The sequence below is a fragment of the Cyclobacterium qasimii M12-11B genome (genome assembly GCF_000427295.1).
Lineage (GTDB): Bacteria > Bacteroidota > Bacteroidia > Cytophagales > Cyclobacteriaceae > Cyclobacterium > Cyclobacterium qasimii.
The window spans coordinates 1-57671 of record NZ_ATNM01000193.1; the positions used below are offsets into that span (position 1 = coordinate 1).

At 39.3% G+C, this 57671-nt stretch carries 45 protein-coding genes and 3 pseudogenes; 37 read left to right on the forward strand and 11 right to left on the reverse strand.

From position 1 onward, the window contains the following. The 5 genes and pseudogenes from ADICYQ_RS29145 to ADICYQ_RS23595 form a co-directional block, all read left to right on the forward strand. A partial coding sequence (locus ADICYQ_RS29145; protein ID WP_040417986.1) for a hypothetical protein occupies positions 1–276 on the forward strand: 276 nt, incomplete at its 5' end. Positions 277–908: 632 nt separating this feature from the next. Further along, on the forward strand, positions 909–1247 hold the full coding sequence (locus tag ADICYQ_RS23585) for a hypothetical protein (RefSeq protein WP_020891443.1): 339 nt from the start codon (positions 909–911) through the stop codon (positions 1245–1247). 168 nt (positions 1248–1415) lie between these two features. Further along, positions 1416–1943 (forward strand): CotH family protein, encoded by a 528-nt coding sequence (locus ADICYQ_RS27915; protein ID WP_020891444.1) that lies wholly within the window; start codon positions 1416–1418, stop codon positions 1941–1943. Between the two features lie 20 nt (positions 1944–1963). Continuing rightward, a pseudogene (locus ADICYQ_RS27920) lies at positions 1964–2821 on the forward strand (CotH kinase family protein); the annotation flags it as partial. Positions 2822–3111: 290 nt separating this feature from the next. Next, a complete protein-coding gene (locus tag ADICYQ_RS23595) occupies positions 3112–3585 on the forward strand; it encodes an SRPBCC family protein (protein WP_020891447.1) in 474 nt (157 codons plus the stop codon). A gap of 41 nt (positions 3586–3626) precedes the next feature. Here ADICYQ_RS23595 and ADICYQ_RS23600 read toward each other — a convergent pair whose 3' ends face one another. Together ADICYQ_RS23600 and ADICYQ_RS26940 are read right to left on the reverse strand one after the other, a co-directional pair. Next, entirely contained in the window at positions 3627–4877 is a 1251-nt protein-coding gene (locus ADICYQ_RS23600; RefSeq protein WP_040417992.1) for a cation:proton antiporter, read from the reverse strand. Between the two features lie 418 nt (positions 4878–5295). Next, a pseudogene (locus ADICYQ_RS26940) lies at positions 5296–5965 on the reverse strand (MarC family protein). 198 nt (positions 5966–6163) lie between these two features. Here ADICYQ_RS26940 and ADICYQ_RS23615 point away from each other — a divergent pair. The 7 genes from ADICYQ_RS23615 to ADICYQ_RS23645 all read left to right on the forward strand — a co-directional run bounded on the left by ADICYQ_RS23615 (position 6164) and on the right by ADICYQ_RS23645 (position 12943). Continuing rightward, entirely contained in the window at positions 6164–7495 is a 1332-nt protein-coding gene (locus tag ADICYQ_RS23615; protein WP_020891453.1) for a TolC family protein, read from the forward strand. A gap of 11 nt (positions 7496–7506) precedes the next feature. Beyond that, positions 7507–8718, forward strand: a complete 1212-nt coding sequence (locus tag ADICYQ_RS23620) for an efflux RND transporter periplasmic adaptor subunit (protein WP_020891454.1) — start codon at positions 7507–7509, stop codon at positions 8716–8718. Continuing rightward, a complete protein-coding gene (locus ADICYQ_RS23625; RefSeq protein WP_020891455.1) occupies positions 8715–9458 on the forward strand; it encodes an ABC transporter ATP-binding protein in 744 nt (247 codons plus the stop codon). The genes ADICYQ_RS23620 and ADICYQ_RS23625 overlap by 4 nt, the downstream gene beginning before the upstream one ends. Before the next feature lie 2 nt (positions 9459–9460). Then, positions 9461–10681: an ABC transporter permease gene (locus ADICYQ_RS23630; RefSeq protein WP_040417998.1), complete on the forward strand. Its 1221-nt coding sequence runs from the start codon at positions 9461–9463 to the stop codon at positions 10679–10681. 4 nt (positions 10682–10685) lie between these two features. Then, positions 10686–11723, forward strand: a complete 1038-nt coding sequence (locus ADICYQ_RS23635; protein WP_020891457.1) for a sensor histidine kinase — start codon at positions 10686–10688, stop codon at positions 11721–11723. Between the two features lie 4 nt (positions 11724–11727). Continuing rightward, positions 11728–12459, forward strand: coding sequence for a LytR/AlgR family response regulator transcription factor (locus tag ADICYQ_RS23640; RefSeq protein ID WP_200861924.1), 732 nt, complete (start codon positions 11728–11730; stop codon positions 12457–12459). A 109-nt stretch (positions 12460–12568) separates the two neighbouring features. Then, on the forward strand, positions 12569–12943 hold the full coding sequence (locus ADICYQ_RS23645) for a GxxExxY protein (protein WP_020891459.1): 375 nt from the start codon (positions 12569–12571) through the stop codon (positions 12941–12943). 232 nt (positions 12944–13175) lie between these two features. Here the strand turns inward: ADICYQ_RS23645 and ADICYQ_RS23650 are convergent, their stop codons facing one another. Both ADICYQ_RS23650 and ADICYQ_RS23655 read right to left on the reverse strand, forming a co-directional pair. Beyond that, entirely contained in the window at positions 13176–14312 is a 1137-nt protein-coding gene (locus ADICYQ_RS23650) for an amidohydrolase family protein (RefSeq protein WP_020891460.1), read from the reverse strand. Positions 14313–14315: 3 nt separating this feature from the next. Next, positions 14316–14867 carry a DUF2911 domain-containing protein gene (locus ADICYQ_RS23655; RefSeq protein ID WP_020891461.1) on the reverse strand — a complete coding sequence of 184 codons (552 nt, stop codon included), beginning with the start codon at positions 14865–14867 and terminating at the stop codon, positions 14316–14318. Between the two features lie 1020 nt (positions 14868–15887). Here ADICYQ_RS23655 and ADICYQ_RS23665 point away from each other — a divergent pair. The 8 genes from ADICYQ_RS23665 (at position 15888) to ADICYQ_RS23700 (ending at position 26984) form a co-directional block, all read left to right on the forward strand. After that, complete coding sequence (locus ADICYQ_RS23665; RefSeq protein ID WP_040418029.1) at positions 15888–17114, forward strand: GTP-binding protein; 1227 nt, start codon at positions 15888–15890, stop codon at positions 17112–17114. Between the two features lie 101 nt (positions 17115–17215). Then, complete coding sequence (locus tag ADICYQ_RS23670; protein ID WP_020891465.1) at positions 17216–19537, forward strand: TonB-dependent receptor; 2322 nt, start codon at positions 17216–17218, stop codon at positions 19535–19537. A 2-nt stretch (positions 19538–19539) separates the two neighbouring features. Then, positions 19540–20613 (forward strand): HmuY family protein, encoded by a 1074-nt coding sequence (locus ADICYQ_RS23675; protein WP_040418000.1) that lies wholly within the window; start codon positions 19540–19542, stop codon positions 20611–20613. Positions 20614–20670: 57 nt separating this feature from the next. Continuing rightward, positions 20671–22893 carry a cobaltochelatase subunit CobN gene (locus ADICYQ_RS23680; protein WP_051160347.1) on the forward strand — a complete coding sequence of 741 codons (2223 nt, stop codon included), beginning with the start codon at positions 20671–20673 and terminating at the stop codon, positions 22891–22893. Beyond that, positions 22871–25390, forward strand: coding sequence for a cobaltochelatase subunit CobN (locus ADICYQ_RS23685; RefSeq protein ID WP_051160348.1), 2520 nt, complete (start codon positions 22871–22873; stop codon positions 25388–25390). The genes ADICYQ_RS23680 and ADICYQ_RS23685 overlap by 23 nt, the downstream gene beginning before the upstream one ends. A gap of 1 nt (position 25391) precedes the next feature. Beyond that, positions 25392–26084, forward strand: a complete 693-nt coding sequence (locus ADICYQ_RS23690; protein ID WP_020891469.1) for a hypothetical protein — start codon at positions 25392–25394, stop codon at positions 26082–26084. Beyond that, positions 26072–26671: a MotA/TolQ/ExbB proton channel family protein gene (locus ADICYQ_RS23695; RefSeq protein WP_020891470.1), complete on the forward strand. Its 600-nt coding sequence runs from the start codon at positions 26072–26074 to the stop codon at positions 26669–26671. The genes ADICYQ_RS23690 and ADICYQ_RS23695 overlap by 13 nt, the downstream gene beginning before the upstream one ends. Next, positions 26652–26984: a DUF2149 domain-containing protein gene (locus ADICYQ_RS23700; RefSeq protein ID WP_020891471.1), complete on the forward strand. Its 333-nt coding sequence runs from the start codon at positions 26652–26654 to the stop codon at positions 26982–26984. The genes ADICYQ_RS23695 and ADICYQ_RS23700 overlap by 20 nt, the downstream gene beginning before the upstream one ends. 191 nt (positions 26985–27175) lie before the next feature. Here the strand turns inward: ADICYQ_RS23700 and ADICYQ_RS23705 are convergent, their stop codons facing one another. From ADICYQ_RS23705 to ADICYQ_RS23715, 3 genes are all read right to left on the reverse strand, one after another. Beyond that, complete coding sequence (locus tag ADICYQ_RS23705; RefSeq protein WP_020891472.1) at positions 27176–29392, reverse strand: outer membrane protein assembly factor BamB family protein; 2217 nt, start codon at positions 29390–29392, stop codon at positions 27176–27178. Between the two features lie 66 nt (positions 29393–29458). Further along, positions 29459–31261, reverse strand: coding sequence for a PQQ-dependent sugar dehydrogenase (locus ADICYQ_RS23710; protein WP_020891473.1), 1803 nt, complete (start codon positions 31259–31261; stop codon positions 29459–29461). Between the two features lie 392 nt (positions 31262–31653). Further along, the gene (locus tag ADICYQ_RS23715) at positions 31654–32049 is read right to left on the reverse strand and encodes an endonuclease domain-containing protein (protein WP_020891474.1); all 396 of its coding nucleotides are present in this window, start codon (positions 32047–32049) and stop codon (positions 31654–31656) included. Between the two features lie 335 nt (positions 32050–32384). Here ADICYQ_RS23715 and ADICYQ_RS23720 point away from each other — a divergent pair, with 335 nt between their 5' ends. The 5 genes and pseudogenes from ADICYQ_RS23720 to ADICYQ_RS23740 all read left to right on the forward strand — a co-directional run bounded on the left by ADICYQ_RS23720 (position 32385) and on the right by ADICYQ_RS23740 (position 42392). Further along, a complete protein-coding gene (locus tag ADICYQ_RS23720) occupies positions 32385–33449 on the forward strand; it encodes a phosphotransferase (RefSeq protein WP_235114882.1) in 1065 nt (354 codons plus the stop codon). Positions 33450–33481: 32 nt separating this feature from the next. After that, a pseudogene (locus ADICYQ_RS23725) lies at positions 33482–34342 on the forward strand (3'(2'),5'-bisphosphate nucleotidase CysQ family protein); the annotation flags it as partial. A gap of 416 nt (positions 34343–34758) precedes the next feature. Further along, the gene (locus ADICYQ_RS23730) at positions 34759–35484 is read left to right on the forward strand and encodes a hypothetical protein (RefSeq protein ID WP_020891477.1); all 726 of its coding nucleotides are present in this window, start codon (positions 34759–34761) and stop codon (positions 35482–35484) included. Positions 35485–35550: 66 nt separating this feature from the next. Next, complete coding sequence (locus ADICYQ_RS23735) at positions 35551–41874, forward strand: LamG domain-containing protein (protein WP_020891478.1); 6324 nt, start codon at positions 35551–35553, stop codon at positions 41872–41874. Positions 41875–41918: 44 nt separating this feature from the next. Beyond that, positions 41919–42392, forward strand: coding sequence for a hypothetical protein (locus ADICYQ_RS23740; RefSeq protein WP_152520521.1), 474 nt, complete (start codon positions 41919–41921; stop codon positions 42390–42392). A 173-nt stretch (positions 42393–42565) separates the two neighbouring features. Here ADICYQ_RS23740 and ADICYQ_RS23745 read toward each other — a convergent pair whose 3' ends face one another. The 3 genes from ADICYQ_RS23745 to ADICYQ_RS23755 form a co-directional block, all read right to left on the reverse strand. After that, the gene (locus ADICYQ_RS23745; protein WP_020891480.1) at positions 42566–43033 is read right to left on the reverse strand and encodes a hypothetical protein; all 468 of its coding nucleotides are present in this window, start codon (positions 43031–43033) and stop codon (positions 42566–42568) included. A 43-nt stretch (positions 43034–43076) separates the two neighbouring features. Beyond that, the gene (locus ADICYQ_RS23750) at positions 43077–43388 is read right to left on the reverse strand and encodes a helix-turn-helix domain-containing protein (protein ID WP_161625627.1); all 312 of its coding nucleotides are present in this window, start codon (positions 43386–43388) and stop codon (positions 43077–43079) included. Positions 43389–43514: 126 nt separating this feature from the next. Continuing rightward, on the reverse strand, positions 43515–44057 hold the full coding sequence (locus tag ADICYQ_RS23755; RefSeq protein ID WP_146947061.1) for a hypothetical protein: 543 nt from the start codon (positions 44055–44057) through the stop codon (positions 43515–43517). A gap of 866 nt (positions 44058–44923) precedes the next feature. Between ADICYQ_RS23755 and ADICYQ_RS23760 the strand changes: the two genes are divergently transcribed. The 12 genes from ADICYQ_RS23760 (at position 44924) to ADICYQ_RS23810 (ending at position 56821) form a co-directional block, all read left to right on the forward strand. Further along, positions 44924–46231, forward strand: a complete 1308-nt coding sequence (locus tag ADICYQ_RS23760) for a lamin tail domain-containing protein (RefSeq protein ID WP_040418005.1) — start codon at positions 44924–44926, stop codon at positions 46229–46231. Between the two features lie 12 nt (positions 46232–46243). Then, positions 46244–46915 carry a DUF4956 domain-containing protein gene (locus ADICYQ_RS23765; protein ID WP_020891484.1) on the forward strand — a complete coding sequence of 224 codons (672 nt, stop codon included), beginning with the start codon at positions 46244–46246 and terminating at the stop codon, positions 46913–46915. Then, positions 46915–47901: an HlyD family secretion protein gene (locus ADICYQ_RS23770; RefSeq protein WP_040418008.1), complete on the forward strand. Its 987-nt coding sequence runs from the start codon at positions 46915–46917 to the stop codon at positions 47899–47901. Before ADICYQ_RS23765 ends, ADICYQ_RS23770 begins: the two co-directional genes overlap by 1 nt. A gap of 3 nt (positions 47902–47904) precedes the next feature. Then, entirely contained in the window at positions 47905–48297 is a 393-nt protein-coding gene (locus ADICYQ_RS23775) for a hypothetical protein (protein ID WP_152520522.1), read from the forward strand. A 124-nt stretch (positions 48298–48421) separates the two neighbouring features. Next, positions 48422–49126 (forward strand): TolC family protein, encoded by a 705-nt coding sequence (locus ADICYQ_RS23780; RefSeq protein WP_152520523.1) that lies wholly within the window; start codon positions 48422–48424, stop codon positions 49124–49126. A 118-nt stretch (positions 49127–49244) separates the two neighbouring features. After that, positions 49245–50483 (forward strand): alpha/beta hydrolase family protein, encoded by a 1239-nt coding sequence (locus ADICYQ_RS23785; RefSeq protein WP_161625628.1) that lies wholly within the window; start codon positions 49245–49247, stop codon positions 50481–50483. A gap of 167 nt (positions 50484–50650) precedes the next feature. Then, positions 50651–51268 carry a hypothetical protein gene (locus ADICYQ_RS23790; RefSeq protein WP_146947065.1) on the forward strand — a complete coding sequence of 206 codons (618 nt, stop codon included), beginning with the start codon at positions 50651–50653 and terminating at the stop codon, positions 51266–51268. Between the two features lie 464 nt (positions 51269–51732). After that, positions 51733–52005, forward strand: a complete 273-nt coding sequence (locus ADICYQ_RS23795; RefSeq protein WP_040418012.1) for a hypothetical protein — start codon at positions 51733–51735, stop codon at positions 52003–52005. 115 nt (positions 52006–52120) lie between these two features. Then, positions 52121–53446 carry a fibronectin type III domain-containing protein gene (locus ADICYQ_RS23800; protein ID WP_040418014.1) on the forward strand — a complete coding sequence of 442 codons (1326 nt, stop codon included), beginning with the start codon at positions 52121–52123 and terminating at the stop codon, positions 53444–53446. Positions 53447–54694: 1248 nt separating this feature from the next. Next, positions 54695–55165 carry a hypothetical protein gene (locus ADICYQ_RS29150; protein WP_020891493.1) on the forward strand — a complete coding sequence of 157 codons (471 nt, stop codon included), beginning with the start codon at positions 54695–54697 and terminating at the stop codon, positions 55163–55165. Between the two features lie 172 nt (positions 55166–55337). Next, positions 55338–56108 carry a sensor histidine kinase gene (locus ADICYQ_RS29155; protein WP_020891494.1) on the forward strand — a complete coding sequence of 257 codons (771 nt, stop codon included), beginning with the start codon at positions 55338–55340 and terminating at the stop codon, positions 56106–56108. A gap of 53 nt (positions 56109–56161) precedes the next feature. Then, positions 56162–56821 carry a LytR/AlgR family response regulator transcription factor gene (locus ADICYQ_RS23810; RefSeq protein WP_020891495.1) on the forward strand — a complete coding sequence of 220 codons (660 nt, stop codon included), beginning with the start codon at positions 56162–56164 and terminating at the stop codon, positions 56819–56821. 43 nt (positions 56822–56864) lie between these two features. Here the strand turns inward: ADICYQ_RS23810 and pseF are convergent, their stop codons facing one another. Continuing rightward, positions 56865–57563, reverse strand: a complete 699-nt coding sequence (gene pseF / locus ADICYQ_RS23815) for a pseudaminic acid cytidylyltransferase (protein WP_040418016.1) — start codon at positions 57561–57563, stop codon at positions 56865–56867. Between the last annotated feature and the right edge of the window lie 108 nt (positions 57564–57671).

Sequence of the window (57671 nt, forward strand, 5' to 3'; positions counted from 1 at the left end):
AAATCCCAATACATAATCAGGATTAACAACAATTACCACGGGCAAAAGAACCTGAAAACAACAACCATTGGTCAAACCTACGAGGCATATCCAAACCTTAGTTTGGAACCCCAATCTCAAAACATCCCTAATCTCCATATGTTCACAACATTTCCCTATGGAAGAGGGAAATCCCAATGCATAATCAGGATCAAATATACAATTACCGCAGGTACTGAAGGGCCTGAACACAATAATAACCATTGGTCAAACCTACGAGGCATATCCAAATCTTAGTTTGGAACCCCCAATCTCAAAACATCCTAATCTTCATATGATCGCAACACTTCCCTATGAAAGTAGGGAAATCCCCAATGCATAATCAGGATCAAATATACAATTACCGAAGGCCTAAAGGATCTGAGCAACACCAACCATTGGTTAAACCTACGGCTTATATCCAAACCTAAGTTTCCGAACCCTAATCTCAAAACATCCTAATCTCCATATGTTCACAACATTTCCCTATGGAAGAAGGGAAATCCCAGTGCATAATCAGGATCAAAATACAATTGCCACAGGCCTAAAGGGCCTGAACAATAATAACCATGGGTTTACCCATGGCAGGCATCAAACCTTAATCTCCCAACCCCGGATGGGGTTGAACGATACCTTCAATTATGCAGTAAAATTGAAGAGATTTTAAATAGAATACACCTTCACAGAACACCCGCTATATTTTTTTAGCCTTTCTTAAATTATTTTTATCTGCCCCATTATGAAGGTATCATAAACATAATCAGTCTTTTATTGGGTATTTCACAACCCCTTTTTCTTGAAGATTGTAGTCGATTAAAAAATATTTTACTCCCCCATAGAGGGATCGTTGCAATACCTGCGTCTAAAGGGAAAACGAAAACAACAATTTTATGAAAAAGATATTGATAATGATTGCCATGGTTGCTGTAACTTCTTTGACTTATGCCCAAGGACAAAGAGGTCAGAGACCTGAACCTCCTACTACAGCAGAAATAATTAAAACAGCTACCAAGGAATTGGGATTGTCTGAGGAGCAAGCGACTGAATGGACAACCATCCATGAAAAATATGCTGATGAGATGAAAGATCGGTCTACAGCTAAAGACGCAAGAGAAAAGATGGATGCTGAATTGCAGGCAACTTTGACCGAAAATCAATTGGAAACATACATTGAAAGCAAGAAAAACGTGAAAGTAGCAGGCCAGCAAGGAAACCAAGAAATTGATTAATACTATTTAAGGAGAGTTGAAAGAGAGAGTTTGGATTCAAGCTTTCTTTTCAATTCCTTAAAATTTTTTAGAATTAATTCCCAAACATTACCATTATGAAAAAAACAACAAAAATTCACTTCTAAGGTATTCCAAATACCTGTACGTATTATTTTTATTTTCACAATAGTGTCCTGCGTCGATGAGGTAGAAGATATAATAGAAGAAGAAGACGATGAAGAGCAGGTAATCTTTGATGATACTGATTTTGAGGCCACTGATTGGACAGAGGCTACTCATAGCAACGATGCTGATCCTGATTTCGATGTCGTTTTTGAAGACCTGGCAGTAAAAAGATTTGATATTGTGATCACGGAAGACCGTTGGCAGACAATGCTTGACGATATGACTGACTTGTATGGCAGCTTCGGTGCTAGCGGTGGCGGAGGCGGCGGTGGTCCAGGTGGTGGATTTGGAGGCGGAGGCGGAGGAGGAGTGAGTAACTTTTCCGATGAGGATCCTGTATTTGTACCTGCGGAGGTATTTTACGAAGACAAAGAATGGTACAGAGTAGGTGTTCGCTTTAAAGGAAACTCAAGTTTACAAAGTAGCTGGCAATCAGGTATTTTAAAGTTGTCATTTAAACTTGATTTTGATGAATTTGAGGACGATTACCCACAAATAAAAACCAAAGGTTTTATGGTTTTAAGAAGTTAAGCCTCAAAAACAATTACAATGACAAGTCCATGTTGAGAGAAAAAGTAGCCACTGAAATTTTCAGAGATGCTGGCTTGGCTGCTTCACATACCGCTTTTTATACCGTGTATGTAGATCATGGAGATGGACCAGTCTATTTTGGATTGTACACATTGGTTGAAGAAGTAGACGATACCGTATTGGATACCCAATTTTCTGATGATGATGGGAACCTGTACAAACCAGATGGTGATGCTGCCAGCTTTGCTGCAGGAACTTATGATGAGGATGAATATGTGAAGAAAAACAACGAGGATGAAGCTGATTTCTCTGATGTAGAAAGCCTCCTTGCCATATTGCATGATGGATCAAGAACAAGTGATCCAGCGACCTGGAGATCAAACCTTGAAGAAATCTTAGATACGGATGTATTTTTGAAATACCTGGCTGTAAATACCATCATTCAAAACTGGGACACTTATGGTAGAATGACACACAACTACTTCTTGTACAACAATCCAGATACAGATAAATTGACCTGGATTCCCTGGGACAATAATGAAGCCTTACAAACTGGAAATCAGCAAGGTAGTCTGCCTTTAAATTTCTCAGGATTAAGTTCATCCAGCTGGCCTTTGATAGGGTATTTATACGCAGATGAGGTATACAAAGCAAAATATGACGCTTATGTTGCGGAAGTGATCTCAGGTCCTTTTAGCACAAGTATCGTCCAGGCAAAATACAGTGCTTATTCAGCCCTGGTAGAGCCTTATGCGACAACAGAATTAAATGGCTACACCTTTTTAAATAATGGCGGAGACTTTCAAAGTGCAGTCAATACCTTGATGTCACATGCCACATCGAGAGCCAATGCTGTTAGCAGTTACCTCAACAACTAAATACCATTTATAATATAGTTTGACTAGGTTTTTAAAAACCTACCAGAAAAAATTAAGTTTGGGTTGTTTGTTTGCACCAGTGCTGGGAGATTGTTTTTCTTATGGAAAAACTTCTTCAAGCGCTGGTGTTTTTTTGTGGTTTTTAACCTAAAAACATAATTTGGTTTCCTACCTGGTGTTTTCCAGCTTGTAAAGAGGGCATAATAATTAACTTTGCTACTTCTAAATTAAGAGCATGTAAAATTAGATCTCCCCTTTTTAATTCACCAAATAAACAACAATAGAAATTAATGGAAGTCATCGTTTTACAAACAATAATAAAGGCTCCGATTGAAAGGTGCTTTGATTTGTCAAGGAGTATTGACCTGCATAAGGTATCCACAGCACATACCAAGGAAGAGGCGATTGATGGTGTTATAACAGGCTTAATCAATCTGGACGAGTATGTAACCTGGAAAGCAGTGCATTTTGGAATAAGCCAAAAGCTTACGACCAAAATCACTGAATTCCATAGCCCATCCTATTTTATGGATGAGATGGTCCACGGTTCTTTCAAAAGTTTTAAACATTACCACTATTTTGAGGCAACCGAAAATGGTACTGTTATGACCGATCGTTTTGAATTTATAGCGCCAATGGGAATTATTGGTAGATGGGCCAATGCTATTTTTCTAAAGAAATACATGAAAGAATTTTTGATCAAAAGAAATGAAACGATTAGAGAATTTGCTGAATCCGATAAATGGAAGTTGGTTTTAGGATAACCTGTTATCAAAAATCAGCCCAGCCCATACTCTAAACCCAATCATCCCCCTTTCGAATCCTTCAACACTTTCTTGACCAATGGGCCTAAACTTAATCCCTGTACGATAATGGAGAAGACGACGATCACGTAGGTGATGGTAAGGAAAAGCTCACGATTCATCTGTGGGGCTAGGGACAATGCCAAAGCAATGGAAATGCCTCCTCTGATTCCTCCCCAGGTCATGATCATGTTTGTTTTGGGGATAAAGTCCAGTTTATTTTTAAAGATGGCTATAGGCCCGGAAAGGGCGATGTATCTGGCCAATAACGCAATTGGGATGGCCATTATGCCAAATATAAGGTATTGTACATTCATTGAAATAACCAGCAATTCAAGTCCAATCAGGACAAAGAGGACGGCATTGAGTAGGACATCGATTAACTCCCAGAATTTTTCCACATAGGTATGTGTGTTGGTGGACCAGGCTATTGTTGGGGCTTTGTTGCCCAGAAAAATTCCAGCCACCACGACGGCAAGCGGTCCGGAGACGTGTAGGTAATGGGCCAAAGCGGAAATCCCCATGACAAGTGCCAGGGTAATGATCACCTCGGTTTCATAGTTGTCAATGACCTTCATCAAACGGAACGCTCCCCAACCACCTAGTAAACCTAGTACTAAGCCTCCAGCTACTTCCGTAATGAATAACAAGGTTACATCAGCAAAACTCATGGCATCTATTCCTTGTTCAGCAATTTTGAAAAGGACAATGAAAACCACCACACCTACGCCATCATTAAAAAGAGACTCACCCACAATTTTGGTTTCCAGCCTTTTAGGAGCGTTGGCATCTTTCAAAATGCCTAATACGGCAATGGGATCGGTAGGGGATATAAGTGCTCCGAAAAGCAAACAATAGACATAATCGATCGGGTAATTAAAAGCAAGGAATAAATAATACATCATGCTTCCTATCAGGAAAGTGGAAACTACAATGCCCATGGTGGCAAACATTGCAATTGGTCCTTTTTGCTTCTTAAGTGCATCAAGTTTGGTATGTAAAGCCCCTGCAAAGAGCAGGAAACTTAGCATTATATCTAGCAATGCCGTTTCAAAATCTACCGACTGGATCAGCAGCTTGGCTTCATCCATGATATAATGGTTATAACTACCCAAAATGGTGATTCCAATCGTGAAGACATTGGCAATGATCATCAATCCAATGGTAAAGGGAAGTTTCAGAAACTTAGTATTGATAAAGGAAAAGACGGCCGATAGGATTATAAGGATGGTTATAATATTGAAGATGCTCATGGTATGCTATAGGGAGTAGGCGTAAAGTGTAGTAAAAGAAATTGAGGAATTCATCAAATCTGAATCCACTTAACCAGGCTAAATGAAAGGACAATTGCAATATTCACCAATTTAAACTAAACGCCAAATCAGACTTCTCTAATAGCGCTTCCTTGTGGTCAATCGAATGGTTTATAATTTATTACTTTTAAATTGAAAATTTGTAGTTTGTTGCAACAATGCAATAGGTAAAACCATGAAAAAAAATATCTTTAGAAAGTACCTTTGTGTTTGATATAAACGACTTTAAGGGAGAGGTTTATGATGAAAGGGGAGAAATATATAAATTATTCTTCCGCTAAATAACCTTCAATTCTTAACTAATGAGCATTATTTTATCACTATTAATGGCTAAATGTTTAGGATGGCATTAGTATCCTTATTTATCTTCTAATTCTACAGCAGAGCCACCTTCCATCCAATTCGGGAAAACCTCTCCTAATCCTTCGACCATAAACTGAACGGCAATTGCAGCAACTATTAAACCAAATAAACGAGTAAACCCTACAAAAATGATGTCATCCACCTTGTTTTCCACTTTATAAGAAAAACTGAAAACAAGAAAAGTAAAAATAACTGAGCAATAAAACACCGGATAGTCCTAAATAAGTAGTCGAACCGCTTGCTCGGAAACTGTATAATAATACTGTAGTTATTGATCCGGGCCCGGCCAACATCGGAATGACAAGCGGAACCATTACTTTTTCAAACCTAAGCTTGGCCAACCCAAAATTGGTATCTGCCTCTTCTTTTAACTCTTCTAGTTTGGTAGCAGATCCATTTATCATAGACAATGCTGTGAACATCAAAAGGAACCCACCGGCAATCTTAAAAACTTCTATATCGATATTAAAAAACCAAAATATATTCTCCTAAAATTAAAATAAAAGTAAGGTCAAGAAGGAAGTACCGGTAACCATAAGGGCGATTTTTCTTCTTACCTTTGGTGTGGCGTCTCCGGTCATTTCATACCAAATGGGTATAAGGCCAATGGGATTTACCATGGCCAACATTGCAGCTAAAAAGTTTAGATTCAGATTCCAATCCATATTAAATTGTATTAGGATTAAACATCAGAAATATTCAGCAGAATGTATGCCAGTTTTGAATTGGACAGTTAGATACCAAAATCTCCCATCGATAAAAAACGGGTGTTTGTATAGGCAAAAGTGGCAAACGTCTATTGCTCTTTAATATAATATCCTATAGTCCCACATTTGAAGTGTTAATCTAAAACACTTTAAAAAATGAAACTGTATCTCATCCTAGCAAGCTTCTTTTTCGCGCAATTCTCCTACGCCCAGGAAGTAGCCAATACACCAATAAAGGAAGTATGGTCTTTAGAAGATTGTATTAACTACGCACTGGAAAATAACATTACCGTTAAGGAGGCTATCCTTAATTCGGACATCGCAGCAGTCGATTATGACAGGGCCAAATCATCCAAATTGCCCAATTTATTTGGCAATGTCTCTCAAAGCTTTTCTAGCGGAAATACCATTGACCCTATTACCAGCGATTTCGTAACCGAGCAAATCAATAGTAATAATGTTGGGATCAATAGCTCCATTACCTTGTTTCAAGGCAATCAACTTAACAATCAGATTGCCCAAAATAAGTTGTTGATGGAACAAAGTTTCTTCCAAGGAGAAATTGAAAAGAACAACATCGCCTTGAACATTTTAGAAACCTATTTACAAGCCTTGTTCAGCAAAGAGAGCATTACAATGGCTGAAAATAATTTAGAGGCTTCGGAGAAGGAAGTATTAAGAGCAAAAGCCCGATTGGATGCTGGAACAATTGCATTAAGCGACTTGACGGAGGCCCAAAGTCAGGCAGCTACCAACAAATACAATGTGATTTCAGCTAAAAATACCTACGAACAATACATTATTGACCTTAAACAATTGTTAGAACTGTCCCCAATGGAGGACATGGACATTGAAACCATTGATGAAAACATGGATTTAATTAACCTTGAACTCAACAAGACAGCCATTTATTATAAGGCCCTGGAATTCATGCCAGAGATTGAAGTCAGTAACTTAAATATAGCAGTAAACGAGAAAGAACTAGAAATAGCCAAAGGCGCTTATTTGCCAACATTGGCCTTGTCTGGAAGCGTCGGTTCAGGGTACACAAGTATCAATTACAACTCATTTTCTGATCAGTACAATACCAATTTTAACCAAAGACTCGGCCTTACCTTATCCATTCCTATTTTCAATAGAAATCAGACCAAATCAGCAGTAAGAACGGCTTCAATAAATATTGAAAAAGCACAAATACAGAAACAAGGAACAGAGAAAGTGGTGTATAAAAAGGTAGAAACAGCCTACCAAAATGCGGTTTCGGCCCAAGAACAATTGTTTGCTGCAAAAGCCTCTCAGGAAGCTGCCGAACAATCGTATAGACTTGCTCAAAAGAAATACGAGCTGGAGGACTTAAGTACCACAGACCTGGTGATTAGCCAGAATACTTATACCAATGCCCAACAAAACTATTTGCAGGCAAAGTATTTAAATATTTTATACCATCAATTGTTACAATTTTATCAAGGAAACGACATCAAACTATAATTAATTTTAACATGAAAACTAAAAAGAATGTCATCATAGGCAGCATCGTAGTGGTAGTTCTTGCCTTTGCCACTTACAGTTTTGTAAAAGGTGACGATGCTGTGGTAATAGAAGCCAAAACAGTAACTGCAAAAAAAGCAAATGTTACTACTTTGGTAACTGCAACAGGTACCATTGAACCCATTACTCAGGTTGAAGTCGGTACCCAGGTGTCTGGTGTGGTCGAAAAAATATATGTGGATTATAACAGTGAGGTAAAAGAGGGGCAACTCATTGCAGAGTTGGATAAAACCAACCTTAAAGCATCACTTACGCAGACTCAGGCAGCTTATGACAATGCGGTAAGCCAAAGGGATTATTTGAAAACCATCTACGACAGACAAAAGACCTTATACGATAACAAGGTCATCAGTAAATCAGATTATGATGAAGCTTTTTACAATTACCAAACGGCCAAAGGAACGGTAACACAGCGTTTATCTGACCTTCAAGCAGCAAGAACCAACTTGGGATATGCCAATATATATTCTCCGATAGATGGGGTAGTATTGTCCAGAGACATTGATGAAGGACAAACTGTTGCGGCAAGTTACAGTACACCTACCTTATTTACAATTGCGCAGGATTTAAAAGAAATGCAGGTAGAAGCAGATGTTGATGAAGCGGATATTGGTCAGGTAAAAGAGGGGCAAAGAGTGGAGTTTACAGTGGATGCCTATATTGGTCAAACTTTTGAGGGAATAGTAACCCAAGTAAGGTTAGACCCCACGGTTACCTCCAATGTTGTGACCTATACTGTTGTTATCCGTGCTGATAATCCAGATTTAAAATTGAAACCCGGTCTAACAGCCACCATTTCTATTTTCACTTTAGAATTAAATGGTGTGCTAACAACCGAGGCCAAAGCCATCAACTTCATGCCTGACGATCAGATTCTTGAAAGCTATAATTTGCAAAACAATTTGCCAGTTAAGAACAGCCAGAACCCCGAGGACAAAAACATAGCCTGGGTATTGAATACCGATGGGGCAATTGTTCCGAAAGTCATTACGAAAGGGGCAAGTGATGGGGTAAATGTGCAAATATTAAATGGTATCAATGAGGGAGAGAAGCTTGTTTACAGTTTAAAAGAAGCAAGTAAATCTGAGGTAAAAGAAGAAAGCAGCGAAAGTCCATTTATGCCCCAACGACCAGGTGGTGACAGAAAAAATAAACAGTCATGAGCAAGGAAATTATAAAAATAGAAGATTTAAAGCGTTCATTTACCATGGGAACCGAAACGGTTCATGCTTTAAAAGGCATTTCCTTTTCCATAAAGAAAGGTGAATTTGTCACCATCATGGGCTCAAGTGGGTCTGGTAAAAGTACCTTATTGAATATATTGGGTTGTTTAGATCAACCAACAACTGGAACATATGAAATCGATGGGCTGCGGGTGAAGGACCTAAGCAAAAATCAATTGGCCACCATTAGAAATGAAAAGATTGGATTTATATTTCAATCTTACAACTTACTGCCCAGAACCACTGCGATCGAAAATGTCGAGTTACCGCTATTATACAACAGTAAGGTTTCTACTGAAGAGCGAAAATCCCGTGCCATTAAAGCCCTGGAAATGGTTGGATTAGGAGACAGGTTTCACCACACACCCTCTCAGCTTTCAGGTGGACAGCAACAGCGCGTCGCAATTGCCAGGTCCTTGGTAAATAACCCTGTGATGATTTTGGCTGATGAAGCTACCGGGAACCTGGATACCCGTACCTCCTATGAAATCATGTCCTTATTTCAAGAGTTAAACAAGAAGGGAATTACGATAACCTTTGTAACCCACGAACCAGATATAGCCGCATTTAGCAATAGAACGGTTGTATTGAAAGACGGAAATATTATCAAGGATTATATGAATGAAAATATTTTATCTGCTGATAGAGAATTGGCGAAATTACCTATAGAAGAGGACTAATTATGAGACTATTAAATCTATTGAAAATAGCTTTTAAAGCCATTGTTCTTAACAAAATGAGAACCTTGCTCACCATGTTAGGAATTATTATTGGGGTGGCTTCTGTCATCGCCATGCTCGCTATTGGGGAGGGGTCCAAGGAGAGTATTAGAAGTAATATATCCAGTATGGGTTCAAATATCATCACCATCCGACCTGGAGCAGATGTGCGAGGTGGTGTTAGGGGCAGTGCTAGCGAGATGCAAACGCTAACATTTAAAGATTACGAGGCCATCAAAGAACAATCCACCTTATTGAGCTATATATCGCCTATGGTCAATGGTGGCGGACAGGTCATCAATGGATCTAGTAACTGGCCATCTACTATTTACGGGGTTAATCCAGATTACTTGAAAATAAAAGTAGTGGATTTACAAAGTGGAAGCATGTTTACAGATGCTGAAGTTCAATCGGCTGCAAAAGTAGCTTTAATTGGCCAAACAGTTGTGGACAATGTATTTCCAGATGGTAAAGAACCGGTGGGTCAAATGATTCGCTTCAATAACATTCCATTTAAAGTCATTGGTGTTTTGGAAGAAAAAGGTGAAAACACCTTTGGACAAGACCAGGATGATGTGGTCATTGCGCCTTATACGACGGTACAAAAAAGGATCCTTGCCATAGACTATTTAAATCAGGTAATGGCATCTGCTGTAAGTGAAGAAGATGCGCCAGAGGCAGTTACCCAGGTGACAGAAATTTTGCGTACCCAACACAAACTTAGTGAAAGTGCGGAAGACAATTTTAGTGTTCGCTCTATGGAAGAACTTATTTCTACCTTTAGTTCTACCACTGAAATGTTAACCATATTATTGGTAGCTGTAGCAAGTATTTCCTTACTAATTGGTGGGATTGGGATTATGAACATCATGTATGTTTCTGTAAAAGAACGTACTCGAGAAATAGGGTTGCGCATGGCAGTGGGAGGGAAAGGCTCCGATATATTGATGCAATTTCTAATAGAGGCCATATTAATTAGCATTACTGGTGGGCTTTTAGGCGTAACCTTAGGTCTGGGAGCTACTGTTTTCATCGAAAAGTTCTTAAATTGGCCAACGAGTGTGGCGCTTTATTCAATTGTAATCTCTTTTGCAGTTTGTGCGGTAACAGGTATCTTTTTCGGATGGTATCCCGCTAGAAAAGCATCATCACTTGATCCTATTACGGCTTTACGTTACGAATAATCACATGTACCACAATAAAAAAATAACGGTCTTTTCACATTTACTGGTTTGGTTTGTGCTGTTTAGCATGCCCTATGTTTTGTCCTATGGACAAGATCAGGAAATAATGAGAGTGTTTGCCCATTTTTGGATTCCATTGGTTTTTTATGCAATTGTATTTTACCTAAACTATATCCTCCTGATAGATCGGTATTTATTTAGAAAAAATACAATTGCATTTGTTGGAATTAATATTGTTCTTATTTCATTCTTTTTACTGCTAAGAGAGGAATTGGAAAGCACTTTCTTCCAGGAGCTGGTTAGGAAAGTTCCAAAAAATAGTGAGGGAAGTGGACCACCTTTTCAAATGTTTATCTATGTTCAAATGCTCTCCTATATGGCGCCATTGCTGTTTGCCATTGCCATCAAAACCACACAACGATGGGTAAAAACAGAAGCAGAAAGTAAAGAAGCGGCTAATTTTAAGTTGAAATCAGAGTTACAGCACTTGCACTACCAGCTGCAGCCACATTTCTTCTTTAATTCGCTGAACAATATCTATTCATTGGTTGATATTTCTCCAGAACAAGCAAAATCCTCCATTCATAGCTTGAGTAAACTCATGCGGTATATGCTTTATGAAACCAATATGGAAAAGGTTACTTTATCAAAAGAAATTGATTTCATGAAAAAATATATCGATTTAATGAAGCTGAGGGTATCTGATAAGACATCAGTTAAATATAGTTTCCCTTCTGATAACACAGGCATTCAAATTGCTCCCTTGTTGTTTATTTCTTTGATTGAGAATGCTTTTAAACATGGGGTTTCTGCTAGCAAAGAAAGCCAGATAGACATTGCCATGAGCTGTGATGGTAAAACAGTTTTGTTTAACATTTCAAATGATAATTTCCCTAAAAAGGTGGCGGATAAAAGCGGTTCTGGAATAGGCCTTCAAAACCTCGAAAAGCGCTTGGCATTGTTGTATCCAGATAAATATACTTTCACCAATAAAGTAATCGACAACCGGTTTTTTGTAACTTTAGCTATAGAAACAGCCTAAGCCCATGAACAACTTGAAAATTTCCTGCGTGATAGTAGACGATGAACCCATGGCGCTAAATTTGGTGGAGAGTTATGTGGAAAAAACACCTTTTCTGGAACTAAAAAAGAAATGTAGCAGTGCCATAGAAGCCATGGAGTTTTTAAAATCCACACCTGTTGATTTACTTTTCCTGGACATACAAATGCCGGATTTGACAGGGATTGAGTTTTCTAAAATGCTACCTAAAGACACACGGGTAATTTTCACTACCGCTTTTGATGAATATGCGCTGGAAGGCTTTAAAGTAGAAGCCCTTGATTACCTGCTGAAACCTTTTGATTATGCTGAATTTTTAGCCGCCGCCAACAAAGCAAGCACTTGGTTTAACCTTGTTAAAGGAAAACAAGCGACTCCGGTAACAGAAGAAAAAGAGTTTCTGTTTGTAAAGTCTGAATACAAACAAGTACGGATAAAATTGGCTGATGTATTGTATTTTGAAGGGCTGAAGGACTATATTAAAATCTGGCTCAAAGACAATCCCAGGCCTATTTTAACCCTTATGAGTTTAAAATCCCTTGAAGATGAGTTGCCCAAAACACAATTCATGCGGGTTCATCGTTCATTTATTGTCTCCCTAAATAATATTAACGTTATTGAACGTAGCCAAATATTAATCAACGATCAGCGTATCACGGTATCTGACCAATACAAACCGAAATTTTTGGAATTTGTCAATGGTAATTCGTTTAATTAAGGATTGTAAAGAATACAGTATTGACCTAGAATACAAGACTTTATTTCCAGGTATTTCATTTTTTTATTATCTTAGTATTAGATGATTGAAAAATTTCCCTGGTTTTTGTATGGAGTTAAAACATAAAGACATCACAGAAAAAATTATCGGAGCTTCATTTGAGGTGCATAAATTTTTAGGTAATGGCTTTCAAGAGGTCATTTACCAGCGTGCATTGGCATGGGAAATGAGGCAAGCGAATCTGGAATTTGCCCGAGAAATAGAACAAGACATTTTTTACAAAGACTTACCCAGACCAATTGGTACCCGAAGAGCCGACTTTGTAGTGGAAGGAAAAGTACTGGTTGAACTTAAAGCCAAAATAATTCTAGAAGACGTTCATTTAGCCCAAGTGCTCAACTATTTAAAAGCCTATAAATTGAAAGTTGGCCTCCTAATTAACTTCGGAAGTAAAAGTCTCACATTTAAACGGTTGGTGTTGTAAATGATCGTTGAATCACGGAATAGACGTTTGAATCACGGATTAAAGGGATGAACCACGGATTAAACGGATTAAAGGATTTCACAGATTAAAAAAATCCGTGTAATCTGTGTAATCCCCTAAAAATCTGTGATTCCGACGTGAAAAAGTATATAAAGGTTGAACCACGGATTTCACCGATTAAAAATCCGTGAAATCCGTGTAATCAAATTAAATCCGTGATTCCAACGGTATATTAATCGACAACCCCCATCTCAAACAAAGAGGCGTCAATTCCTGGAATCAAATGAATGGCGTTTTTATAGTAGATTTTCTGCAGGACTGAATCGGGGAGGGCCAGGCCGTACATTTTCCAATGGGCGTGTCGTTTTCTGTAGTAATCGAAATACTCATCGTTGGTTTCCAGGATCCTGAAATAGGTGTAGTACTCTTCTTTTTTGTAACTGTCCTTTCCCATTAACACCCTGTCTTGGTAATCAATCAACCAAGCCCTAGCGGTAATGGGTTGTCTACCCAATTCGGCTATAACTGCTCCCAATTCCGTGTACATATTGGGCATTTCATCAAGCAAGGCACCAAGACGTGCCAGGTCATTGCCAAACCAACCCAGATGGGCAGAAATAAACTTAGTATTAGGATGTTTCTTAAAGACATTGTGCTGTTCGGCCATCACATCCTCAAAAGAAGGATTCTTTTCCGGGTCTTTGTACCTGCTGGGATACTGTTTGAGCTCCAGCCAACGCTCATTGTTTTTGTCTTTTGGCAACCAGAAAGCTGCCGGCTCGCCTGTATGTATCAAAACAGGGATACCCAACTCCCCACATTTGGCCCAGATAGGGTCCAGGCGAGGATCGTCCACTTTTAGTCTATTCCCTTCATCATCAGTATCAGTAAGGCCCAGACTTTTGTATACTTTTAGGCCTTTTACCCCCAATTTCACGGCATCCTCCATCATGGCAAGCGTTTCATTGGGCCAACCTTCATCATCAACTTTTTCAAAGTCGATGTTCATAAAAAGGGTGAATCGATTGCTGTACTTTTCATTGACATTGTCTAGCGACCATTCCAGGTACTTCCCTCTAAATCCACTTAAATTGACCATTACCGCCATGTTCAATTCATCCATCTCCTCTACCAAATCATCCAGATTTTGAACCGGCATGGTAAACTGGTGATTGTGAACATCAATAAAAGGGAATTTGGCCTTGGTTAGCAGGTGTTCCTGAACCTTAAGGGTAGAAATGGGTGCATATTCTTCTACATCCATTACGTTATTGCGGTATTGGATTTTACCTATTAACCAATAGGCAATACCCAAGAATAACAAAACAGATAGGGGTAACAACACCCATTTCTTTTTAGAGGATGCCATTGGTTATTGTAGTGCTACAGGTACAGTAAACACAGTTTCGTCCCATTTAAAATTAATTACTGCTCCTTGTCCTAAGGATTCAATGGCTATATTAAAGGTCTCTACAACAGTAGCTGTTTGCTCTACAGGAGCTTCAACTATGACAACATCTAATTCATGATCAGGTTCTGCTATGCCAAAGAAAATATTTGTTTCACTGTTTAATGTAACCTTGAAGGCATTGGCTCCGGGAACAGCATACATGCTGTAGCTTCCTGCTTTTACAGGTTTCCCACCAAAAGTAACGTCTTTATTAAAAGTGATTTCGGTAGCAGCATTGGCACCTAATCTCCAGTACTTACCATAAGGTTGAAGGGCATCATCCGCTTCCTCACCAAATATTAGTCTTCCCTTTTTTGAAGGTTGACTATAATCAACAGTGATTTCCAATCCACCTTCGCTGTAGGTGCTAGTAGTAGGAGGACTAGCAGGGGTAGCGATAAATAAACCATAAACCACCCAGATAACAAAGAGTAAAAATACCACTCCGACACCAATTAAAATATTCTTTTTCATGATTGCGTTTTTTAGATTTTAAATTTACGAAATATTTATTGTAAAAGCTTAAATGAAAGTTTAATGGGGAAGTTGCATTTAATCCATAGTTTCTATCTATTCCAATCTTACAAAGAATTTATAAATCCATAGGTAAAACTTTTTTCAATTAGATAATGCAATGATGTTGCATTAAAATTAATTTTATCCTACTTTTACCGATGTGAAAATAAACAAGCATATCGTATCCAAATACCTGGCAGCATATTTTACTGTGCTTCCTATCCTATTTGGGCTGCTTTCTTATGGCCACATACATTACACATTGAACGATAGGGAAGATGCAATAGAAATTGTATCATCTGTGGATTGTTCACTTTGTGATGTATATGAAAGCCAAACGGCTGTTATTTTTACTGCTTTATTTCAAGTAATTAAATTATCAAATCCTCCTTTTTATTCAGTCGATGCAATAAATTTAATAAGCATTTCTGGACATTTTAATTACCTCAGAGGGCCCCCTTCAATAATTTAGGTCAATAAAAATTGACCAGCATCCTTTCTCAACAAAGGCTCTTGCACCTCTTTTCAAAACTTCAATTAATTACAGTTTAGGCTTTATTCAGCTTTAAAACTGTGCCTTGTTGTATTCATCTAGGTAATCAATCTACAACTTCTTTATGGGTTTTAACCTATTTCTATGGATGGGTTATAAGGGTAATTGTTTGCCTACCTGTTACAGTGTTCATTGCCTATCTGCCCTATTGGTAATCACCCTTATAATATCTGAAATAGGCTATTTTCTTATGCACCTAAAGTAGAAAACCCAATGTCTTTAGGTATCATTCAGGAAAACCAGCACTTACTTCAAGACGAGTTATCCGATTAAACCATGGATTAACAGGGTTATTCCTTTTAGGCATAACCCTGCTGAAAATGAGTGATGGATATACCATTCTTTGGTTAAAATCAATATTGATAACCATTTAGACTTCGATGATTATTGGCCCCCATTATTTCAATAATACAAAAATATTAAACATGCCAAACCCTTCAAATCAATATAAAAAACTTCCAGTAACTGTACTTAGTGGCTTTCTAGGTGCAGGAAAGACCACCTTACTCAATTATATCCTAAACAATCGGGAAGGCTTAAAAGTAGCCGTCATCGTCAATGACATGAGTGAAGTGAACATTGACGAAAAGCTAATAGCAAATGGTGCTAAACTATCCCGAACAGAGGAAAAACTTGTAGAAATGAGCAATGGCTGTATTTGTTGTACACTGCGAGAAGACCTGATGATAGAGGTAGAAAAACTGGCAAAGATGAACAAGTTCGATTATTTGCTTATTGAAAGTACCGGTATTTCTGAACCCATTCCGGTAGCGCAAACATTTTCTTTTGCCAGTGGTGAAGAACTATTGGACCTTACTGCATTTAGTCGGTTGGATACCATGGTTACAGTGGTGGATGCCTACAATTTTTTTAAAGATTTTGGTAGTGCAGAAACCATTTATCAGCGAGAGATGACAGGTGATGATGAGGACACCAGATCTATTGTTAATCTCCTTACCGATCAGGTAGAATTTGCCAATGTGCTGGTCATTAATAAGACAGACCTCGTGGAAGAAAGTCAATTGGGCTTGTTGGAACATGCGCTGCATAAACTTAATCCATCAGCTAAGATTATCCGAACAACATTTGGAAAAATTCCGCCAAAAGAAATCCTGAATACGGGCCTCTTTGACTATGAATCTGCGGAACAGGCTGCAGGCTGGCAGGTGGAACTGGATCTTGCAAAAGAAGGAATTACTCATCAGCCTGAAACGGAAGAATATGGCATAGGCTCTTTTGTGTATAGAAAGGCCAGGCCCTTTCATCCCCAAAGATTTCTAGATTATATAGGACAGGATTTTCCTACCAGTATTATCCGCAGCAAAGGTATTTTTTGGATGAGTTCTCGTCCCGATCAAGCCATTTTGTGGAGTCAGGCAGGAGGCTCACTTAAAGCTGAAATATATGGCAGGTGGTGGGCTGCTCTCCCAACCTTAGAGAGAGAATCCAATCCAATGTATATAGAAAATCAAGCTTTTATAAAGGAAAAATGGGACAGTAAATGGGGAGATCGGCTGATTGAACTTGTCTTTATCGGACAGGAATTAGACATCAAACAAATTACCGCTGACCTGGACAATTGCCTGCTAACCGATTTGGAAATAGCCGAAATGAAGTCGGGTGTTCATAATACAGATAACTGGCCTATATGAGCCTACAAATAACCAAGACAAGGCTTTTACAATAGCTATGAATAATGCGGACATTAAGCAGGGAATAATTTTAACCACCTAACAAATTAATTTAAAACAGTATGAATAAAACCTTTATCATCAAGCTATTATACAGCTTATTGCTCTTCGCCCATTTGGCTCCCCCAGACCTTTTTGGTCAGGGGACACCCACTTCAATAAAAGTGATAGCGGCAAGTGACCAATTGCCTATTATTGGGGCCACCATTCAACTTACTGGACAGGAATCTCCTAAAGGATGGGTAACGGATGCTGCAGGTACTGCGGTCTTTCCATTATTAGAAAACTCAGAAGTCAACATCAATTATTTGGGCTTCATTGAAGTAAATAGAATTGTAAAACCGGGATCGAAAATCACCATATCCCTGGAAGAAGATCTACTTGGCTTAAATGAAGTGGTGGTGACAGGAGCTTTTGCCCCAACAACCATGAAGAATTCACTTTATCAGGTGAAAAAGTTTGATGCTGCTTTGATAGAAGCCAGAGGAGCAGTGAACCTTAGTGATGTACTGCAAACCCAGTTAAACCTCAAAACAATTCAGGATGACGTGTTAGGAACACGGATTGTAATGCAGGGAATTTCCGGCCCAAATGTTAAGATCCTGATAGACGGCATACCCCTTGTGAATGGATCCGGAGGTGAATTTGACCTTAGCCAGATCAATATGAACAATGTGGAAAGGGTCGAAATTGTGGAAGGCCCCCTTTCCGTGCAATATGGCACCAATGCACTTGCAGGTACCATTAACGTAATTACAAAAGATCCTACGGAAGAAACGCTGAACATAAACAGCAGTGTTTATTATGAAAGTGTTGGTCAATACAATGCAGACCTTAGCCTGGCCAGAGGTTGGAAAAATACTTCCATTAGTATGGGGGGATCAAGGAATCAATTCAATGGTTTCTCTTCAACAGAAGAGCGCAAAGAAAATTGGATTCCCAGAACCCAATACCTCGCAAACGTAAAGCTGAAAACCAAAGTTAAAAGGCTTAACCTGACAACAGCAGTGGACAAATTATGGCAAAATTCCACAAGTCATGGAAACGCCACCCGTGCCTTTAACAACAGAACCAATAAAATATCAGACATTGCCAATGATAATTATAACAATACCGAACGGCTGAATGCATCCTTGGTGCTGGAAGGAAAACTTTCTGATAAGGGTTATCTTAACCTGGTAAACGGAGTTTCTTTATTTGAACAATCCAGCAGAAAATACCTTCAGGATATTATTGACGATATTAAATGGTTGAGTTCAGATCCAGAAGACCATGATACCACCCGCTTTGATACATGGACTTTTAGGGGAACTTATGTTTATGGAGATACTGAAAACAAACAAGGAATTTACCTGACCACAGGTTATGAAGCTTCCCTAAATTATGCCACCGGAGGAAGGATAAGTGCCAATGCCAAAGGGAACGTCAATGAATATGGCTTGTTTTCTGCCTTAGAAATTCCATTGAGTCCAAAGTTTAAAATACAACCTTCATTTCGCTATACTTATAGCAATAGTTACGATACCCGGGAAATTGATTTTTTAAATGCCGGTCTTCCTTTACTTCCTTCCTTGAATGTAATGTACAAGAGTGGAGAAAATCTTGATTTTCGATTTTCTTATGGACAAGGATACCGGACACCCTCCGTTCGTGAATTGTATTATGAATTTATTGATGCCAATCATTATATCGTCGGAAACAAAGCACTAAAGCCTGAAGTAGGTAGCAATCTCAATGCCTCTGGAACCTTAAGAAAAGATTTTCTAGGTGCAAAGGCTGCATTTACCACTTCGCTGTTTTTTTCCAAAATAGACAATAAAATCGACCTTATTCAAATAGCAGATAGGGAAGACCTACCTGATGAAGTTCCCAAAACCGTCCCAGTGGCCAGGGTATATGAAAACATACCCAATTTCAAATCTTATGGCATTAACCTGACAGCAGAAATGGCCTGGTCCAATGGCTTTCGTTTGAATCCTGGCTTGGGATTGCTTGCTCGATCAGGTAGTGAGGCCGATGATCGATTTTACAATAGCATAGAAGCCAATGTAAATGCCAGCCACTACCTAAAAAACTGGGATACCAAAATAAATCTTTTCTACAAATACAATGGAGCAATATCTGAATTCTCCCGCAACCAGGATGGGAGTATAGGAGTGCTTACTTTGGACACTTACCACACCATGGACCTTAGCCTTTCAAAGCCCTTCTTAAACGGGCGGTTATTCACCACCATGGGAGCTAAAAACCTATTTGATGTTACCGACATCGGCCTGTCTGGAGAAGGATCCAAAGGGCTGGTTCTGCAAACGGGAAGAGAAGCCTTTTACCCCATAAGTTGGGGGCGTACAATATTCATTAAAATCAACTATTTAATTAATTAAAAATGAAGTTCTTACAATTATTTGCTTTGGCTATTATGACTAGCCTTTTATTTACCAATTGCGTGGAAGACGAACCTGAGTCTGATATTAAAACCATTGAATTGGGAGCAACCCTTACCGCATCTATGGGGTCCGATCTTTCTACACAGGTTTATGTCAATTTATCAGAAGCGCTGATAACTGATGTTCCTGTCAATACCTGGGAGCTGGCTTTTGAAAACAATGGAGAAGCCATAAGGACAAACTCTGCCAAAAAAGTTGCCGTAACCGTACCTTCCGAAGGATCATTTGATGAAGTTACTTCTGATCAAGGCTTGGTGTATGTTTATGATGCTGAGGATGGTGATTTATCAAAAACTGCTTTGGCTGGGTGGGAACTTAACGTGCCCTATATCTTAGATTTGGGTATAGACCAAAATGGCAACACTTTGGGTAAGAAGAAATTAATGATCACGGCGCATTCTTCAACAGGTATTTCTATTCAATATGCCAATTTAGATGGATCAGGTTTAATAACTGACACGGTTGTTTTTGATGGGGGAGATTTCACCTTTTATTCTTTAATATCTGAACAAACTGTGACCGTAGAGCCTGCCAATTGGGATTTTGTTCTTACCGGTGTATCTCTTCGAACCGGAGCTCCTTGTGCTGCTTTGGGTCCGGGAGCAGTACCGGGAATCAATTGTGATGTATATCGCTTGTCCACAACAGCAATGATTAACCATTACAATGGTGTGGAATTGGCTGTGGATGATCCTTTTGCTGATCTGGAGCAGAATGACGACCCAACTTCAGAAAAAAATCTAAAAACAATTGAAGACAGCAATTATGAGCTGCTCACGCTAAATGACTATTACTCCCTGGGAAGCTCAGATGCAGGAGATGCGATTGGAAGATCCTGGTTAAATATTTTAACGCCTCATAGTTCAGCTATCTACAAGGTCTATGATTTCATCACTTATTTGGTAAAAGATCAGGATGGAAATTACTATAAAGTACGCTTTCTCGCCTATAAAGGAGGTGACAACGCTGAAAATGGGAATCCAACATTTGAGTATGCCCGCTTAGAAGAATAAGACAAGTTTCAATTTGCCCTGGTAGCATTGCTACCGGGGCTTAACTTCACCCAACCAATGAAACCTTTTAAAATACCACTACTCAAGAAAATAATATTTGCCATTGTCTTTGCTATGTTGACCTACGCGGGATACAGGATGTATGATAAAAAGGTAAGTACAACTAAAATAGCCTTTGTCAACTACCAGGAGTTTCAACTCTCCCGAATAAGTAGGTCAAATAAAAACAGCTGGATTAAAATTGATGTACTTGGAATGAACGAACTCGACAAGGTTCGGGACTATTCGGCGGTATTTATATTTGGTCGGGGTTTTCAGATGTCCCCTGAACAGATGGAACAACTTCAAGCTGCAGGCTATGCAGGAGTAAACCTGTTTGTGGAATCGGCCACCAATCCAAATGTGGATGTAACCAATCTAAAAGGAGCCGTTTTAGATAATGTAACGGATTATTTTAAACATGGAGGTACTTCTAATTACGCCTATCTTTTGTCCTATGTACGCAAAGAAATGGATGGTAAAACCTGGTTTGTAGATGATCCTGAAGCCCCAAAATCTATTCCTAGAGATGTTTTCATTCATCTGGATGAAAATGTTGTTTTTGAAGAGTTTGGAAAGTACAATCAATACCTCACTGAAATAGGAGCGATCAAAAGTGAGCAACCAAAGGTGGCCCTGCTCACAAGTGTTCCGGGACCCTTCAATGCCAATAGGGAACACATCGATGATTTAATTCGAATGATGGAAAGTAGAAACTTGAATGTCTATACCATCAGTGCTGCTACTAAAAGACTAGATTTCCTCAAAGAAGTAAATCCGGATATTGTCATTTTAATGCCGCATGGTAGACTCACGTTGGGTCAGGAAAAAGAAGCCATCGCTTGGCTCAAGGAAAAAAACATCCCATTGCTCACTCCTTTGAGTGTTTTTCAGCCTTATGAAGAATGGGTGGATGACCCACAGGGTTTTGAAGGCGGATTACTTTCCATGAGTGTGGTATTGCCTGAATTGGATGGAGGCATTAATCCTTATGCAATTATAGCGCAATACGAAGATGAAATGGGCTTTTTATCCTTTCAAGCCATTCCTGACAGACTTGAAAAGTTTGGAGATATGGTAGAAAAATGGCTGGCCCTGAAAGCAAAATCAAACAAGGATAAAAAAGTAGCCATATACTATTTTAAAGGCCCTGGACTTAATGCCATGGTTGCCGCGAATATGGAGGTAGTTCCTTCCATTTACAATGCATTGGTTAAACTCAAAGAAGAAGGATATACAGTAGAAAACCTGCCTGATTCAGCCGATGAATTATGGGAAATGATTAAAACCCAAGGTTCGGTTCTTGGTCCCTATGCAAAAGGGGCTTTTGACGATTTTCTGAAAAATGGAAACCCCGCTATGGTAGAAAAATCACTATATGAGCAGTGGGTGGCAAAAGATCTTGAAACAGAAAGTTACCAAGAGGTAAAGCAGAAATATGGGGAAGCGCCAGGTGAATACCTTTCAAGCCGTAAAGGGGACAATGAGTACATTGCTATAGCCAAATTACAGTTTGGAAACATTGTGCTCCTCCCTCAACCCTTGGCAGGATTAGGAGAGGATACTTTCCAAATCGTTCATGGAACAGACAGTCCTCCTCCGCATCCTTATATTGCTTCTTATTTATGGACCCGCAATGCATTTCAGGCAGATGCTATCATTCATTGGGGTACACACGGAAGTTTGGAATTTACTCCCGGTAAACAGGTTGGTTTGTCAGGATTTGACTGGACAGATGCTCTAATTGGTGTTACGCCTCATTTTTATGTATATACTATTAGCAATGTAGGTGAAGGGATTATTGCCAAAAGAAGGAGCTATGCAACTACCTTAAGTTACCTTACTCCGCCTTTTATGGAGTCTGAGGTTACCGGAGATCTCAAGCAACTAGGAGATAAACTCAGTGCCTTTGTGGGGGCTAAAGGGCCCGTACGCGAACAATACCGAACTTCGATTGGTGATTTAGCCATTGCCCTTGATTTACATACTGATCTGGGATTGGACAGCCTTGGTGATTTTGATGATGAAACCATTTTCCAGCTTTCAAATCATATAGAAGAGGTGCGGAATTCCAAAGTCACTGGAGGATTGTATACCATTGGTAATAGTTATACCATTGAGCAATTAGACAATACCACAGAATTGATGGCCCTGGATCCAATTGCTTACAGTTTGTCCTTTTTAGACAAGCTAAACGGGGAAGTAACTCAAAAACAACTTGACAATCAGCTGTTTTTTTGACCAAAACTACCGCAAGCGTGCAAAAGCCGTTATAGCAAAATTGAGCGAAAATCATGAAGTGGACAAGGTTTTGGCAAGCTTGGTTAAACCTAGTGATTTGGCTTTAGCAAAAGCCTGGAAAAAAGGTAACCAAGGCATGTCTGATGCTGATATTGTGAAGGGTTTTATTAGCATGGGTGACGAAAAAACCAGTAAAGGAATTCCTGACAATAAAGGGAAAAGTGGTGCAAAAGGGCCTACTGAAAAAGAACTGAAAGAGCTTCAGCGATTGGTAATAGCTATTTCACCGCATCCGGAACGGGTAAATTTCATCATGAATTTAACCTCCGACAAACAGTTTAAGCAAAGTTCCTCCATACTGGATCCCCAAAGCCTGGAAAAAGCCAAAACAATAGCAAAGGCAATACCCGCTATGGCAAAAGCTTTGGAGATAGGACAACAAAAAGACGTCTATGCTTTGCTCAAATTGATGCAAAAGGAAGCATTAAGGCAATTGACTTTTGAACTTCTGCAAGACGATGGACTTGCCGAGCAGGTAGCCATAGAAAAGGAGCGAGCAGATAATATGCGAATAGCTCAGCTAACAAAAAAGGATTACATCAATTCACTGGAGCTAGTAAGCCAAACCAAAGAATTAAAAAATCCTACTCGAACTGAGCTTCAAACTCATCTGGTACAGCTGAAAACTTACTTGGAAAATTGGCAACTGATAAAAGAAAAACAACCGGAAGCATTGACTGCTTATTGGTCACAAACAGGCTTTGCAGGCAATCTAAAGGGCACAATGGACAAGCTGGAATTAGAGATTTTGGCAAGGGATAGGCATGAAGAAGAATATGCAAGGGCAGTATTGAATATTGAACAGGCTGTTCGGTCGGTTGGAAACTACCATAAGGAGCTTACAGAAAGTACAAGTGCAGAATTACAAGCAATCCTTACAGGCTTGAAGGGTGGCTATATTGCCCCATCACCTGGAGGCGATCCTATAACCAATCCTTCAACCGTACCCACGGGGCGTAATCTATTTTCCATTGATGCAGAAAAAACGCCTTCACCTGAAGCCTGGAATCTTGGTGTTGGGCTAGCCAAAACCTTATTGGAGGCGCATCAGGAAAAGCATGGTAAATTTCCACAAAAAGTGAGCTTTACACTCTGGTCAGGAGATTTCATAGATACAGAGGGAGCCATGGTCGCACAAATATTTTATTTATTGGGTGTTGAGCCAGTGAGGGATCCCTTCAAACGGGTGGTTGATATTCGATTGATTCCTTTGGAAGAACTCGGAAGGCCCAGAATTGATATCATAGTTCAGACCTCAGGTCAGTTTCGTGATTTGGCTGCTTCAAGAATGTTTCTGATCAATAAAGCGGTAAAAATGGCAGCTGGAGCAGAAGACTCCGAACAAAACTACGTAAAAGCGGGTGTGCTTGCTGCAGAGCAAGTCATGAAGGAAAAAGGAATGTCTCCCAAACAAGCTCGCGAATGGTCAACACAACGTGTATTTGGTGGCGTAAATGGTAACTATGGCACCAATATCATGGGAATGGTAGAACAGGGCAATGGTTGGGATGACGAGCAGCAAGTTGCAGACACCTATATAAACAATATGGGCGCCATTTATGATGAAGGTGAAAATTGGGGAGCCTTTCAAAAAGGGGTTTTTGAAGCTGCTTTACAAAATACAGAAGTGGTGGTTCAGCCTCGGGAAAGCAATACATGGGGAGGCCTTAGCCTGGATCATGTGTATGAATTTATGGGAGGTTTAAGTATGGCAGTGAGGTCTGTAACAGGAAATGACCCAGATGCTTATTTTAACGATTTCAGGAATCCTTCAAAGGCGAAAGTTCAAGGTTTAAAAGAAGCCATTTGGGTAGAAGCAAGATCTACGCTTCTCAACCCCAAGTACATCAGTGAATACATGAAAGGAGGAGCTAGTTCTGCGGAGACATTTGCAGAAACTTTTCGGAATACTTACGGATGGAATGTGATGAAGCCTGCAGACGTTGACGATGCGCTTTGGAACAATCTTCATGACGTGTATATCAAGGACAAGCTGGAATTGAACGTACAGGACTTTTTTGAACGTGAAAATCCCTATGCTTTACAGGAAATGACAGCTGTGATGCTCGAAACCATTCGAAAAGGGTATTGGAATGCTTCCGAAGAGCAACTTGAATCACTCACCAGCCTCCATACCGAGTTGATCAGCGAATACAAAGCCGGATGTAGTGGATTTGTATGTAACAATGAAGCCTTACAGGCCTTTATCACTGAAAGCCTTTCGGAAGAAGCAACGGCTGAATATGAAGCCGCTCTAAAATCGGTAAAAACACCTCAGGATATAGAAGAAGGAATGGTGATGAAAAAAGAAACAATCGCTGAACGTGTAGAAGAAGAATCCCTGGATGAAGACAGAAGCTTAATTGTATATGGACTCATTGGTCTTATTTTCTTGGTCTTTGTCGCATTGATTATCAAAAGAAGAAAACAAGATTAATATGGATTTAGTCCTTCAGCTGCTTTTTGCATTGGCTTTGCTAAGCACCATCTTTCAGATTAGTCAGTGGAAAACCCCGGGGATTTTGCTTGTAGCATTTGCTATAGGATTAATTGCTTATTTGCTGTACCCATGGACGGTTGCCCAAAGTAAAGAGCAAATGAATACATGGATGCAAAACCCTGTAATAATGCAGAATTTAGCAGTTATTCAGGTAATGGAAGGATTGCTGTTTATCGGCATCGACTTATCGATATTAAAAAAATATTTTGGTCAGCCGGTAAACAGGTACCTAAAATATGCAAGCTATTTTCCCGGTCTTTTTTGGATTGCAGCAGTGTTGTATACCCAAATGGTCAGTTTCTATTTCTTTTCAGGAATTGACTTTGAAACATTGGCCATCTATTTCTCCCTTGGTTTGATAGCTTGTTTTATAGCGGTTCCTATTACCATTAAATCCATTCTTCCTGAGCATTATCTTAGGATGGAATTGCGCTATATCTTAAGCTTTGGGCAAATTCTCGGTAGCATCATCATCACCATATTCTGCCAGGGTTTGCCTTATAAGCCTCAACAAAACAATTATGATTTAACCTCCTTTCTGATCGTTTTAGCCTCGGCCATTTTAATGGTCTTTCTGGGCTGGATATGGTCCCGTTTAGGAGAACAAATAAAAAATAAATGGAAATACTAAATAAACTATTGTACTGGATTTCTACCGGACTCATGCTTCCGGTAATCGTCGTTTTGCTCTTTTTGTTTTTAAAATCCTTGCTTGCCATCGGTGGATTTTATGGAGACTATGTTGCTCGATTAAAGGCCTTTAAAACATTGACTCCTTTTATCAATGAAGTAGCGACGACAAGCCTTGAGGGGAAATCAGTTCCTGAAGGTAAATTACCTCAATTTGTCTATTTAAAAAACCTGCTTGCCTCAAGGCATTCTGCGGTAAACCGTGAAAAAACCTTAGCAGATTTTGAGTTGGAGATGACCAAACAATTAGGGACAATAAAAACCATGTCCAAGTTGGGACCTGTTTTAGGGTTAATGGGAACATTAATACCTATGGGACCTGCTTTGGTAGGTTTGGCTTCCGGTGATATTGCCTCCATGGCAGAAAACATGCAAGTAGCCTTTTCTACAACAGTAGTAGGACTTATCGTTGGGGCTGTTGGCTTTATGCTAACCGAAGTGAAACAGCGTTGGTTTGCCAAAGACCTTTCCCAACTCATTTATATTTCAGACCTAATCACAGAAGAGAATGAGACAGAGAAGAAATAGTTTTTTAAGTCAAAAAGCAGACGATGATCCCATTTCCTCCGTGGCCAACCTTTTTGATGTGGCCATGGTATTTGCCGTGGCACTGATGGTTGCTTTGGTTACCCGTTTTAATATGTCCGAAATATTCACTCAGGAAGATTTCACTATGGTAAAAAATCCGGGGAAGGAGAACATGGAAATTATCACCAAAAAAGGGGAGGAGATCACCCGATACAAGTCCAATAAAGACTCCAAAAGTGAAGGGGATAAGGGCAAAAGAGTAGGAACCGCCTATGAATTGGACAATGGAGAAATTATCTATGTGCCGGAGTGATAGGATTTTATACAAGAAAACCAATAAGGTTTTTATCCCTACACTATAATTTCCTTTAATGTTTTGAAACTAATTAAGATAGAGAATTGGGTGGTATTCCTGCAGAAAAAAAGCAAAAATACCACCCAATTCATTGTCTAACTCTTAAATATTAGGAAACGATTAGGGCTGCAAAGTTTTATTTCGGTTTATCAATCCGGTAGTGAAAAAGCCATTACGGATCCGGCTGTGTTTTTGGAATCCCCTCCAACGGAAAGTACGATGTACTGCTTCCCATCCGCTGTATAGGTACTTGGATTGGCATTTGCATACCCAGGTAAATTGATTTCCCAGAGCTTTTCACCCGTATCCTTGTCAAAAGCCCTAAATTTTTTATCCCGCGTTCCTGCTATAAAAACAAGTCCACCGGCAGTAACTGTCGGTCCACCGGAACCGGCTTCACCAGTCTCTTGCACACCTGTCTGTAGCTCAGGCTTATTTCCCAAAGTGACGCTCCATGCGTAGTCTCCAGTATTTAAATTAATAGCATGAAGCATGCCCCAAGGTGGATTGATACCAGGTCTTCCTTCTGTATCCCTGAAATATCCATAAGCCGTGAGGTTCAGGTAACGTGCTAGGCTGTCTACGGATTGGGTTTCAGGAGATGCTCCCTGATTGTTGTTGATTTCTTTCAGAAGGGTTTCCTCTTGCTCGGGATGTCCCTTATTTTCGTTCTCGAAGAGGTAGGCCAGGATAGCTTCTTCCTTTGCTTTGTCAGTAATAACACTGGAAAAGCTCGGCATTTTACCTCCTCCCTGCTTTATTTTGTTAAGCACATCTCCTTCGCTGATTCGGCCTTTTAATCCCACTAGGGAAGGATTCCCCTGCTCGTCTCCATTTCGGTCCCTGCCATGGCAGCTTACACAATAGGTGTTATAAATCGATTCTCCCTGCCTATAAACGGATAGATTGGTGATGGCGTTTTCTGGCTCCACCTTTTTCAAGAGCATGATTTCCGGTGAATTATATGATCTGACATATAGGAGGCCAGTAGTGGCATCAAAAGCTGCACCGCCCCAACTTGAACCCCCGCGTGAACCAGGGAACTGCAAGGTTCCTTGTACGGAGGGAGGAGTAAAAAGCCCCTCATAGCGATAAGAGCGAAATAGCTTCACCAGCGTATCCCGAGAAGAAGGGGAGTAATTGGCAAGGTCTTTTTCGTCCAAATATTGCTTGGTATAGGGTGCTGGTTTTAGCGGAAAGGGCTGGGTTGGCCAGGCCTCTTCACCAGGAACATCGGATGCTGGTACAGGCCTTTCTTCAATCGGGAATAAAGATTCCCCCGTTTCTCGGTCCAATACATAAAGAAATCCTACTTTAGAAGTTTGGGCTACAGCATCGATTTTTTTGCCATCATGTTCTACGGTAACTAGGTTTGGAGGTGCGGACAAATCATAGTCCCACAAGTCGTGATGTACTGTTTGAAAGTGCCAGATATAATCTCCGGTTCGGGCATTCACCGCTACTACGGAGTTGCCAAATAGGTTCATGCCTTTCCGGTCTGCACCATAATAATCGTAGGCAGGAGATCCAGTAGCCATAAAGAGCATTCCTCTGGAGGCATCCAAACTAAATCCTCCCCAGCTGTTGGCTCCTCCGGCATACTTCCATGCATCCTTTGGCCATGATTCATAACCTACTTGCCCTGGTAGTGGGATGGTATGGAAAGTCCAGGTCAATTCCCCAGTACGCACATTGTATGCCCTCACATGGCCAGGTTCTGCACCATAGAGTTCCGAAACCTCCGTGCCAAGAATCAACAAATCTTCGAAAACAATTCCCGGTGAAGTGGGTATTACCGAGATTTTATCCGGATCACCCCGCATTCCTTCGTTTAAGTTTACCCTACCTTCGTCACCAAATGAAGAGATTGGCATTCCAGTGGATGCATCAATGGCAAAAAGTTTATCGCCACCAGTAAAAAGAATGCGTTTGTCAGAACCATCTTCCCAATAGGTTACTCCCCGTTTGACTCCACCTCCTCGTTCCCCATCAAAGGGATCAAAACTCCACTTCAATACACCTGTGACTGCATCGACTGCAAATAGCCGTCCACGGGCAGAGGTGGTGTACAGGACATCTTCGATGATGATCGGATTGCTTTCGCTGTTCTGTGCTCTGTCCCCAGCAATGCTGTCATTGGGTTCGAAAACCCATGCCAGGGCAACTTTGGAAACGTTTTCCTTGTTGATCTGATCAAGAGGGGAATAGCTACTGCTCTCGGCGTCGGCTTTATAAACACCCCAATTGGAATAGGCATCCTGCTTTTCCGTACAGCTTCCAATCCCTAATAGTAACATCCAGAGAATAAACCCAGAGGTCAATGGATAGCTTTGTTTTTTGGTTTTTATTGAGATGGCAGCTTTCATTTTACAGTTTTATAGCATTTACAGCCTGTAAATTAATAAAGTTTTGGCAAACTAGAACCTAGTAATTTACTTTACCACTTTTGCCCTGATTTTAGTGACTTCACTCGGAGTGATGGCACTGGCTTTGTTTCCCCACCTGCTTCGAATATAAGTGGTTATAGAAGCTACCGCAAGATCATCCAGGATATTGGCATGAGGTGGCATATAACCGTTGAATGTTTTTCCCCGAACCGTGATCTCGCCCTGTATGCCGTTTAAGATAGCCGTGACAAGGGGTTCCACCTCTCCATTCACCCGCTCAGATTGGGCAAGGGGAGGAAAACGATTATTGTCCCCTTCTCCATTGCGCTGATGGCAGGTAGCACAATAGGTATTGTAAAGAATTCCACCTTCAAGCATAGAGCCTTTATCCAAATTGTCAAGTCCCTCTACCGGTGTTTTGATATAGGTTTTATTTGCGGTCAATTGGTTCATTTCATCCAGTTGCTTTTCCCCAAATTCCTTTTTGTTTCCCTTATACATGACCCTCCAAATTTTTCCTTTGTTCGAATCGGATATATAAAGGGATCCATCTGGGCCTTCAGCCAAACCCATGGGTCTGTATAGGGCATCTCCCGTATTTTCTACTGTATCTACTCCGGCAAAACCATCAGCAAAAACTTCCCATTCACCGGCTACACCATCTGTTAAGGGAACAAAGCAGACAATAAATCCAGCTTGAGGATAGGGAGATCGATCTGTAGAACCGTGAAAGGCGACAAATACGCCTTGTTTGTACCTTTCTGGAAATTGGCTTCCCTGATAAAAAAGCAGGTCCATAGGCGCCCAGTGACCTGGAAACCCAATTACTGGATCATCAAAGGCAGTTGCTCTGTCAACAATAATTCCATCACCACCATATCCGGGCGACAATATATTTTTTCCTTGCAAATGGTCATAATACGCATATGGCCAGCCAAAATCTGATTCTTCCGTTATTTTAACCAAGGTTTCGGATGGTAAGACAGCTGCCTGCCAAGATGAATATAGCTTTGGGTAAAGGGTGTGAAAATTGTCTATTCCGTTGACTATCGCATAGAGCTGGTCATCCAAAGGACTCCAGGTCATGCCCACGATGCTCCGGAGCCCGGTGGCAAATTTGATACCATCTGTCTGAACTTGACCCTCTTTGTTTGCGTCAAACTTCCAGACGCCTGCATTCATCTCCCGTTCTGGACTAGGATCCAGCCCCTTTCCTTCAGGGGTGCCCGTTGGTCCATAGATTTCGATATCCTGACCTGCGTCAGAAGGTGATCCGAATGGGATATACATATTGCCCTTTCCGTCAAAAGCAGCGGGCTTAGTAGTGTGCCAATTTCTGGCCACATTTGGGTGTGTATCGGTCAGAATGACTTCTGTTCTGCTGCTAGGGACTAATTCACCTGGGCTTAGCTTATTTCTCAAAACCTGAGTTACCGTACTGGTATAGAGGTATCCATTGTGGATGGTAACTCCCACTGAAGAACCACCTACACTTTCATAGTCTCCAAACCGTACTAGGGAGTCTGCTTTTCCATCCCCATTGAGATCTCGAAGACCAATGGTGCCTCCCTTCTTATCTCTGGAAAAGCGGAGTTTGGCATAAATGTCCCCATTGTCATTGACTGTGATATGGCGGGTTGGGCCGGCACTGTCGATGACCACCAGGGCCTCAAATCCCCCAGGGATGATTAATCCACCATTGTCTACATCAGCAGCAGGTAATTCTCCTTGCTTATTTTCGCAAGAAAAGCTAATAAGTAAAACGATGAAAAGGCTGTAATTCCAATACTTTTGGCAAGTGCCAAAATTCGAATAAACTAATGTGGTCAATCTATGTAAGCGGGGCATGGTTTGTTAAGTCTTTAAATGGTTGTTAGCATTTTGAACCGGTAATTTAACCTTACTAAACCTAAAAATCCGCATCAGTCTTGCCATTTTTATTCAATCTTTTACGGTGGATGGAGATTTTAGTCGTTCCAGCAGTGGATTTCACCTGGTTAAAATGCATTGTCAACTCTATTTTGTTGGATAATCCTCCGTCTGTTTTATTAGTGTTATAATTGGGGAAAATCCCACTCTGTTCCCCTAAATGGGGGATTTTGTTTTTCAGGACTGCTAAGTACGTTACTAACCTTCCTACTTGGTCAGACCGTTTATAACTACCAATTCAGCCATGAAATTCCCATTTTCGCAAATCCCCCTTGACAAGGGGGCAAGGGGGATTTTTTAGCAATCCAAAGTTAAAAAGAAGTTTTAGGAACATCATTTTGCAATTCCCAGTCATCTATATAAGTACCTATTTCCTGTAGAACATAGGACATAGATTTCTTCACCTCCTTATCCAAAAACCTTAGAAAAAAGAGATCCTTTTTCTCCAAAATCAATTGCCGTTTTTGGTCTTTAACCACTGATTCAGGATAAAAATGACTATCTCCATCAATTTCGATTACTAATTGTAATTTCTTACAGTAAAAATCTACAATAAAATCTCCTAATGGCTTTTGCCTATTGAAGGCATAGCCTCGAAATTGACGACCTTTTAGTTTTTGCCATAGTAAAACTTCGGATAGCGTTGAATGAGTTCTTAAGTCTCTAGAAAATTCTTTTAAATTTATATTGTAAGGGACAAAATGCATGGTAAAATTTAAAAATTATATGCATATTTTCTAGATTTCTTCTTTAAAAACAGGTTTTAGTGTATAAATTTTTATTATTTTATTTAATATTATTCACCTAAAAATCCCCCTGACCCCCTTAAAAGGGGGATTTGTGCATGTTATATTTAGCGGATGCGGTCTACTTGCTAACTTTATCAGCCCGATGAATTACAGGAAATCAGCATAAAATACTCATTTCCAAAAACCCCCTTTGTCCCCCATAAAAAAGTGGATTTGTGTCCGTTTGAAGAGTGATTTAATAGATTTGTCAAATTCCATGAAGAATTCGTCAATAAGAATAAAATTTCGGTAATTTGATTTCAGTTAGTATCAGGGAGAAAATAAGAGACAGCCAGTTTACTTTATTCCCCTACAACAACTCCATAAACTTAATTTTTATAAAATTCATGCCTTCCATCGAATCTGAAATTCTTCAATGTACAGGAGCTACATCTATTAGGAATACAGCACATGTGCAGACCTTATGGAGTGGCTATGGCACGATTAAACGTTATACATTGGAAGGAGGGGAGCACGCTTCGGTTATTGCCAAGCACATTCAGTTACCGGATACCGGCAATCACCCTAAGGGATGGAATTCGGATTTGTCACATCAGCGAAAAATTAAATCCTATGTGGTAGAAAGCTATTGGTACAGTCACTATGCCCAACTGACGAATGCCCATTGTAAGGTGCCTAAATTACTGCATGCCGACACGGAGGAAGGTCGACAAGTTCTAATTATGGAAGACCTCAACGCCTCGGGCTTTCCAATTCGGTTAGATCCAGAGACAGTTTCACTAGTTGCCGCCAAAAACTGTTTGAGTTGGCTGGCTCATTTTCATGGAAAATTCATGCAAGTCCAGCCCAAAGGACTTTGGGAAATAGGTACCTATTGGTACCTGGATACAAGGCCTGATGAATTGGCAAAAATGAAGAATAAATCCCTAAAGCAGATGGCTTCAGCCATTGACCGGAAGTTGAATGAAGCCAGGTTTCAGACCTTGGTACATGGAGATGCCAAGGTGGCGAATTTCTGTTTCGGACCCGGAAATCAGGTGGCAGCTGTTGATTTTCAATATGTGGGAAAAGGATGTGGAATTAAGGATGTAGCTTATTTTATAAGTAGTTGTTTTACTGAAGATGCCTGTGAACGCTTTGAGGAGGAACTGCTAAATCATTATTTTAATGTACTTGAAACGGCAATGGATAAGACTATTGATTTTCAATCTGTTAAGAAAGAATGGTCAGCACTCTATAAATACGCATGGGCGGACCTTTACCGCTTTCTGGATGGCTGGAGTGATGGTCACTGGAAGATGCATGGATATAGCAAAAGCCTTACAAAGTCAGTATTGAAAGAATTAAATAACGTTTAAATGCTAAATAAAACAACCTAAGCACACTTTGCCAAAGCGCCATTAACGCAAGCATAGAAGCTGGGAAATTGATTCAATCGCAAGTAGATCAACCTTATACCCAACAAGAAAAGCAAGGAGGAGACTCTAAGGCTTCTCAGGTGGTGACCGAAGTCGATTTCAAGGCACAAGAAATTATCTTACAGCATTTAAAATCAGGCATTGACCAACATGACCTGGGACTACTTACAGAAGAAGCGGCAGATGATCAATCCCGATTAATTAAGGATTATTTCTGGTGTATTGACCCATTGGATGGCACTTTGCCCTTTACCCAACAGCGAGCAGGTTATGCCGTTTCTATTGCACTTGTCTCCAGATCGGGAGACCCTGTGATCGGAGTAGTCTATATACCTGATGAGGATTTGTGTTACAGTGCCATCAGGGGAGAAGGAATAATGCTAAATGGTAAACCTTTTAACCTAGATAAAACTACCTATGATGATTCATTACATGTTTACTTGGACAGAAGCATGCAGGGCGGGAGTTATTTTCAAGACCTAAAAGACAAGATAAAACAATGGGCAGAAGGTCAGAATTACACCAATGTTAACTACCATGTTGGTTTTGGTGCTGTTCGGAATTCCCTTTCAGTTTTGTCTCATAAGAATGCCTGTTACTTTAAATTTCCCAAGCAAAAAAAAGGAGGGGGGAGCATATGGGATTTTGCAGGCACGCGTCTTATTTTTGAAGAGTTGGGTTTACCGGTAAGCAATATTAAAGGAGAAAATCTACACTTAAATACTCCAGAATCTACATTTATGAATCAGCAGGGGGTGGTTTATGCGTCTGCTGAAGGCATTGCGGAGATGGTTATGAAATTCAATCGAGCGTTTGATCATGATTCGTTTTAACTCAAAATTGATGGTTAGGTCAGGGATGATGACAAATGCTCTCTTATAAACTGTTTAATATATTTTAAAAAAATACATAATCCTCGGGCAAGCCCATGAAGGATTAAAATAATCTATTTTGATTATTTTTTCCACCCTCAATACTTTTTTTTAGTTTCTGTTCATTGAGATATGTGGGAAAACTACATTTTATAAATATTATAATCTTTCAATTAAAATATTTTACATAATAAAAATACAAGGATATACATAGGGTTTACAGTTTAATTTTTGTAGCTTATTATTTATATAAGTAAATTAGGATAATTTTTAGTATAATAAACAAGGTTATACCAAGGATTTTTTTTTGAATAATTAATATAATAATCAATCAGTGGTTAAATATTTTAATTAATTTTTACTAACAAATAACAACTATGAATCAATTAACAGATACCCTCAAATTCCCTCATGTTTCAGAAACGCAACGAGCAAATTTAAAAAACTATTTGGAACAAAATAACGCTAATGGATTCGAAGGGAATAGTGGAATTGTAAAAGGCAATTGTTTAGAATTTGAATTTGATTTCAATCCAAAAAGTGATGTTTTAGAGATTAACCCGAAGATTTATCCTGAAAACCTAGCCAAACTATCTCCTGAAATAAGAAATAAGGCAGCATTCAGGCTAATCTCTAATATTATGGGAGGTAGTGGAGCACTCAATGCCATGGTTTTGGCTTCATCAAACGGTTATCCTAGTCATCCAGGTAAATATGGGGTCTATGATTATGTAATACCTTATATAGTTAATAGTTCAGGTCTGGATTTCACATTTTCTTCTCAAAGTATGGATCATGGAACTGTTAGCTCTAATTTGTCAACGGTGCTTAATACGTCAAGTACGGATTCCGTAGAGCTTTTTGAAGCCGATAGTAGTAAACTTTCAGGAGTTGGAGTTGGTGGCACCGTCGTCTACCAATGGGGAGATGGACAAACAATAATTACGATTCAATTTTTCCTCAACACTATGTTTACCCATAGTTTTACAGTTGGAGCAAAAGGGCCTGCAGCCTCAAAATTAAAAATAGTGATTACAAAAAATTCTCCTGTAGTAAGCGGTTATACTTACTTAGATCCAGTAATTACCATAACTCCAGCTTAGTTTTTTGCTGTATAAAAGAGGGTTAACACGCCCTCTACACTCTTTTCTTACCCAATAAACCTAGTCATGAAAACAGATAATAATGGCCCTAGAAGTGATGCATGGGGGATTAATTTGATAGATCCTGAAATGGTTAGTCATCAAGGGAAAACTATACTTATTGCGAGAGGAGAAAATGTAGCCTGCAATACCTTATATTTTCGAGTATTTGATCCAAAAGAGGCCATAGATAAGTTGGATTATCTGGCTTGGAATGGCTGGTATAAATTTAATTTTGATATTGGGACAACCAATCAGGCAGTCAATGTTAACTTTGAAGATTCAAAAACTCCGCCTCAGCTTAGATTGGCAGGTATGGATTTAATTACCGTACCCTATACGGTAAACTCTCTCAGTGCAGCAGATAGCCCTTTTAGGGCATACAGTGACGGGAAATTCATTTGTATATTCCGTCAATCTGAGCATGGTACACTTTTCATGAATAGGCTAATGCTTGCTGAATTCTCTATTGATGTGAACGGTAAGTCCCAAGCACGTTTTGCTTTAGAAAATGCCTGGGAGGTTAGGTATAAATATAGTGGTTATAAGGATGTCCCAGGAAGTGATGTAGACAATCAATCTTATAAAAACCCTACGGGAAAACCTTTTATAGAACCTACATGGGAATTTGAAAAGATATCAGGTATAACAGATGGACTATTTTGTGTGTTGGAAATACCCACAGGCGCGCAGGATAAAAAGGTAATTTATGTTGCAGTAAATACGGGTAGCAATATTCAGCTTTTCAAAATAAATAAAAACAGTGAAGGACAGATTGATTATTCGGATTCAGGTAAAACCTTTAACCCTATTATTCCTTTACTGGCAAAAGATTCTACTCCATTGTTACCAATTAGCGGATTAGCCCCCGCTTTAGCTTTTTATGGTGAGCAGGAAGTTACGCAAACCTTAAATGAGGAAGATGCCGAATTGCAGCGATTAGGAAGAGTAGTAATGTGTATACCAGTAACAGGTGCAGGACTTACTCAGGCAATGGCTATTTTTGATTATTCTCTGGATGCCACAGGCAACATATCCAATATTCCTGTGAACAAACAAACCGTTCCTTTGGTAGATGGTAAACTTAAAAATTCTATTTTTCAGGCAGATACTACTTCATCAACCTATCCAAATTCGCAGAATATTTCTGAAACAATAATGATTGTTGATAATCTGGTGGTAAACACTATGTTACTTGGTCAGATTGAACCTAATGGAACACCCAATCTCTACGTAGGGGACGATGGACTACTTCACCTTTATTATGGAGGACCATTGCCCGCATCCCCTTCTGGTTTTTGGTCTAGCCTCGACCCCAATTCACCACAGGCAATGGTTGCTCAGTTAGACACACGCGTAAACCATATGCAAATTTTGATTCCTTGGGTATCTACTCAGCTTACTGAACAAGCTTCTGGTAATGTTACATTTAACGCTGCATTAAGTGGTGGGGTAATGATAGGGGCAACTGTAGTTGTTACTGATACTAGTTATAATGCTTCGGCTCCAGTAGATCTATGTGATATTCAGGTTACCTACCCAGCTATTCTAAATTTACCAAATGAAACATGGGTTGGCGTATCTAGAGATGTGAAGGTTTTAGCTCAAATATTGAACGGAGAAGCCACTGATGATTCTGCAGACCCTAATGCAAAATCTGGTGGGAGAATCTATTTTGATTACTCAAGTCTAAATAGCATGGTGCGTATTCCTTTAGTCGGAATATCATCACCCTTGACTACAGGTCCTTATACTCCGAATTTGAATTTTGTTTCTTCTTTGGAGGATATAGCATTAAAAAGCCTTATTGTAAGTGGAAGTGGAGCAGATTTAGATTTTACTTTTGGTTTTAAAATCAGCAATGTAATTATATCAATCAAATGGCAAGGAGTGCCTGCTGAGATAGATACTTATAGCGATGTGTTTTCTGGCGTAGCTGGTCTTAATACTTATGCTTATCCTTCCGCGAGTACAAATACCTCTCTTTGGGCTTTAAACACCTCAGCGCTACAAATAGATGCCCCACTAATATTCTACCCAAAAAGTGGTACTGGAGATACTCAATTAAGTATAGAAATTTCACAAGGTAATAGTTTGAACCAGGTGAATGCAAAATTCAAGTCAAGCACAGGGACAGTAAATGTCAGCAATATTCCAGCAGAAATAACCAAATTTATTGCGGCCTTGAAAGCAGATAGTCAGTTTCAAGCTTTAAATCTTGGAATTGCCAACAAAGGTGCATCTGGAAATGTATTGATTACTTCTTCACAGGTATCCGCTATGGGTTTAGCGGATACCACCGTATTGTTTGACCTTCTTCTTCCCAACTTCGAGCTTGCTGATACTACGGTTGCTCCACAAACTTATCAAGCTGGAAAACAAAAACACTATTTTTCAGAGCCTTCTAAATCAAGTATAGTAAAATTGGTAGGGTTTTATGTTTCCTATGATCAGCCTAGTGGATATATCCCTGGCTTTATTCAAAACAATAACATAACCATTACTCAGGCAAATAGAACATTAAACACGGAGACACCAGAATTACATTCTGCATTATGGGTGCGTCAGAAACCTCAAGCGGCCTGCACCTTTACTCCGACAGAAAATGTAATTATTCCTATTGAGGTCAATGGAGTACTACTTCCTGAAAGCATTAATCTCCAACCTCAAAATGAGTGGACCATGGAGACATGGGTAAAACCCTCAGGAAGCCAGCAGCAGCAAATTGTTAGTTTTCATAATGGAATGGAACCTGTAAATCTTGGTTCTCCTAGTTTGGATTATGCGGTTGGAATGAAAGGACAGAAGGTTTTCAAGTTTAATAACTATAATAAAAATCCTAGTCAATTAGATTCTGCCTATTTGCAAACTGGGGTTAGTAATATTGCCAGTTTTTACCAACCTAATGAATTTACTTGGGAATGTTGGGTTCAACCAGAAGCCACACCTGCACCACCAATTGGCAGTGGAACGATACCTTTGGGTATTATTTTTCAGATTGGTTCCAATACTACTTATCCTACTTTTAGTATTGGCTTGTCTGCAGATAGACATTTGTATATCAGAACATTAGACAATTTAAACCAAAGTCATGATTATAGCACCACTAATGTATTGCCCTCAGTTGGTTTAGATGGCTTTCCCATATGGTCTCATCTAGCTTTTGTTGGCACTATTGAGCCTTCAAAAAAATGGACAATAGAAGTTATTTTGAATGGGCAGCTTATGCAAACATTTACGGATGTCAATTTTGCCACTTCAGGTACCCCAACATTAATTATTGGTGGAACTTCTATTGGAAACACCAGTATGTATGGACAGCTGTCTCAATTGCGTTTTTGGAATTTTGCACGCACACTTTCAGAGATAAAAAGAACCTGGTTAACCAGTTTAACCGGAAGTGAGTTTGGCTTACTTGGACTTTGGAATATGGATGTTTTAGAAGAAAAGTCAAAAGCTAATCCAAATGATAATTCAAAAACGCAATTATTTTTTAATAAAGCATTTATTACAGGACACCTTTGGGACGCAGTTCTAGTGCCAGGTTCCCAAACCACCAAAATGATAGATGATAGTTTTTTTCTCTCAATTATAGCCACCATAGGAGGTTTGCCTCCCATTGAAGCTCCCGCGTTGGCAATTAATGGAAATTGGAACCACATCGCTTTGACCTTTGAAGCAGGAGGAGCCTTAGATATGAACCTTGGTACTGGATACAATCAGGGTATTTATGATTGGATGCAGTTAGAGTCATCCGAATCGCTTAGCCCAAATGCTAGCTTTGCTGTTGATGCTTGGGTAATTGTTCCAGCAAGCATTAATTTGCCTGGAACAATCATTTCAAAATGGGCCAAAGATGATAAAAATGAAGACAGCAGTTTTAAATTATCTGTTTCTGCCAATGGATCACTTGTATTTGATGTAGTTTATATCAGTTCAAATGAAGGAGCTACATCTAAATTAAGCTTTAATTCTACAAAATTTAATGTTGCAGATGGAAAACCACATCACATTGCAACTGTGTTTGTTACAACACCCATGATACCAGAGAAAGAGGGCGGTACTCCGAAAAAAGAGGCTACTTGCGGGATACAACTTTATGTGGATGGTGAAATTGATGCGAATGCATTAACGCAGGTTGGCGATATAAGTAATGTGATGGTAAATGCTATTCAGGACGATATATTGATTGGACGAGGTTATTTGGAACCTCAAGGTACTCAACCTTCTCCTGATGAAGATATTTTATTTTTTAAAGGTACCCTGGGTCAGCTTCAATTTTGGAATATTGCCCCAAGCAAAGAACAGTTATTTCCGGAAAACTATCCCCGTATTCCTAAACTAAGAGCCACCAATGGGTTGGTAGGTCAATGGAATTTTCGTGAGCAAGAAGGTTTCTTAGCAAAAGATAGGATAGGGGGTAATGACGGAACACTAAGTACCTCTTCAATGTGGAGAACCTTGTCTTCTACATCTAAATTCCAGGTATATTCCAATGGGGTAGCTATTGGCTCATCAATACCATTTACTGATCCTTTTTCATCTGGAACAACGAACCAGTTATGTATGGGAAGTTCAGAAAGTGCAGTAGTGGGCCTCACCGGGGAAATTGCGCAATTAAGCTTGTACGATTCTGTACGTAGTATGGAAGAAATACAGGCCCAACAATTTATTCCAAGGAGTGGGTCGGAAAGAGGTTTGATTGGCTGCTGGAATTTCTCTGAAGGTGGAAAAGATATCACAGGTGGGAAAAACAACGCAAGTCCTGAAATCCTTTCAAGTCTATTGATTAGCAGTGATGCTCCTTTATCTAATGAAGGACCTTATGTACAAAATGTATATGGAGGGATTACAACAGAGTACAGCGAATCTACCCCAGGGAAAATTGCAGTAGGTAATTACTTTGATGTTTCCAATGCAGGAACAAATAGCCAAAATGCTGTTTTGAAAAGACAGTATATTTTGGATCCAAACTTCACCTCTTCGCGTCCAATACAGATCGGTGAATTGGACTTGATTTTTGTAGGTCAGGTACAAACCGATCCTACACTCATAGGGTACATTGAAGGTGCCCCACCAGTACCCAGCGAGAACTTAACAAGACCGTATTATCTTTCTCCAGGTGGTGGACCATATATGAGGTATTTAGATACAAGTACCGTGTCTTTAATTCAGGAATCCTCCGAAGAAATTGGTTTTTCAAGTACTTCCAATTCTGCTACTGAAGTGGATGTATCTGGAGCATTTGGCATATTTGGAGCTAAAGCTAAAGTAGGAACTTCTTTGGGAACAGGGTTTTCAAATTTTACAAATGAAACAGTTTCTTTCAAAACAGTGGGCCAGCTAGTTGGCAGACTAAACACAACTATTGGAACAGTCAAAAATGAGTCATTCAGTAGCAATTGGGGAGTAAAGCAAACAGACACCATGGGTTTTAGTGGTGGTTGGGAAAATGAGCCTTATTTAAATCCTACGGTTGGGAGACGTTTTATTCCTGATAATTTGGGCTACGCCATGGTGGAATCTCTTACAGGCGATTTATTCTCAGTAGTATTTAAAACAACGAGGGCTTCTTTAGGAACCATAGTCATTCCCAATCTCGATATTCCACCAGATCGAAATATAATGCTATTCCCAATGGACAACAGCTATACCAAGGCGAGTACACTGGATGGAAAAATTGGCTTAATGAATGATCCTGACTATCTGCGTGCAGATATAGAACGTGGGAGCTATTTTAAACCGGTGGAAGCTTATGCTGTGCAAAATCAAATTAAGAACAAGCAACAAAAAGCACTCGCATTTGCAGCTCAGTATGATGCAATTAATAAAGGAAGGACAGGTAATCAAAATATGGATAAGGTGAAACAGAACCTGGCTTCTACCTTAGAAGAAGACCCTTCTAGTAACAGTATGTATAAGATGATACCTGCTCAAGGTATAGTGAATAAATTTGTTTGGACAGCTGATGGTGGAATTTATTCAGACCAGCAGAATTTTGGAGCCAAGGCGAGTAAAACGTACACCGGTTTCAGGAAAATTGGTGGGGGAGGAGGAATTAGTGCAAATGGAGAGTTTTTTGCTAATTTGGGATTTGCCTGGTCTTTTGATATTATGGCAACCCATTCGGTACAAATTGACGTTGGCAAAACAGAGGAAGTGAGCCAGAATGTTACCCTAGAATTGAAAGTTGAGGGAGAGGCTTTCTTACAAGCGTGGAATCCCAAAAGCAATAACAATGAGGGTGCTTATTCGGGTCAAAATGCACCTGGTAAGGTTAAAGCCTATCGATTTTCTTCTTTTATTTACCCCCAAATGATAAAAACAGCACCAATTTTAATTCAATTATAGATACTGATTGGCTTAATTGGTCTGCTGACCCCATGGCCAGGGCAATGCGTGAGATAAATTTGAGTAATCCGACATGGAGGGTATTTCATAGAACAACATACATCGAACGCGTTCCTCCTTTAGCGGCTTCTGGTCCATCAATTGCTCCCAATACTACCCTAAAAATTCCTGATAACCTTGTGGGAAATATCCTTTTATGTCAGTTGGTGTTCAAGGAATTGATCAAGCAGGGTAATTCAATCAATAGCCTTACCGTTGGTACAGCAGTAGCAGCTGTAATGAACCCAATCCCAACTTCACCAGGCGTTTATCCTACTTCCAAACTTGGAGATATGGTGCCTTGGTGGGAAACGTTTTTGAACTCAGCTAGGCCAGATTCAATTGGGACGATTTCAAATCCATCCAATGCAGCCCTTCTTAATACCATATTTAATCAGGTGGTAGATTATATGTACAATGGATTTGCCACAAAATCCATTCAGAAAATGTTTTCTGAAGGTAATTTGGGTATTGGTTAAAGATTTAAACAATAATTGGTGTCAGTCAAATCTTGAATTTTACATTAAATTTTGTAAAAATATCCTACCAGTAGTTGGGCTAGATCCCACTGCTGGTAGACAAAACGATTTATATCAACTTATTCAGATGGACTATTATGGGCTTAACATAAGGAAAAGCCGAAACAATTCTGTCACGGCTTATCTAAATTACCTTCCTGCTCTTCAATTTTGTCCTGAAGTAGTTTCGATATATCTATGGGAGGCAATAAATACCCACCCAGCGGCCCTAGGTTAGTAATTTGATACATTATATTTCGAAGATTGTTAATCATCATGTTCAAGGGAGAAAACTTCAATAAATTAGCCCTCAATCCTTCATCCATTTTCTCGGATTCGTTAATGCTAAAAGTTCCACCACCTTCTACTAAAATTTTATAGCCCCGGAGTTTATACGCCTCGTCTGCATTTACTTTAATTCTGGTAATCAGCTGGATTTCTTTATTATCCTCAGTAGAATTTATATCAAAATCTATTTCAACAGGATATGAAAAAAACAATTTTTTGTGGTCAATATCACTAGATTCAGGTGCAAGAAATTCAAAGTGTGACTCCAAAAGCTTGAAGTCCAGTAATTGTAATGGTGAAAATTTTGCTTTCATCCTGCCATTGGGAAATCTTTCTCTAAGGGTGCATCTATAGCCATCACCACTTGAGGATTGGTACTTTTATTTTTAATTTTAAATATTGCTGGGTATAGGCCCATTTACGATGATAATCAATGATTTCTTCGTTAAGTCTTTCTTGAATCAATTCCTCTGTCATCACTTCCTCATTATCCAATAATATCACTTGTAATTGGATATTTAAAACTTTCTCCAAATGGGAAACAGTAGAAAGTTTAAAATCACTTTGCCCTTTTACTAGTTTGCTTACTTGCTGTCTGGTAACTCCCAATTCTCTAGCCAAATCAGATTGGCTCCATCCTTTTTCCTCCAACGCATCTAATACACGCAATGCAACTCTTGTTGACTTCTTGAGCCAAGCTTTATTTTCTTTTCTAAAAGCAACTTTCTCCTTCCAGTTGGAAGCAGGGCTTATAGCTGCCAGGGATTTTAATTTTCTTCTGTCTTGTTCATAACTTTATATATCTAAAAAAACGAACTCTGCTTCTTTTCCAAATTCTTTTAGGTAGTCTCTCACCAAATTCAATTTATATAACTCGGTTTTAGTATGAGACCTATCATTCATTTTTTCGGTCAACTTAATGGCACCACCTGTAATCACATAAGATTTCCCATATCGAATGGCATAAATCCTCAAAAATGAATTCCAAAGCATTCCATACCCTTTAAGTTGTTGTAAATCAAATAGATTACCAGCTTCCTTATTGTAAAGGGGTTTGAAAAATTCGCTTAGATTTTTTCCTGATTCATCTCCGGATAATTCAAATAACTTTTCAAATAGAAGGTCAGCATCTTTAATTGCTTTTTCTACGATTAGGCTAATTTTTGCTCTACCATAAAAGGCTTCATAATCCTTTTTAAATTGGTTAAATATCTTTCGTAATTCCTCTGGATCAGACCATTGTTCCTGTAGTATTTCCAGCGCATCAAAGTCGTTGTCTTCATACAATACTGCGTAGAGACAATTCTTTCTATGCTCAAATATACTAACAATTCTCATAGTGTCAACCTTAAGGTTTACATTTTAGTTCAATTAAATCATATTAAATATTGATACTAGACCTTGTGTATTGGCATTCTTTAGAATTGTTGCCTGGATTCCAATTGTTCTAATGGGTTAATATCCATAATGAATTATTATTTATAAATTTCTTTTTCTATGGTGGTTTTAATTTCTAAAATAGTTGGTAGTGGAATTTGTCATGGATATTTAAACTTATCTTTATTTAAGGGAGAAATAATGCATTTAGTGAAAATGTCTCTTTCTGTCAGAATTTTTTTATCCTTTAGAAAGATTTCAGTGACTGTTCCTTTTCTAAAGATATCGTTTTGATTGAAATCGAAAAAACCTTTTTAATAAGAAAACTTAATATTTAGAGGAATACAGTGTAGTAATAAGCTGTAATTTCTAAAATTAAAAGAATGATCTCCTGTAAATACGGTAGGGGATTTATTACACAAAACTAAAAATCTTTGGTATTAAGTAAAACCTAACTTCTCATTTTTTAACGAAACAGGTGAAGAATTTTAGATTTTTTCCTAATCAGGATCACCTATCAATTATTACCCCCAAGTATCAGAATACCAACACTTATAACCTAAAATGGTTACTCAAAAGGAAACCAGAATGGCTCATAAATACACCCTTCAACCTAATAATTGAAATTATTTTTGATCAACAGCGAGGGATTTATAGCGGTATCTCGTCTAATCTTAATATTGAGGTAATACTTTGTTAACACAAGGACCTAAAATTGAAAAATGCATTTTATTCCTTAAATCCAATAATCACCCAATTGCATGGGTTTACGGGGATAAAACAAAGAGCTGCTTTTTTAGAAGCTTAAATAGATAATTTAAACATTTATGGATATTTCCGCTAATCATTTCATGGCACTATTTAGAAAATTTGCACCCTTTAGAAAAATGAATTTCAATCATTTTTCCTATTTCTTGATTATCAGCTTGCTATTTGCCACTTCGTGTACCGAAGATGAAACAATAGAACCAGAAGCAAAAGCAGAGGTAGCGATCTTCATCAATGAAATTTTTGCTTCTGGTGAAGATTGGATTGAATTGTACAATGCCTTAGAAACAAGTCAGAACATTGGTGGCTATGTCCTCTCGGATGACAGCAATGCTTACAGCCTGCCAGCCGGAACGACAATTCCCGCTTCTGGCTTTCTAGTGGTGCTTTGCAATGATTTAGGAACAGGCTTGAATGCCAATTTTAAATTGTCTGGAGATGGGGAAGCAATATCTCTAGAAAGTGCCGATGGTACGCTTATCGACAATGTTACCTATCCCAACCTTGACAATGGACAGTCCTACGCAAGGTTTCCTGACGGTTCCGATTTTTGGGAAATTACAGGTACTACCACACAAGGTGAATCCAATGGAGACGATAGCGCACCTGCCATTAATTCCATCTCACGCGAGCCACTTGTTCCGGCGTTAAATGAGGAGGTAATTATAACTGCCGAACTGATTTCAACCACTGCTGTGTCTTCCCTAAGCTTGTTTTACCAATTCAATGATGGGTCCTTTTCGGAAGTTGTCATGTCCTACCAAAGTGGAACTGCTTATACCGGAACAATCCCAGGAATGGCTACTGAAGGAAGGGTGGCCTATTATGTAGAAGCAATAGGTACCAATGGGCTTTCCACCTTTAAGCCAGCAACTGCACCGGAAAACCTGGAAGACTACCTATTAAATACAGACCCTTTACCGCAACTCGTTATCAACGAATTTATGGCCAGCAATAACACTTGTTGTCCGGATACAGATAGTGGGGAAGAAGAGTTTAACGATTGGATAGAAATTCACAATACAGGTACTACTGCTGTAAACATTGCAGGAATGTATCTTTCAGACGATAAAGACGACCCTTTTGGGGATAAAATTTCCTCTGATGATACGGATGCCACAACCATTCCGGCCGGTGGATACCTGGTCCTATGGGCTGATGGGTCAACCGATCAAGGTGCACTTCATTTAAATTTCAGTTTGAGTGCAGATGGTGAAGACATTGGATTATTCTATATCGATGGACGCACCATAGACACCTATACCTACGAAGCCCAGGAAGAGGATATTTCATGGGGTAGAACCACAGATGGTGGCACAACTTGGGCAGCAATGGAAAACCCTACACCTGGCCAAACCAATAATTAATCACCTGAAAATATGTTTGAATTATTTCCTGATCAACCGGTTTATGAATACCCGCAGTTGGTAAACATTACCTACTCTTTTATATGGGCATTTGTGTTGTCTTCCTTGATCGCTATCACCCATAAACTCACATTTACGGGTGATGTTTATCCTAAAAACTTTTTCCAGTCATTGATTTTAGGAGCCCTCGTAACCTCTTTGGTGATGATGGCAATAGGAGACAGTTTGGCCCGTGGCTTAGGGGTTTTTGGCGCAATGGCCATTATACGCTTCCGTACCCGTATCGATGATCCAAGAGATGTATTGTTTTTATTTGCTGCTTTAAGTACCGGTTTGGCCATTGGGGTTTATGGTTTCACCATATCCTTTGTGGGAGCCATTCTTTTCTGCCTTGTGGCTTTATTACTTCATACCTCACCATTTCGAAGTTTTAAGTACCACAATCAGCTATACTTTACTATCGATGACACCGATAAACTTGCAACCATTACCAGCCTATTTGAAAATCATTGTCAAGGCTTTCGAATGCTTACCATACAGGTTAATAAAGAAATGGCAACCCGTTACCAATACGCAATAACCTTGAATAGCAATGTGCTAAAAGATGAATTCATCAATCACATCAAAGCAGTTGAAGGAATATCACAAATCAAGTTGTCATCTAATGAAAACCTTTCAAACTAATGGTGAAAAATACGAATTGGTTTTATGTATTGATAGCATCGATGCTGATTGCTATGTTGTTTATCAGTGGCCGCTATTTTAAAGGCAGTGGGGAGTCCTCGGTAGGAATCGCTCAAACTTCGGAATACAAAGTGAAAATAGAAAAAGCAGCTTTGGTGAAAGCTGTCCACATTGTACCTGGGATGGAAGTGAAAGAAGGAGAGCTTTTGGTAGAACTTACCAGCGATGAGTTGGAAATTGACATCACCAAACTCAGGAACCAGATTACCATTCGAAAGTCAGAGCGAGCGGAAAAAGCAAAGCTTGTCAATGCCGAGATTTCCTATATCCAGGCACAAAAAGGAATAGAGATCGAAGAACTGGATGCAAAGATTCTTGAAATGGAAAGTGAAATGAAAATGAATGAGGGAATTACAAAAGAATTTTCCATTGAAGCATCGGCTGATGCCAATTCTCCCATGGCTGTAAGAATCAATTCGCTGAAACAACAAAAGCAAAAGCATAAAGAAGCTTTAAACATTAAAATTGAGGATGTAAATCAGGAAAGCACCACCGAATTGCAGTTGCTTGAAAATCAAATTAACCTTTGGGAAAGTGAATTAAAGCTATTAGAAACACAAAAGAGCAACTTGAATAAATATGCTACTGCTTCTGGGGTAGTGAAAAATGTTTATGTAAAAGCCGGAGAACAAGTGGAGTCCTTTAGCTCTCTTTTGGAAATAAACCCTTTACACCCCACCACGGTTGTTGCCTACCTTATAGGGAAGAAATCCACTCAGTTTAATATTGGGAAAATCGTCGGCGTCTCCTCTTATGACCAGCTTAGAAACTCCGTTCAGGGGGAGATAATTGGCTATGGTTCGGTCAGTAAATTGCCTGAAATCCTGCAAAAGTCTACGGCCAATCAAGCCTTTGGCCAACAAGTGTTTATTGAGATCCCTGCTGAAAACACATTTTCTAATGGGGAAAAAGTTTTGATACGATAATCCATGCGAATACTTATTATTAGTTGTTTCCTATTCTTACCTTCCATGGGCTATGCCCAGCTGAGCATGGATGATTTTCTGCAATCGGCCTTGCAATCCTCCGCCGTTAAGGTATTCGATACGCAGGATGATTTTCTAGACGAAAATCCTTATAAACTCTCATTAATTCGTGGCCTGGAGTTTCGCACCGAAAGCAATCAGCTTGACAATGATCGTCAGGATTATACCGTTAGGCTAAACCCTGCCAATCCCTGGGAAGTGAAACGCAACAACGAATATTTTAAAAATTACCAGCAAATGTTGCAACTGGATCGTCAGCGTGAATTAAAAGAAGTCATGAAGATCCATTATGAAACGATCATCAACTGGGCCTACCTGGACGAATTAAAAAGTTAAAAAAGAAGAACAAGAAATTATAAAAACCTCGATTGATATTTTAGCAGCACAAAAATTTTCTAGTTATTTTGATGCCAATGATTATGCGGATCTAAAAATTGAGCAGATAGAAAAAATGGTGGAGTTGGAAGAATTAACCTTTGGCGAAGATGCCCAAAGAAGTGAAGTCGAGGCATTGTATCCTTTGGCTCGAAACCAGGAAATTACATGGACACTAAGTGAGCTAATCCCCATTGAGAAAATTCAATATTTGGTTAGCAGCCAACCCAGCTTTAGTGGGGTAGTAGAATTGGCTTACAGACAAAAGAAGATTGATCTGGCCTTGTCAGAATGGAAACTGGAAAAATCAAATATCAATATAGGTTATATAAAAGCACAATACCAGGGTTACCGCATAGAACAGGAAAGAAAGCCATGGAGTATAGGGGTTGGGATAGCCATTCCTATCACCAATCCCAATAAAGATAAAATGACCAAAGCGAAGCTAGAAATCATCGAAGCCGAGAGCGATCTATTGATAGCAAAGACTGAGCAAGAAGTGGGGGCGGAATTGGTAAAGAAATATTTGCAAAACCTATCTATACGCTACAATAACCTACAAAATCGATTGGACAGTTTAGATATCCCTGCGCTAGCCTCCAGTCTTCAAAAAATAGAAGACAGTAACCCCATTACCATGATCAAACTGAGAGGCAGCATGATCAAATCAAAGAGTATGGCTGCCCGCATAAAAAAGGAGATCTACCTGGCCTATATTGATTACCTCTGGTATTCAGAGCTATTGCAGCAGCAACCTTTTACAAATTACCTTAGCGCGGGGCTGTATTAGGAGGGGTAATGATGAGTGACAATTCCTTCGGAAAAAAAGCTCAATTACAACCTCAATATTTCATGATTTCAGTATTATTATTCTTATTTTGGAGGATATTCTTTCAAAAATCATGAATATGAAAAAAACTATTTTAATTGGCTTAGCGCTATTTTTTTTGCGGGGGCTTGTTATTGCCCAAACGGGACTTTTTCTACCACCGGCACTGGAGGGGGAAATTCCCTGGGATTTAAAGGCATTATCAGATGCCCCTGACTTTGAATGGTTGAACCAATCGGACTCTGTTTGGTCGTTGATCTATACAGGTGAGGAATATGAAGGAAAGGTGACTGAAGTATTTGCCTACTACGCCAGTCCGGCTACAATTGGAGGAAAGAATGCCGAAATAGGGGACTATCCTGGAATTGTACTGGTTCATGGTGGGGGAGGAACGGCATTTCGAATTTGGGTTAAGGAATGGGCAGAAAGAGGATATGCCGCCATCGCCATGGACCTGGGAGGAGATCAGCCCTTACCCAATGACCAACAAGAAAAAGTATGGGGTTCAAAGCGCGCAAGAATGGAAGCTGGAGGCCCTAAGCAGAACGACGAGTACAAATTTTATAGGCTAGGTGAAGATTTTACAGCCCAGTGGCAATATCATTCTGTGTCCAATATTGTCCGCGCACATTCCCTTATCCGATCCTTTCCGGATGTAAATGCGGATAAGACCGCCTTAACAGGTATTAGCTGGGGTGGTTATTTGACCAATCTGGTAGCAGGAGTGGACCACCGTTTTGCTGCGGCAGTACCCGTATATGGCTGTGGCTTTTTACAAGAAGGCAGTGCCTGGGACAAACAGTTTGATTCCCTTGGAGTTGCTGAAACCCAACGTTGGGTAGAATTATGGGATCCTTCCAGTTATGTGGGAAATGCAAGCTTACCCATGCTGTTTGTTAATGGCACCAATGATTTTGCTTATTTCGTTGAAAACTGGCAAAAAACAGCCAATCTGGCCAAGAATTCACGATTTACGCTGATACCAGAAATGAAGCACAGTCACCCTCATGGGGCAGCACCCGAGGAAATTTACCGCTTTATCAGTACTACATTAGAAAACAAATCCGAATTTATTAGTTCAATTAAATTAAAGGAAAAAGGGGATAAGGCAAAGTATTCCATTTCCCATGCTTCGGAAGAGGTTTACTTGGCTTATACCGAAGATACCAAACGTAGTCCTGAAAGAAAATGGGAATTGGTACCGCTCGATAAAGCGAAAGGTAAGGTCACTGTACCTTCAGATGCCAAACTTTGGTATATCTATTGGGTGGATGATTCGGGCAATCGCAGGAGTAGTGAGGTGAAGGGATGGGAGTAGTTATTTTGAAGGATGAAAGTTGGTAAATAGACTGAATTATGAAATTTTATTTCTGTAATAATATTTTGGCTTTCATTTTATTTTTTTCGATATTACTAACCTGTGGTTATGTTTAATTACTGTACACAAAGCAAGCTAGTTTATTGAAAAAAATTAAGGTATTAGTTATGGATATCAGAGGTAGCCAGTTACATCCTGACATGAGCTTTCACATTTTCAATAGAGGAATCAACGGAGCCAAAGTTTTCTTTGAGGAGAAGAATTATCATTATTTTTTGAAACAGTATATTCGGTATGTTCATCCATTTGTACATACCTACGCTTATTGTTTACTGGGCAATCATTTTCATATCCTTATCAGGGTCCGTAGTGATGACCATATCAGGTCTGTCGTTCAGCATAACAAAGAAAAAGCTGCCTATTGGCATGTAAGTAATGCTTTTAGTAGCTTTCTACAAAGCTACACACGTGCCATGAACAAAATGTATAACCGAACGGGCCCTATATTTGAATCTCCCTTCAAAAGAATAACTGTATCAAAGGAAGCCTATTTTTCACGACTACTGATTTACATTCATCTCAACCCTGAAAAGCATGGTATTATAGCTGATTATCGGAACTATCCATATTCTTCTTACCAGGCATACTGTGAAAGGGAAAAGAATACTAAATTGGAAAAAGCCGAAGTGTTAGACTGGTTTGGAGGAAGCAAAGGATTTTTGGATTTTCATCGGGTTAACTTAGAAAATGGTAAAGAGATAGACGAGAATTTGTTTTTGGAGTAAGTTTAGGACGGTTTAAAGGCCAACGCGATTAAGGAGGTTACTTAGAGTAACCTCCTTAATTCCTGGAGCTGTCAGAACTGATTTTATTTTAACCCTGAGACTTCAGGACTACAAATCAGTAACGAGTCAGTATAAACGACACGCGATTTGTTTTAACATAAAATCTACCGTTATGTCACTGAAGATGACAGAACTGATTTTATGTTAATCAGGCAAGCTGAACACAAGTCACTCTATATGTTATATAATTTATATTATGTTAAATAGGTTTAAATCTGTTCTTGAGTTTGATCAAAACTTACTCTTCGCTCCTGAACCAAAGTTTAGCGACTTAAAGGATTTTGCTGGTTGGTAATACAACTAAAATTTCTTATTTTTAATAAATATCGCATTGTAAGTTACTGTAATATTAAAAGTTAAATATTATTTCTAGGTAATTTATAGCACTAAATCATTGAAGCGTTATGACAAAGTACATGAAGAACGTGTGGATGTATCATCTAGTAGCTGATTTGCCAATGATCGCTTTTATTTACACCTGGATTGAACACTATAACACAATCGTATTTGTAGTCTTTGGATGTATTATATATCCATTCGTCTACCGGCCAATTATTGACTACTACAGGTTGTTGGCACTAGGCGAAATAGAAAAGAAAGATTTTTCAAAAATGTGGAAATGGGGAGGCCTCTACCGACTTACACATTACTACGGTAAATTGATGTTTGGCATATAATTGTCATAGAAATTGGATCCTCACCTCCTGTTTGAAACCTAAAAAATTCATTGTTACTCCTCTCACAATAGACCTTTTTTAAAATTTCTGGTATATTTATTAAAACCAGAAAAGGATGACAACAAGCAATTCACCCTATATTTATTTACGCCTATTTTTTACTCATTTACTGGTCCTCTGTATATTTGCAGCAGCCCTTGCTCAAACAGAACCTGCCGGTATCCTCCTCACTTGGAAACAGGATCCTACTTCTACCATGACGATTGACTGGCATACCTTGCCAAAGGATAAAGCTGACCATAAATTAAATTTCAGAAAACAAGGTGAACAAATATGGTTGGAGGTTTATGCCGCGGAACATGCCTTTCCTTATTCTGAAAGAACCATACATAGGGTAGAAATCAATAATTTGGAACCTGATTCAAACTATGAATTTAAGGTAGGGGAATTTACAAGAGTCTATTCTTTCCGCACCATGCCCACAAAAAACGATCGCCCTATCCGATTTGCTGCGGGCGGAGACACTTCGCATGGGGAAATGTTTAAGAAAATGAACCGCGCTGTCATGCCCTATGACCCTGATTTTATCGTTTGGGGTGGTGACCTGGCTTATGCCAATGGCGACAAAGAAAATGTAGGCCTGTGGCACCAATGGTTCGATGGAATCAAAAGAGACCTGATCACGGCTGAAGGCCGAGTGGTTCCCATTGTCCTTGGTATTGGCAATCATGATGTTATCAACCACCACTACCCTGCTTCCGAAACCAATATCAACAAAGGGATAGGCATGCCGGCATTTATCTCAAAGGTAAAGAGAGGTGAAATGGAAGAGCCAACGGACGAAATGCGTTTGGCAAAAGCTCCCTTCTTTTACCCTCTATTTGCCTTTCCGGGACAACCGGGATATGGAGTCCTGGATTTTGGGGATTACCTAAGCCTGCTTATATTGGACAGTTCTCATAGCAACCTTATCAGCGGTACTCAAACAGATTGGCTAAAAAAGCAATTGGCGAACCGCACCGATATTCCACATGTTATCCCCGTTTACCACAAACCGGCTTACCCTTCCGGGAGAGTTGAACCTGGAGGAAAGCGAATTCAATTTTGGTCTGAGGAGGTATTGGACAATTGGATCCCACTTTTTGAGCAATACGGTGTTCGGGTCACTTTTGAGAATGATGACCATACCTACAAGCGAAGTTTGCCGTTAAGAAATAATGCCGTACATCCCAATGGAATCGTTTACCTGGGTGATGGTTCCTGGGGCGTAGAAAAAAAGAAGCCCAAAACTCCTGAAGAGGTTTGGTACCTGTCCAAATCTGCTGAGGAAAATTCTGCCATTATCACTACCCTTCATGGGCCTCACCAACATTTTCTAATGATCAATGAAAACGGAAAAATCATCGATGAATATCCGGAGACACTTAAGATAGTGCCTTAAATCCAGTTTATGAAAACTAAAGAAATAGATAAACATGTAATTGACTTTCAATGGTCTCTAATTAATTGACTTTAAGACTGACTGGTAAATGTTAAACCCCTGACAGGGTTGGGAATTATAAGGGATTTAGCTGGCCGAGGGTTGTCACCAAACGGTTATTATTGTTCAGGCCCGTCAGGCCTGTTTTGAAAGAATGATTGTATTCGAAATCAAACCCATTTTTTATTCAAGTTTGATAGATAGAAATATACCCCATTGCAGGATACCGCTTTTGATCAATAGATGCTTATCGATGAGTTTTTTCCTAACATCTCAGGATAGTTAGATTGCTTTTTAACCATTGAAAATTACCTGGACTTGCCCGTAGCAACAACATCAAAATTACAAATGTGAATTACCAGCAAAAAGAGACTACCACAGCCTTTTCACCCGCTATTGCCAACTAAAAAGGCTTCGCAGTGACGGTTAAGTTGGTTTTAAGATGACTTTAGCTCGAAATCAGATTTTTATGTAGAGGCGAGAAAATCAGCGTTGTAAACAATATGAATCTACCGCCTTGCAGATTTTGGCGTTAAGAAATATGTACAGCGCGCAGGCAAGAACAGCGGCATGTTTGACGAAGGGTTTTGAAAAAGTGCATTCCTATTAAGGGCACAATCACATAAAACCCTGAGGAGTTTGCCGCTGTGAGCTTAGCGTACAGATTTTAGCCAAAAGATGCTCAGCGGCGGGGTTTTCCCTGACGTCTCAGGACAGGTTGGTTACTTTTTGACCACTGACAACTATCAGGGCATGCCTGTAGCAAAAAGTAACAGCATCAAAAAAATAAAAAGCCGTGGGAGTTTCAAAAAAGGATCAATTCAATAGAATTTAATGTTTTATTTTCTGTTAAATGACAAGAAACGCTGAGTTGTAAACTATTTAAACCGAACCCATTTCAGTTTCCATCCCTCCATACCCCCATTTCGTCACATTAATTTGATTGAAGACCATGCAAGCGATATTCTTGCATAAATATTTATCAGTCTGGTAACTGCCCGCTTTGTAAGGCTTTTAACTGGATGCTTTCAACATTGAGTGACCATGACCAAAGCTAACAGAAGAACTTATATTGTCCTTGCACTGGCAGGTTTGCTATACAATATCTATTTGGTGTGCCATTCATCTGATAATAATTCTCCCAATCATCCAACACAAACCGAGTGGAAGGTATTCGGTTTAAACTTTAATTTTTAACTTGAACACTTTATGAAAACCAAATCATTAGCATTCCGACAAATAGAATGGTGGATCGTTACCCTGGTCTTTCTGATCATTATTTTGTCCAATATCCTAAGTACAGGAAATTCAGGCAATCGCTCATTTGATACTCATTTACTTGGCTATTTTTCCAGAATTTTTATCCCGTTGATCCTGTTTTTGGTTTTTTACCTGCTCCACATGGTCCTGATCCCTAACTACCTCAAAACTAAAAATAAAGTAAAATTCATTTTATTCTGTTTACTGTTAGCGATTACCTCCTACACAATTGTTACCCTATTTGCTTTCGGTGCTAACATTACGAATTCTCCATTTACCCTATTTTATTTAAAAACCATGGCCATTTATTTGGGCTATCTAGTGTGGGTAATCTTTTTACAGCAATTATTGAGCCCTCCCAGAATGAAGGATTATCAAACTTACAATGCTGTACGCCTTGGGAGTATTTTCTTTTTCTAGTCTTATTCTTTTTCCAAATAGATTTATTGGTACATAGAGGAATCGCCATTATTTCAGGCTTTGCCTTGCCGGCGATTCTTTTGGTATTGGTTTACAATTTTTTCTAATCTATAATAACCGCCTAGCGGGTAAAAGAAAGGCTGCCAACTGGTTCAATATTACTTTATTACTCTTGTTCCCTGGTGCATTTATTTTTATTGGACTGGTTGAACAAGAGGAAGTCCCTCTTTTAATAGGTCTGGGCATCGGATTATTGATCCAATTGGTAATCATCCCTGTATCCAATCTTGCCTTTGAAAAATATTTTGGAATGGTGGGCCAAATTAAAAACCTAAGCCATAAGGTAGAAGTAGGCTCGGCCAACCTCAGTTTCCTTAAATCTCAGATCAATCCTCATTTCTTGTTCAATGCACTGAATACGCTCTATGGTACTGCTTTGATGGAAAAAGCAGAAAGAACAGCAGACGGTATCCAAAAACTTGGTGACATGATGCGCTTTATGATCCATGAAAACCAACAGGATAAAATCCCCTTAAAACGAGAAATTGAGTACGTCAATAACTACCTGGACCTGCAAATGTTACGCTTTGAAAATGAAGAAAACCTTTCTGTGGATTTTAAACTTCCTTCTACTGAATGTGAAGGCCATATAGCGCCTATGTTGCTAATACCTTTTGTAGAAAATGCCTTCAAGCATGGCATTAGCACCAAAAACAAATCCTGGATAAAGATAAACCTACGCTGCATGAAAGGAACAGTGCACCTGGATCTGGTCAATAGCATCCATCCAAAAAAAATTACGGATGATCCTAAAGACGAATCCGGAATTGGGCTGGATAATGTACGGAAAAGACTGGAACACTATTATCCTGGAAAGTACAGTTTATCCACAATTTCGAATGAAAGCGAATATTTTGTACATTTCTCCTTACAACTGGATTGATTGAATTGAAATACGCAATAGACCTTCTATTACGTATTACAAATATTAACTTTATGTTAAAAGCAATAGCAATTGATGATGAGCGAATGGCCTTGGAGGTGATCAAATCACACGCCTCCAAAGTTCCGTATATTACTTTAGAAGCCGTTTTTTCTGATGGCATACAAGGGCTTGAATTCCAAAGCAACAATCCGGTAGATCTTATTTTCCTGGACATCAATATGCCTGATATTTCAGGAATTGACCTAATGGCAATGCTTCCAGCATCTACCATGGTAATCTTTACCACCGCTTATTCCGAATATGCGGTAAAAGGTTTTGAACTCAATGCAATGGATTACCTTCTAAAGCCCTTTCCATTGAGCCGATTTTTGAAAGCTTGTCAAAAAGCGCGCGATTGGAAAGCTTTGCAACCATCAGAGGAACCGGAATTTATTTTCATCAAAACTAGCGACAGCCAGCAGCGTGTAAATTTTGCCAACCTCTTGTATTGTGAAGCCACCGGCAACTATGTGACCCTTCAATTGGAAGACGAAAAAGTAATCAGTAGAATGACCTTTAAAGAGTTGGAAAAGCTGCTTCCCTCCTATTTTGTGCGTACCCACAGGTCCTTTGTTGTCAATAAAAACCGGATCAATAAGGTAGAACGCCACCAAGTACAGATTGAGGATCATTTTATCCCTGTGAGCTTGTCTTATGCTGATTTTTTGTAATTATGCTTTAATTGGAAATGGTAAATTCCTCCAAAATTGCTTTTTATTTATTACCCTTTAAAAGTTCGTATTTTAATTTAGCCATTTCCCAATCAGTTAAATTGTCAATATCTTGCACTTCAGATTGATTTAATTTGATTACTGAAGAGTTGTCAGAAAACACCTTTTTATCCCTTTTTAAATCAGTGACATTACACCAATACCACTGTCCAGCATCATGGTAAATTTCTTCTAAATCTTGAGAGCGAGTATGAACGTATTTTGGCCAAACCAATTCAACCGTTCCTTCATCTGTTTCTCGTAATCCTCTCCAAATCGGATAACTAAAGCCAACGACTGGAAAGATCGAAGTCCTTTTTTCGACTATTAATTTTTCTTTACCTAATTTCAAATTTTCAATTGAAATGAGTGGGGCTGTAGGATAAATACAGCATACATAATCAAATTTTTTTCCAATTTTCTCATACTGTTCGATTACCTCCAGTAGTACATCAACTGTAGGGGAAAAGTCATCTGAATTTATTACGGAGCGCAGGAAGGGTACTTTAGCTCCAAATGACTTTGCCACTTCTGCAATTTCAGGATCTTCAGTTGAAACCATTACTTCATCAAATAGGCCAGACGAAATTGAGGTTTTTATGCTGTATGAAATTATTGGTTTACCTAAAAAATCTTTAATATTTTTTTGGGGAATTCTTTTACTTCCTCCCCTTGCTGGTATTATGCATAAATATTTACTCATAAATTATTTGCCATAAAAATTATATTTCGAAAACTAAAACAACCTGACTATATTTATTTTAGAATAGGACTTATTGTAAGGTAATTCATTGAATATATTAGGTATAAA

Excerpts from the sequence above, each read along its gene's own strand:
- pseF (WP_040418016.1), bottom strand. The coding sequence starts at position 57,563 with ATGAGTAAATATTTATGCATAATACCAGCAAGGGGAGGAAGTAAAAGA.
- ADICYQ_RS23765 (WP_020891484.1), top strand. The coding sequence starts at position 46,244 with ATGTTTGAATTATTTCCTGATCAACCGGTTTATGAATACCCGCAGTTG.
- ADICYQ_RS23615 (WP_020891453.1), top strand. The coding sequence starts at position 6,164 with ATGAAACTGTATCTCATCCTAGCAAGCTTCTTTTTCGCGCAATTCTCC.
- ADICYQ_RS23650 (WP_020891460.1), bottom strand. The coding sequence starts at position 14,312 with ATGGCATCCTCTAAAAAGAAATGGGTGTTGTTACCCCTATCTGTTTTG.
- ADICYQ_RS29150 (WP_020891493.1), top strand. The coding sequence starts at position 54,695 with ATGAAAACCAAATCATTAGCATTCCGACAAATAGAATGGTGGATCGTT.
- ADICYQ_RS23640 (WP_200861924.1), top strand. The coding sequence starts at position 11,728 with ATGAACAACTTGAAAATTTCCTGCGTGATAGTAGACGATGAACCCATG.
- ADICYQ_RS23755 (WP_146947061.1), bottom strand. The coding sequence starts at position 44,057 with ATGAGAATTGTTAGTATATTTGAGCATAGAAAGAATTGTCTCTACGCA.
- ADICYQ_RS23635 (WP_020891457.1), top strand. The coding sequence starts at position 10,686 with ATGTACCACAATAAAAAAATAACGGTCTTTTCACATTTACTGGTTTGG.
- ADICYQ_RS23595 (WP_020891447.1), top strand. The coding sequence starts at position 3,112 with ATGGAAGTCATCGTTTTACAAACAATAATAAAGGCTCCGATTGAAAGG.
- ADICYQ_RS23730 (WP_020891477.1), top strand. The coding sequence starts at position 34,759 with ATGAATCAATTAACAGATACCCTCAAATTCCCTCATGTTTCAGAAACG.
- ADICYQ_RS23810 (WP_020891495.1), top strand. The coding sequence starts at position 56,162 with ATGTTAAAAGCAATAGCAATTGATGATGAGCGAATGGCCTTGGAGGTG.
- ADICYQ_RS23735 (WP_020891478.1), top strand. The coding sequence starts at position 35,551 with ATGAAAACAGATAATAATGGCCCTAGAAGTGATGCATGGGGGATTAAT.
- ADICYQ_RS23775 (WP_152520522.1), top strand. The coding sequence starts at position 47,905 with ATGCGAATACTTATTATTAGTTGTTTCCTATTCTTACCTTCCATGGGC.
- ADICYQ_RS23645 (WP_020891459.1), top strand. The coding sequence starts at position 12,569 with ATGGAGTTAAAACATAAAGACATCACAGAAAAAATTATCGGAGCTTCA.
- ADICYQ_RS23800 (WP_040418014.1), top strand. The coding sequence starts at position 52,121 with ATGACAACAAGCAATTCACCCTATATTTATTTACGCCTATTTTTTACT.
- ADICYQ_RS23695 (WP_020891470.1), top strand. The coding sequence starts at position 26,072 with ATGGAAATACTAAATAAACTATTGTACTGGATTTCTACCGGACTCATG.
- ADICYQ_RS23630 (WP_040417998.1), top strand. The coding sequence starts at position 9,461 with ATGAGACTATTAAATCTATTGAAAATAGCTTTTAAAGCCATTGTTCTT.
- ADICYQ_RS23700 (WP_020891471.1), top strand. The coding sequence starts at position 26,652 with ATGAGACAGAGAAGAAATAGTTTTTTAAGTCAAAAAGCAGACGATGAT.
- ADICYQ_RS23715 (WP_020891474.1), bottom strand. The coding sequence starts at position 32,049 with ATGCATTTTGTCCCTTACAATATAAATTTAAAAGAATTTTCTAGAGAC.
- ADICYQ_RS23655 (WP_020891461.1), bottom strand. The coding sequence starts at position 14,867 with ATGAAAAAGAATATTTTAATTGGTGTCGGAGTGGTATTTTTACTCTTT.
- ADICYQ_RS23785 (WP_161625628.1), top strand. The coding sequence starts at position 49,245 with ATGAAAAAAACTATTTTAATTGGCTTAGCGCTATTTTTTTTGCGGGGG.
- ADICYQ_RS23670 (WP_020891465.1), top strand. The coding sequence starts at position 17,216 with ATGAATAAAACCTTTATCATCAAGCTATTATACAGCTTATTGCTCTTC.
- ADICYQ_RS23740 (WP_152520521.1), top strand. The coding sequence starts at position 41,919 with ATGCGTGAGATAAATTTGAGTAATCCGACATGGAGGGTATTTCATAGA.
- ADICYQ_RS23710 (WP_020891473.1), bottom strand. The coding sequence starts at position 31,261 with ATGCCCCGCTTACATAGATTGACCACATTAGTTTATTCGAATTTTGGC.
- ADICYQ_RS23585 (WP_020891443.1), top strand. The coding sequence starts at position 909 with ATGAAAAAGATATTGATAATGATTGCCATGGTTGCTGTAACTTCTTTG.
- ADICYQ_RS23620 (WP_020891454.1), top strand. The coding sequence starts at position 7,507 with ATGAAAACTAAAAAGAATGTCATCATAGGCAGCATCGTAGTGGTAGTT.
- ADICYQ_RS23600 (WP_040417992.1), bottom strand. The coding sequence starts at position 4,877 with ATGAGCATCTTCAATATTATAACCATCCTTATAATCCTATCGGCCGTC.
- ADICYQ_RS23790 (WP_146947065.1), top strand. The coding sequence starts at position 50,651 with ATGGATATCAGAGGTAGCCAGTTACATCCTGACATGAGCTTTCACATT.
- ADICYQ_RS23760 (WP_040418005.1), top strand. The coding sequence starts at position 44,924 with ATGGATATTTCCGCTAATCATTTCATGGCACTATTTAGAAAATTTGCA.
- ADICYQ_RS23770 (WP_040418008.1), top strand. The coding sequence starts at position 46,915 with ATGGTGAAAAATACGAATTGGTTTTATGTATTGATAGCATCGATGCTG.
- ADICYQ_RS23675 (WP_040418000.1), top strand. The coding sequence starts at position 19,540 with ATGAAGTTCTTACAATTATTTGCTTTGGCTATTATGACTAGCCTTTTA.
- ADICYQ_RS23625 (WP_020891455.1), top strand. The coding sequence starts at position 8,715 with ATGAGCAAGGAAATTATAAAAATAGAAGATTTAAAGCGTTCATTTACC.
- ADICYQ_RS23690 (WP_020891469.1), top strand. The coding sequence starts at position 25,392 with ATGGATTTAGTCCTTCAGCTGCTTTTTGCATTGGCTTTGCTAAGCACC.
- ADICYQ_RS23705 (WP_020891472.1), bottom strand. The coding sequence starts at position 29,392 with ATGAAAGCTGCCATCTCAATAAAAACCAAAAAACAAAGCTATCCATTG.
- ADICYQ_RS23745 (WP_020891480.1), bottom strand. The coding sequence starts at position 43,033 with ATGAAAGCAAAATTTTCACCATTACAATTACTGGACTTCAAGCTTTTG.
- ADICYQ_RS23680 (WP_051160347.1), top strand. The coding sequence starts at position 20,671 with ATGAAACCTTTTAAAATACCACTACTCAAGAAAATAATATTTGCCATT.
- ADICYQ_RS23665 (WP_040418029.1), top strand. The coding sequence starts at position 15,888 with ATGCCAAACCCTTCAAATCAATATAAAAAACTTCCAGTAACTGTACTT.
- ADICYQ_RS23795 (WP_040418012.1), top strand. The coding sequence starts at position 51,733 with ATGACAAAGTACATGAAGAACGTGTGGATGTATCATCTAGTAGCTGAT.